The 48,958-nt window shown below is 64.5% G+C and carries 51 protein-coding genes, 1 pseudogene, 2 riboswitches and 1 other annotated feature (1 of these 55 running past the window's edge); of the genes and pseudogenes, 36 read left to right on the plus strand and 16 right to left on the minus strand.

The window, feature by feature from the left end:
• A protein-coding gene (locus tag IEX64_RS16910) for a GIY-YIG nuclease family protein (protein WP_188821390.1) crosses the window boundary here: on the minus strand, nt 1-34 show its beginning. Its footprint begins 305 nt before the window's first position; only the first 34 of its 339 coding nucleotides appear in the window; it begins with the start codon at nt 32-34; its stop codon lies beyond the left edge, outside the window.
• A gap of 92 nt (nt 35-126) precedes the next feature.
• Here IEX64_RS16910 and IEX64_RS16915 point away from each other — a divergent pair, with 92 nt between their 5' ends.
• The 3 genes from IEX64_RS16915 to IEX64_RS16925 all read left to right on the plus strand — a co-directional run bounded on the left by IEX64_RS16915 (nt 127) and on the right by IEX64_RS16925 (nt 2,564).
• The gene (locus IEX64_RS16915) at nt 127-660 is read left to right on the plus strand and encodes a DUF2239 family protein (RefSeq protein ID WP_188821392.1); all 534 of its coding nucleotides are present in this window, start codon (nt 127-129) and stop codon (nt 658-660) included.
• The gene (locus IEX64_RS16920; protein WP_188821394.1) at nt 657-1,094 is read left to right on the plus strand and encodes an ester cyclase; all 438 of its coding nucleotides are present in this window, start codon (nt 657-659) and stop codon (nt 1,092-1,094) included. Before IEX64_RS16915 ends, IEX64_RS16920 begins: the two co-directional genes overlap by 4 nt.
• Nucleotides 1,095-1,238: 144 nt before the next feature.
• Entirely contained in the window at nt 1,239-2,564 is a 1,326-nt protein-coding gene (locus IEX64_RS16925; RefSeq protein WP_188821396.1) for a GGDEF domain-containing response regulator, read from the plus strand.
• Nucleotides 2,565-2,747: 183 nt separating this feature from the next.
• On the opposite strand, the gene IEX64_RS16930 is transcribed toward IEX64_RS16925, so the two are convergent.
• Nucleotides 2,748-4,007, minus strand: a complete 1,260-nt coding sequence (locus tag IEX64_RS16930; protein WP_444544067.1) for an aspartate kinase — start codon at nt 4,005-4,007, stop codon at nt 2,748-2,750.
• A gap of 83 nt (nt 4,008-4,090) precedes the next feature.
• On the opposite strand from IEX64_RS16930, the gene ubiG reads away from it, so the two are divergent.
• Both ubiG and IEX64_RS16940 read left to right on the plus strand, forming a co-directional pair.
• Complete coding sequence (gene ubiG, locus IEX64_RS16935) at nt 4,091-4,831, plus strand: bifunctional 2-polyprenyl-6-hydroxyphenol methylase/3-demethylubiquinol 3-O-methyltransferase UbiG (protein ID WP_188821398.1); 741 nt, start codon at nt 4,091-4,093, stop codon at nt 4,829-4,831.
• Nucleotides 4,832-4,944: 113 nt separating this feature from the next.
• Nucleotides 4,945-5,994 (plus strand): NAD(P)H-dependent amine dehydrogenase family protein, encoded by a 1,050-nt coding sequence (locus IEX64_RS16940; RefSeq protein ID WP_188821400.1) that lies wholly within the window; start codon nt 4,945-4,947, stop codon nt 5,992-5,994.
• Nucleotides 5,995-6,007: 13 nt separating this feature from the next.
• Here the strand turns inward: IEX64_RS16940 and IEX64_RS16945 are convergent, their stop codons facing one another.
• From IEX64_RS16945 to IEX64_RS16960, 4 genes are read right to left on the minus strand one after another with little or no spacing between them, the layout of a single operon-like run.
• Complete coding sequence (locus tag IEX64_RS16945) at nt 6,008-6,511, minus strand: AAA family ATPase (RefSeq protein ID WP_188821402.1); 504 nt, start codon at nt 6,509-6,511, stop codon at nt 6,008-6,010.
• Nucleotides 6,508-7,107, minus strand: a complete 600-nt coding sequence (gene pnuC / locus IEX64_RS16950; RefSeq protein WP_188821404.1) for a nicotinamide riboside transporter PnuC — start codon at nt 7,105-7,107, stop codon at nt 6,508-6,510. Before pnuC ends, IEX64_RS16945 begins: the two co-directional genes overlap by 4 nt.
• Entirely contained in the window at nt 7,104-7,451 is a 348-nt protein-coding gene (locus IEX64_RS16955) for an arsenate reductase (protein WP_188821406.1), read from the minus strand. The genes pnuC and IEX64_RS16955 overlap by 4 nt, the downstream gene beginning before the upstream one ends.
• Nucleotides 7,452-7,787 carry an antibiotic biosynthesis monooxygenase family protein gene (locus IEX64_RS16960; RefSeq protein WP_229710500.1) on the minus strand — a complete coding sequence of 112 codons (336 nt, stop codon included), beginning with the start codon at nt 7,785-7,787 and terminating at the stop codon, nt 7,452-7,454.
• A 116-nt stretch (nt 7,788-7,903) separates the two neighbouring features.
• On the opposite strand from IEX64_RS16960, the gene aroC reads away from it, so the two are divergent.
• Nucleotides 7,904-9,001, plus strand: a complete 1,098-nt coding sequence (aroC, locus tag IEX64_RS16965) for a chorismate synthase (RefSeq protein ID WP_188821408.1) — start codon at nt 7,904-7,906, stop codon at nt 8,999-9,001.
• A 140-nt stretch (nt 9,002-9,141) separates the two neighbouring features.
• Here aroC and IEX64_RS16970 read toward each other — a convergent pair whose 3' ends face one another.
• The 3 genes from IEX64_RS16970 to IEX64_RS16980 form a co-directional block, all read right to left on the minus strand.
• Nucleotides 9,142-10,194 (minus strand): DUF7064 domain-containing protein, encoded by a 1,053-nt coding sequence (locus IEX64_RS16970; RefSeq protein WP_188821410.1) that lies wholly within the window; start codon nt 10,192-10,194, stop codon nt 9,142-9,144.
• A 119-nt stretch (nt 10,195-10,313) separates the two neighbouring features.
• Nucleotides 10,314-11,144 (minus strand): type I methionyl aminopeptidase, encoded by an 831-nt coding sequence (map, locus tag IEX64_RS16975; RefSeq protein ID WP_188821412.1) that lies wholly within the window; start codon nt 11,142-11,144, stop codon nt 10,314-10,316.
• 37 nt (nt 11,145-11,181) lie between these two features.
• Entirely contained in the window at nt 11,182-12,009 is an 828-nt protein-coding gene (locus IEX64_RS16980; RefSeq protein ID WP_229710502.1) for a DUF4163 domain-containing protein, read from the minus strand.
• 76 nt (nt 12,010-12,085) lie between these two features.
• Between IEX64_RS16980 and IEX64_RS16985 the strand changes: the two genes are divergently transcribed.
• From IEX64_RS16985 to IEX64_RS17020, 8 genes are all read left to right on the plus strand, one after another.
• A complete protein-coding gene (locus IEX64_RS16985; protein ID WP_188821413.1) occupies nt 12,086-13,480 on the plus strand; it encodes a leucyl aminopeptidase family protein in 1,395 nt (464 codons plus the stop codon).
• Between the two features lie 108 nt (nt 13,481-13,588).
• Nucleotides 13,589-13,897 carry an SH3 domain-containing protein gene (locus tag IEX64_RS16990; RefSeq protein WP_188821483.1) on the plus strand — a complete coding sequence of 103 codons (309 nt, stop codon included), beginning with the start codon at nt 13,589-13,591 and terminating at the stop codon, nt 13,895-13,897.
• Nucleotides 13,897-14,820, plus strand: coding sequence for an N-acetyl-gamma-glutamyl-phosphate reductase (gene argC, locus IEX64_RS16995; protein WP_188821414.1), 924 nt, complete (start codon nt 13,897-13,899; stop codon nt 14,818-14,820). The genes IEX64_RS16990 and argC overlap by 1 nt, the downstream gene beginning before the upstream one ends.
• A gap of 367 nt (nt 14,821-15,187) precedes the next feature.
• Nucleotides 15,188-15,526: a P-II family nitrogen regulator gene (locus tag IEX64_RS17000; protein WP_021233466.1), complete on the plus strand. Its 339-nt coding sequence runs from the start codon at nt 15,188-15,190 to the stop codon at nt 15,524-15,526.
• A gap of 179 nt (nt 15,527-15,705) precedes the next feature.
• Nucleotides 15,706-17,115, plus strand: a complete 1,410-nt coding sequence (gene glnA / locus IEX64_RS17005) for a type I glutamate--ammonia ligase (protein WP_188821415.1) — start codon at nt 15,706-15,708, stop codon at nt 17,113-17,115.
• A 160-nt stretch (nt 17,116-17,275) separates the two neighbouring features.
• Entirely contained in the window at nt 17,276-18,358 is a 1,083-nt protein-coding gene (locus tag IEX64_RS17010; protein ID WP_188821416.1) for a hypothetical protein, read from the plus strand.
• Between the two features lie 25 nt (nt 18,359-18,383).
• Nucleotides 18,384-18,947: a fasciclin domain-containing protein gene (locus IEX64_RS17015; RefSeq protein WP_229710504.1), complete on the plus strand. Its 564-nt coding sequence runs from the start codon at nt 18,384-18,386 to the stop codon at nt 18,945-18,947.
• Nucleotides 18,948-19,021: 74 nt separating this feature from the next.
• Nucleotides 19,022-19,606, plus strand: a complete 585-nt coding sequence (locus tag IEX64_RS17020; RefSeq protein WP_188821418.1) for a lysozyme — start codon at nt 19,022-19,024, stop codon at nt 19,604-19,606.
• Nucleotides 19,607-19,654: 48 nt separating this feature from the next.
• Here IEX64_RS17020 and dcd read toward each other — a convergent pair whose 3' ends face one another.
• The gene (dcd, locus tag IEX64_RS17025; RefSeq protein ID WP_188821420.1) at nt 19,655-20,209 is read right to left on the minus strand and encodes a dCTP deaminase; all 555 of its coding nucleotides are present in this window, start codon (nt 20,207-20,209) and stop codon (nt 19,655-19,657) included.
• 108 nt (nt 20,210-20,317) lie between these two features.
• Here dcd and wecB point away from each other — a divergent pair, with 108 nt between their 5' ends.
• Nucleotides 20,318-21,451 (plus strand): non-hydrolyzing UDP-N-acetylglucosamine 2-epimerase, encoded by a 1,134-nt coding sequence (gene wecB, locus IEX64_RS17030; RefSeq protein ID WP_188821484.1) that lies wholly within the window; start codon nt 20,318-20,320, stop codon nt 21,449-21,451.
• Nucleotides 21,435-22,736, plus strand: a complete 1,302-nt coding sequence (wecC, locus tag IEX64_RS17035) for a UDP-N-acetyl-D-mannosamine dehydrogenase (protein ID WP_188821422.1) — start codon at nt 21,435-21,437, stop codon at nt 22,734-22,736. The genes wecB and wecC overlap by 17 nt, the downstream gene beginning before the upstream one ends.
• On the opposite strand, the gene IEX64_RS17040 is transcribed toward wecC, so the two are convergent.
• Nucleotides 22,720-23,046: a hypothetical protein gene (locus IEX64_RS17040; RefSeq protein WP_188821424.1), complete on the minus strand. Its 327-nt coding sequence runs from the start codon at nt 23,044-23,046 to the stop codon at nt 22,720-22,722. The genes wecC and IEX64_RS17040 overlap by 17 nt on opposite strands.
• Nucleotides 23,043-24,239, minus strand: coding sequence for an aromatic ring-hydroxylating oxygenase subunit alpha (locus tag IEX64_RS17045; protein WP_229710506.1), 1,197 nt, complete (start codon nt 24,237-24,239; stop codon nt 23,043-23,045). Before IEX64_RS17045 ends, IEX64_RS17040 begins: the two co-directional genes overlap by 4 nt.
• A gap of 142 nt (nt 24,240-24,381) precedes the next feature.
• Between IEX64_RS17045 and IEX64_RS17050 the strand changes: the two genes are divergently transcribed.
• The 5 genes from IEX64_RS17050 (at nt 24,382) to IEX64_RS17070 (ending at nt 29,851) form a co-directional block, all read left to right on the plus strand.
• Nucleotides 24,382-24,579 (plus strand): zinc-finger domain-containing protein, encoded by a 198-nt coding sequence (locus IEX64_RS17050; protein WP_188821488.1) that lies wholly within the window; start codon nt 24,382-24,384, stop codon nt 24,577-24,579.
• Between the two features lie 200 nt (nt 24,580-24,779).
• Nucleotides 24,780-26,198, plus strand: a complete 1,419-nt coding sequence (gene tldD, locus IEX64_RS17055; RefSeq protein ID WP_188821426.1) for a metalloprotease TldD — start codon at nt 24,780-24,782, stop codon at nt 26,196-26,198.
• A gap of 74 nt (nt 26,199-26,272) precedes the next feature.
• Complete coding sequence (locus IEX64_RS17060) at nt 26,273-26,689, plus strand: hypothetical protein (protein WP_188821428.1); 417 nt, start codon at nt 26,273-26,275, stop codon at nt 26,687-26,689.
• Between the two features lie 125 nt (nt 26,690-26,814).
• A complete protein-coding gene (locus IEX64_RS17065; RefSeq protein WP_188821430.1) occupies nt 26,815-27,396 on the plus strand; it encodes a TetR/AcrR family transcriptional regulator in 582 nt (193 codons plus the stop codon).
• A 190-nt stretch (nt 27,397-27,586) separates the two neighbouring features.
• A complete protein-coding gene (locus IEX64_RS17070; RefSeq protein ID WP_188821432.1) occupies nt 27,587-29,851 on the plus strand; it encodes a TonB-dependent receptor in 2,265 nt (754 codons plus the stop codon).
• 73 nt (nt 29,852-29,924) lie between these two features.
• Here IEX64_RS17070 and IEX64_RS17075 read toward each other — a convergent pair whose 3' ends face one another.
• From IEX64_RS17075 to IEX64_RS17090, 4 genes are all read right to left on the minus strand, one after another.
• Nucleotides 29,925-30,371: a CHRD domain-containing protein gene (locus IEX64_RS17075; RefSeq protein WP_188821434.1), complete on the minus strand. Its 447-nt coding sequence runs from the start codon at nt 30,369-30,371 to the stop codon at nt 29,925-29,927.
• 225 nt (nt 30,372-30,596) lie between these two features.
• Nucleotides 30,597-31,910 (minus strand): cobyrinic acid a,c-diamide synthase CobB, encoded by a 1,314-nt coding sequence (locus tag IEX64_RS17080; protein ID WP_229710509.1) that lies wholly within the window; start codon nt 31,908-31,910, stop codon nt 30,597-30,599.
• A 10-nt stretch (nt 31,911-31,920) separates the two neighbouring features.
• Nucleotides 31,921-32,538, minus strand: a complete 618-nt coding sequence (cobO, locus tag IEX64_RS17085) for a cob(I)yrinic acid a,c-diamide adenosyltransferase (protein WP_188821439.1) — start codon at nt 32,536-32,538, stop codon at nt 31,921-31,923.
• On the minus strand, nt 32,535-33,272 hold the full coding sequence (locus tag IEX64_RS17090) for a hypothetical protein (protein WP_188821441.1): 738 nt from the start codon (nt 33,270-33,272) through the stop codon (nt 32,535-32,537). Before IEX64_RS17090 ends, cobO begins: the two co-directional genes overlap by 4 nt.
• Nucleotides 33,273-33,328: 56 nt before the next feature.
• A riboswitch (cobalamin riboswitch) is annotated at nt 33,329-33,530 on the minus strand.
• A 59-nt stretch (nt 33,531-33,589) separates the two neighbouring features.
• Nucleotides 33,590-33,780: riboswitch (cobalamin riboswitch) on the plus strand.
• Nucleotides 33,781-33,985: 205 nt separating this feature from the next.
• Here IEX64_RS17090 and IEX64_RS17095 point away from each other — a divergent pair.
• From IEX64_RS17095 to IEX64_RS17165, 15 genes and pseudogenes are all read left to right on the plus strand, one after another.
• Nucleotides 33,986-35,920, plus strand: a complete 1,935-nt coding sequence (locus IEX64_RS17095; protein ID WP_188821443.1) for a TonB-dependent receptor plug domain-containing protein — start codon at nt 33,986-33,988, stop codon at nt 35,918-35,920.
• Nucleotides 35,920-36,327 (plus strand): DUF1636 domain-containing protein, encoded by a 408-nt coding sequence (locus IEX64_RS17100; RefSeq protein WP_188821445.1) that lies wholly within the window; start codon nt 35,920-35,922, stop codon nt 36,325-36,327. Before IEX64_RS17095 ends, IEX64_RS17100 begins: the two co-directional genes overlap by 1 nt.
• Entirely contained in the window at nt 36,324-37,337 is a 1,014-nt protein-coding gene (gene cobT / locus IEX64_RS17105; protein ID WP_188821447.1) for a nicotinate-nucleotide--dimethylbenzimidazole phosphoribosyltransferase, read from the plus strand. The genes IEX64_RS17100 and cobT overlap by 4 nt, the downstream gene beginning before the upstream one ends.
• A complete protein-coding gene (locus IEX64_RS17110; protein WP_188821449.1) occupies nt 37,337-37,915 on the plus strand; it encodes a histidine phosphatase family protein in 579 nt (192 codons plus the stop codon). Before cobT ends, IEX64_RS17110 begins: the two co-directional genes overlap by 1 nt.
• Nucleotides 37,912-38,625: an adenosylcobinamide-GDP ribazoletransferase gene (locus IEX64_RS17115; protein ID WP_188821451.1), complete on the plus strand. Its 714-nt coding sequence runs from the start codon at nt 37,912-37,914 to the stop codon at nt 38,623-38,625. The genes IEX64_RS17110 and IEX64_RS17115 overlap by 4 nt, the downstream gene beginning before the upstream one ends.
• Nucleotides 38,622-39,599 (plus strand): threonine-phosphate decarboxylase, encoded by a 978-nt coding sequence (locus IEX64_RS17120; RefSeq protein ID WP_188821453.1) that lies wholly within the window; start codon nt 38,622-38,624, stop codon nt 39,597-39,599. The genes IEX64_RS17115 and IEX64_RS17120 overlap by 4 nt, the downstream gene beginning before the upstream one ends.
• Nucleotides 39,592-40,530 carry an adenosylcobinamide-phosphate synthase CbiB gene (gene cbiB / locus IEX64_RS17125; protein ID WP_188821455.1) on the plus strand — a complete coding sequence of 313 codons (939 nt, stop codon included), beginning with the start codon at nt 39,592-39,594 and terminating at the stop codon, nt 40,528-40,530. Before IEX64_RS17120 ends, cbiB begins: the two co-directional genes overlap by 8 nt.
• Complete coding sequence (locus IEX64_RS17130) at nt 40,518-41,978, plus strand: cobyric acid synthase (protein ID WP_188821457.1); 1,461 nt, start codon at nt 40,518-40,520, stop codon at nt 41,976-41,978. Before cbiB ends, IEX64_RS17130 begins: the two co-directional genes overlap by 13 nt.
• Nucleotides 41,975-42,487 carry a bifunctional adenosylcobinamide kinase/adenosylcobinamide-phosphate guanylyltransferase gene (gene cobU, locus IEX64_RS17135; protein WP_188821459.1) on the plus strand — a complete coding sequence of 171 codons (513 nt, stop codon included), beginning with the start codon at nt 41,975-41,977 and terminating at the stop codon, nt 42,485-42,487. The genes IEX64_RS17130 and cobU overlap by 4 nt, the downstream gene beginning before the upstream one ends.
• Nucleotides 42,488-42,668: 181 nt before the next feature.
• On the plus strand, nt 42,669-44,858 hold the full coding sequence (locus IEX64_RS17140) for a TonB-dependent siderophore receptor (protein ID WP_188821461.1): 2,190 nt from the start codon (nt 42,669-42,671) through the stop codon (nt 44,856-44,858).
• Nucleotides 44,855-45,694, plus strand: coding sequence for an alpha/beta hydrolase (locus IEX64_RS17145; RefSeq protein WP_188821463.1), 840 nt, complete (start codon nt 44,855-44,857; stop codon nt 45,692-45,694). The genes IEX64_RS17140 and IEX64_RS17145 overlap by 4 nt, the downstream gene beginning before the upstream one ends.
• Nucleotide 45,695: 1 nt before the next feature.
• A complete protein-coding gene (locus tag IEX64_RS17150) occupies nt 45,696-45,968 on the plus strand; it encodes a hypothetical protein (RefSeq protein WP_188821465.1) in 273 nt (90 codons plus the stop codon).
• Nucleotides 45,968-46,261 carry a hypothetical protein gene (locus IEX64_RS17155; protein WP_188821467.1) on the plus strand — a complete coding sequence of 98 codons (294 nt, stop codon included), beginning with the start codon at nt 45,968-45,970 and terminating at the stop codon, nt 46,259-46,261. The genes IEX64_RS17150 and IEX64_RS17155 overlap by 1 nt, the downstream gene beginning before the upstream one ends.
• A complete protein-coding gene (locus IEX64_RS17160) occupies nt 46,258-47,844 on the plus strand; it encodes a PepSY-associated TM helix domain-containing protein (RefSeq protein WP_188821469.1) in 1,587 nt (528 codons plus the stop codon). The genes IEX64_RS17155 and IEX64_RS17160 overlap by 4 nt, the downstream gene beginning before the upstream one ends.
• Nucleotides 47,845-48,159: 315 nt before the next feature.
• Nucleotides 48,160-48,891 (plus strand): annotated as a pseudogene (locus tag IEX64_RS17165) (IS3 family transposase); the annotation flags it as partial.
• Nucleotides 48,432-48,548: a sequence feature (AL1L pseudoknot), on the plus strand. Its footprint overlaps the pseudogene before it by 117 nt.
• Nucleotides 48,892-48,958 lie beyond the last annotated feature (67 nt).

Here is a 48,958-nt window from a genome sequence, read left to right on the forward strand (position 1 = left end):
CCAGCGCGGCCTTGCGTTTTTGCTTGTCTGTCATCGCTCGAATCCTTGTCGTTATTTTTACCCGGATAAATTGACTCTGGCTAAAAATCAATTTACCCGGATGAAATTAATTGCAGGACAGGAACCATGACCGGGCAGTGCACAGCCTTTCACGACAACACGCGCATCGCGCAGGGGACGCGCAGTGAACTCGTCGCCTCGCTGCGCGGACGCGAGAACGGCCTTATGTTGTTCGAGGATGCGACCGGAAGGATCGTCGATCTGGACTGGCGCGGCGAACCGGAAGCTGTCGAGGCTGCCCCTCCCCCACGCAAGCGTGGTCGGCCCAAGCTTGGCGTCGTGCCGCGTGAGGTGACGCTTTTGCCACGACACTGGGAGTGGCTGAACAGCCAGCCCGGCGGCGCCTCGCGCGCCCTGCGCCGGCTCGTCGACGATGCGCGCAAGGCCGATGGCGGACGCAGCACCCGCCGCACGGCGCAGGAACGCACCTATCGCTTCCTGTCTGCCATCGCCGGAGACTTTCCGCATTTCGAAGAGGCCACGCGGCACCTCTTCGCCGACGATCCCGACGGCTTCGCCATTACCATCGCCGGCTGGCCGGCCGATGTGCAGCAATACGCCAAGACACTTCTGGAACCGCCTGAAGGAGACGAGTCGTGACCCCTCGCCAGCGCCTGCTCGGCCAATTCATCGAACGCGTCTGGAACTGCGGCGATAACGCCGCCGTGCCCGAATACCTCGCCGAGACCTATACGATCCGCCACGATCCCGGTGACCCGTGGGAAGGGCGAACTCTCGATCAGGCCGGTTTTATCGAGCGCCTCGAAACCTCGCGCGCGCCTTTCCCCGACCAGCGCTTTACCATCATACACATCAGCGAGGACGATACCTCCGTGATCATCGCCTGGACCTGGGCGGCGACGCACCGCCTGCCGATCGCCGGTTTCGAGGCAAGCAACCGCACGATCACGATGTCGGGCGCAAGTGTCTATTCGTTCGACAGGAAAGATCGCCTGACCGGCCATTGGCAGGTGTCGGACCGCCTGAGCGTGTTCCAGCAGTTGCAGCAAAATGCTGCAATGCAGCAGGCATGATGCTGCAGCTGCGCGGTAAACGACTGACGCACAACGGCAAACGGAAGCCCCTCAAGCCGGTCTTCACCAGAAACTAACCGGTGTGTGCGACAGGAACGCAACGGCGACGCCATCCGGCAGCCCTCGCAACCTGAAGGAGCACCGGTGACCCGCTTCCGCACGATCAGCCAGGCCAAATCCATCGATACCGCCGAGCAGCCGACCTGTTCGATCATGCTCGTGGAGGATTCCGCGGCCATGGCCCTGATGCTCAGGTCACGCATCGAGGCCGAAACCACCGGCGAGGTGGAATGGTACAAGACATACGCAGAAGCCTCGCAGGCCCTGATGGACCACACGCCCAGCCTTGCGGTGACCGGCATGAACCTGCCCGACGCGCCGGACGGCGAAATCATCGACCTGCTCGAGGAAGAAGGTGTCCCCACCATCCTGTTCACCGCCACGCTCAACCGCAAGGTGCGTGAACGGGCAAGCGCGCCGCACATCGTCGACTACTTCATCAAGGACGCGCCCGATACGGTCGATCACATTGCCCGGACCATCCAGCGCGTCACCAATGCCGCCGTCGCCTCGATCCTGATCGTGGACGACAGCGAGAGCGCGCGCCTGACGCTGGCCGAGATCCTCAACCTGCAGAACTATCGCATCCATCACGCGGCCTGCGGCGCCGAGGCGCTGGCCGTGCTGGAGCAGAACGACGACATCCAGCTCGTCATCACCGATTTCCACATGCCGGACATGGACGGGCAGGAACTCACCCGCCGCATCCGCACCGCCTATCCGCCCGAGCGGATGCGCATCATCGGCGTTTCGGCAAGTTCAGACCCCTACCTGTCCGCCGCGCTGCTCAAGGCCGGCGCATCGGACTTCGTCTACCGCCCCTACATCGCCGAAGAGGTGAAGTGCCGGATCGCCAGCAACATCGAGACGCTGAACCAGATGCGGCGCCTCCAGTTCCTTGCAGAACGCGACTTCGTCAGCGGCATGTACAACCGCCGCGCCTTCTTCGAGCAGGCGCAAAGTCGCCTCGCCCGGGTGCGCAAGAAAGGCGGCACCGCCTCGATCGCCATCCTCGACATCGACGACTTCAAGAAAGTCACCGACACCTACGGCCATGACGTGGGCGATCAGGTGATCCAGACGGCGGCCAAGGTCATCCACAATGTCCTGGCCCGGCGCAATTGCCTCTCGGCCCATTTCAGCGGCGAAGAGTTCGTCGTCCTGCTTAGCGACATGTCTAACGACGAAGCCGTCGCCGTAAGCGAAGATCTGCGCAAGTCGCTCGAACAGGCCGTGATCCTCCACGACCAGACCAAGCTGCACATCACCGCGTCGATCGGCGTGGCCGTGGTCCAGCCCGACGAGACGCTCAGCAACAACCTTAATGCCGCCGACCAGATGCTCTACATGGCCAAGGAAAAGGGCCATAACCGCGTCTGCGCCGACGCGGAGTTCTACCGCGCCGCCTGAGCCCTACGCAAAGATCTGGCGCAATCTCCGCTCCTCCTGAGCTTGTCCAAGGACGCTGGCACTGCGCCATGGTCCGCACCCTTCGACAAGCTCAGGAGGAGCGGTTTTCGATTCAGGCTTTGCGCATCTGATCCTTGAGACTGCTGCCTCTCTTTTCCAAGGGAGGGGGCAGCCAGCGGGAAATCAGGCTGCGGCGTCGAGACCGTAGGCGGTGTGCAGCACGCGCACGGCCAGTTCGGTTTCGTCGGCATTGATCAGCACCGAGACCTTGATCTCGCTGGTGGAGATCGCCTGGATATTGATGCCGCGGTCGGCCAGCGTCTTGAACATGGTGCTGGCAACGCCTGCATGGCTGCGCATGCCGACGCCGACGACGCTGATCTTGGTGACGTGATCGTCGCTGATCAGGCGGAAGAAGCCGATCGCTTCCTTGCGCTCTTCCAGCATTGCCAGCGCTCGGGCGAGATCGGCCTGCGGCACCGTGAAGGTGACGTCGGTCTCGCCCTTCTCCTTGGCGACGTTCTGGATGATCATGTCGACGTTGATGTTTGCTTCGGCCAGCGGCGCGAAGATCGAGGCCACCGCACCCGGACGGTCGGGCACGCGGGTAAGGGTAACCTTCGCCTCGTTCTTGTCGGCGGCGATACCGGTGATCAGCTGGCGTTCCATGTCGCTTCCTTCCAATTCGTCGTCGCTGACGATCATCGTGCCGGGCAGGTCGTCCGCGGGGGGCGCGCTCTCATCGATGAACGAGGACAGCACCTGCACCCTTACGCCTTCCTTCATGGCGAGCGAGACCGAGCGGGTCTGCAGCACTTTGGAGCCGACCGAGGCCAGCTCCAGCATTTCCTCGTAAGTCACGAGCGGCAGCTTGCGCGCCTTGGCGACGATGCGCGGGTCGGTGGTGTAGACACCGTCGACGTCGGTATAGATGTCGCAGCGGTCGGCCTTTACGGCGGCAGCGACGGCCACGGCCGAGGTGTCGGAACCGCCACGTCCCAGCGTCGTCACGCGGCCTTCGGGCGAAACGCCCTGGAAGCCGGGGATCACCGCGATCTCGCCCGATGCCATCGAAGCCAGCAGCGCGTCCGCATCGATATCCTCGATGCGGGCCTTGGCATGAGCGTCGTCGGTCCTGATCGGAACCTGCCAGCCGAGCCACGAGCGTGCCTTGCAGCCCATCGCCTGCAGCGTCAGCGCCAGCAGACCCGAGGTTACCTGTTCGCCCGATGCGACGACGACGTCGTATTCCGCCGGATCGTAAAGCGCATTGGCCTCGCGGCAGAAGTTGACCAGACGGTCGGTTTCGCCCGCCATCGCCGAAACGACCACGGCCACCGCGTGCCCGGCTTCCTGCTGGCGTTTGACGATACCCGCCACGCGCCGGATGCGCTCGGTCCCGGCCATCGAGGTGCCGCCGAATTTCATCACGATCCGTGCCAAGGTGCCGTTGCTCCCCGTGTCGTCTGCCATGCGCCGACATTGCGCCAGTGGATAAGAGTCCGGCGCGCTGTTAGGGGTGCTTCATGGACAATGCAACTGGCAGGGCAACTGCGACGATCGATCCCAGGGAAGCCGCGCATTTCGGCGCCCTTGCCGCGGACTGGTGGGACCCGAAGGGTTCCTCCGCGATGCTGCACAAGCTCAATCCGGTTCGTCTGGGCTTCATTCGGGAAGCCATTGATTCGTATTTCGGCACCGATTCGCGCAATATTCGACCGCTCTCGGGCAAGCGCGCGCTCGACGCGGGCTGCGGTGCGGGCCTGCTGTGCGAGCCCCTCGCCCGCCTCGGCGCGGAGGTCACCGGTGTCGATGCCGCGCCCGAGAACATTGCCGCCGCGCGCAGCCATGCCGAAGCGATGGGCCTTGGCATCGACTACCGGCAGGGCGAACTCGCGGCGCTGGTTCTTTCCGGGTTCGATCTGGTCTGTTCGCTGGAAGTCATCGAGCACGTGACCGACAAGGCCGCGTTCCTCGCCAGTCTCGCCGACGCCTTGGCCCCCGGCGGCCTGATGGTGCTCTCCTGCCCCAATCGCACCCCGCAATCGCGGTTGCTGCTGGTGGAGGCTGCCGAACGTCTGGGGCAGGTCCCCCGCGGCACGCACGACTGGAAGCAGTTCGTCACGCCCGAAGAACTGCGCGCGCTTGCCGCTGACGCAGGCCTCGTGCTCGGGGACGTAAAGGGCATTGGCTGGTCGCCGGTGAACGGCCTGCACCTCTCCGACGACACCTCGCTCAACTACATCGTCACGGCCACCGCCGCCTGACCAGCGGGTCCGTGCAAGCCAGCCCGATTGGACAGTGGGCCAAAGTACCCGAATGGGAACTACCCTTCCCTGGCACTTCCCATGACACTCCCTTGCCAAAAGGGAGAGAGACAATGGACAAGCTGCGCGTCATCCAGTGGACAACCGGCAAGGTCGGCAAGCATTCGCTGCGCGCCATTCTGGACGATCCGCGGCTCGAACTGGCCGGATGCTACGCCTGGTCCGATGCCAAGAAAGGCGTCGATGCCGGCGAGCTTTGCGGACGCCCTGCGACCGGCATCGCCGCCACCAACGATATCGAAGCATTGATCGCCTTGGGCGCGGACACCGTGCTCTACACCCCGTTCGAGGCCGATCTGGATCAGGCGATCAAGCTGCTCGAGAGCGGTCTAGACCTGGTTTCCACCAACCTCTTCCTCAATGTCGGCGGCATTCGCGGCGAGGTGAAGGACCGGCTGGAAACGGCCTGCGCCAAGGGCAATTCCTCGCTCTACATCACCGGCATCAACCCCGGCTGGATCAACTCGGTGATCGCCAGCATGACGGCAATCTGCCGCGACGTGGAAAGCGTCTCGATCACCGAGTCGGCCGATTGCTCGGTCTACGAATCGGTCGAGACCTGGGGCTTCCTCGGCATGGGCGAGCCGGGCGGCGCGACCGACGAACTCATGGGCCGCGCGCAGGCATGGCTGATCCTGTTCAAGGATGCCGTCGAACGCATCGGCACGGCACTTGGCCTGACCTTCAACGATGTCGAGTTCTTCTGCGAATACGCCACCGCCGCGGAGAAAGTCGATCTCGGCTGGTTCTGCATGGAAAAGGGCACCAACGCAGCGCTGCGCGGTGGCTGGAACGGCAAAGTGAACGGCAAGACGGCGGTCAACATTACAGTAGTCTGGTATCTTACCAAGAAGCTGGCCGAAGGCTGGGAGATCGACGACGATCAGTACCGCCTCGTCGTCCAGGGCGAACCCAGCATAGACATGCACATGCGCCTGATCCCGGCGGACCACTGGAAAAACCACGACTGGGACATTATGACCGCCCTGCCCGCCGTCTCCGCCGTGCCGCAGATCAAGGCCGCTCGCGCCGGTGTGTTGGGCCTCGTCGATCTCGGTCTGCCGGTCGCACCGATGGGAGACTGGCTGCAGGACCGCAACTGACCGCTACGCCGCGTCAATCGGCTGCAAGCAACTCGGCGATGGCCTGCTTCGCGCGGGCCTCTCGTTGTTCCCAGGTCCCGGCGATCCGCACGAAAGGCACCTCAGCCTGTATCAGCACCTTTTCCGCGATGTCGGCGAAGCGGGCGCGGGTGGCCTCTTCTCCGAAGCAGCGCGTGCCGTCGTGCAGCCAGGGCACGTCGGGCGAGAACAGCAGATACAGATCGGCCTTGGGATAGGCCAATAGGGCATCCGGCACCTGCGAGAACAGCATCTGCGCCCATGCAGCCGTCATCAGCTGATCGGTGTCGAGCACCAGCAGCGGCGGCGATGCGGCGGCGGCCTTGCGGTTCTCGGCCGCCTGTCCTTCGGCAATCGCCAGCAGATCGGGCATCGTCAGATCGGTACCGCGCTCTTCGCAGTAGGCACGACCGTACTCGGACACCCAGGGGTAGCCCAGCCTGCCGGCGAGCACGGTTTTGCCCGTACTCTCGGCGCCATGCAGGCAGATTGTCTTCATGCAGCCTGGAGCGTGCCCTTCGGCTGGTCCTTGGCGGCCTGCATCCATTCCTTCAGGCCCAGCAGCGACATGACCAGCATACCGCCATAGAGCCCTGCCGTCGGGTGGAGCCCGCGGTTGATATAGAGCAGGATCGCCGCGATATCGATGATGATCCAGAGGATCCAGTTCTCGATGCGGCGGAAGGCCAGAAGGATCTGCGCCGATACGCTGGCCCCCGCAATCGCGGAGTCCGCGAAAGGCATGACGGCATCGGTAAAGCGGTGCATCACCCAGCCGAGGTTCAGGCTCACGGCCAGAGTCGCCAGCCCCCAGACGGCGCGGCTCATATTGTCGAGCCAGCGCACCGGCACGCGGCTGTCATCCCCGCCGACCTTGAGCCAGAGCCACCAGCCCCAGCCCTGTGCAAGGAAAAAGAAAACTTGCAGGCCAGCTTCGGCGTAGAGACGCTTTTCCCAGAAAACGAAGATGTAGAGCGCGACCATGATCATGCCGAACGGATAGTTCCAGACGGTCCGCCAGATCAGGAGGGTTATGTTGACCACACCGAACGCTGCGGCGACCCATTCGAGCATGGCAAGGGATTCGGGAGTCATGACAGCGCTGCCTCCCACTCGGGCTGCTTGAAGCCCACCAGGATACCGCCTTTGTGCTCCACGACCGGACGCTTGATCGTGCTGGGGTTGGCTTCCATGATCTTCACGGCTTTGGTGCCGTCGAGATCAGCCTTGTCCTCTTCGGGCAGTTTGCGAAACGTCGTGCCCGCGCGATTGAGCACCTTTTCCCAACCGGCCGCGGCAATCCAGCGTTCCAGCCTGGCAGGGTCTGCCCCTTCCTTCTTGTAGTCGTGGAAGGTGTAGTCGATCCCCTGCGCCTCAAGCCACTTTCTCGCTTTCTTCACGGTGTCGCAATTGGGAATTCCGTAAAACGCGATCGTCACTCAAGCCCCCTTTGAAAACCGACGTACCCCCGGCCGGTCGCACGAATATACTGTATAATCCTCGTAATATCCGTCTCTACCACGCTTTTGAACAGCCGTATGCTCAAAATGGGACGCCCATTCCCGAGCGTAAAATTCGCTGTCCCACTCCGAAATGGTAACCGTCTCACCATCCTCCGCCTCGAAAGTCTTGTAGGAAATGAAGCCCGGTTGGGCGAGCGCGAGGTCGGCCATGCGCGCGGCATCGGCCCTGTAGGCGGCAGCATCCATGTCCGCACGCTTGCGGCTGCGAAAAACGGTCAGATACATAGCCGCGTCTTGCCCCGCACGGTTCATTTCGGCAAGCCTGCGCCTCACAAACTTCACTTTACTTGCGCAATTGCCGCTTCTGCGACGTGCATGGCCCCGCACGGCGCTGGACAAACCGCGCGTCGCGCGACAAAGCGCGAACCATGAGCGTCAACAGCTTCGGCCGTCTTTTCCGTTTTACCACCTGGGGCGAAAGCCATGGCCCGGCGATCGGTGCCGTCGTCGACGGGTGCCCTCCGGGTCTTGCCATCGACGAGAGCGTGATCCAGCCGTTCCTCGATGCACGCCGCCCGGGCCAGTCGAAATACACCACGCAGCGGCAGGAGCCCGATCAGGTACGCATCCTGTCCGGCGTGTTCGAAGGCCAAGATGGCATTAGACGCACGACCGGCACGCCGATCAGCCTGATGATCGAGAATGTCGACCAGCGTTCCAAGGACTATTCCGACGTCGCGCGCGCCTATCGCCCGGGCCATGCCGACTATGCCTACGACGCCAAGTACGGCTTCCGCGATTATCGCGGCGGCGGCCGATCCTCCGCGCGCGAAACGGCAAGCCGCGTGGCAGCGGGCGCCGTGGCCCGGCTGGTCATCCCCGAAGTAAAGATCCGCGCCTATGTCTCCGAAATCGGCGGCGACATGATCGATCCGGGCAACTTCGATGAAGCCGAGATCGGCAACAACCCGTTCTTCTGCCCCGATGTTGCTGCGGCGGCACGCTGGGAACAGATCGTCGACGACGCGCGCAAGGCCGGCTCCTCGGTGGGCGCGGTTATCGAGTGTTATGCCAGCGGCGTTCCCGCGGGCTGGGGCGCTCCGCTCTACGGCAAGCTCGATGCCGATCTGGCCGCGGCGATGATGGGCATCAATGCCGTAAAGGGCATAGAGATCGGCGACGGCTTTGCCGCCGCGCGCCTGACCGGCGAGACCAATGCCGACCCGATGCGGCCGTCAAAGGAAACCGGGCCGGACGGCGCGCCGGAATTCATGGCCAACCACGCAGGCGGCATTGCCGGCGGCATCTCGACCGGCCAGCCGGTCACCTGCCGCGTGGCCTTCAAGCCGACGAGTTCGATCCTGACCCCGCAGCCCACCGTGACGCGCGAGGGGCAGGCGACCGAACTGTTCACCAAGGGCCGCCACGACCCCTGCGTCGGCATCCGCGGCGTGCCGGTGGTGGAAGCGATGATGGCGCTGGTGCTGGCCGACCACAAACTGCTCCACCGGGGGCAGTGCGGGTAGGATAATCCCGATCCTCCCTGTCGCGAAGCGATGGGGAGGGGGACCGCCCGCTTTGCGGGTGGTGGAGGGCGAAACCCCTCCGTCAGCCCTTCGGGCTGCCACCTCCCCATTCCTTTCAGGAACAGGGAGGATCCAAGAGCCTACAAATCCATTACGCTCGGCTTGCTCGACCGTTCGATCATGCCCGTCGTGCGCACGCCGTCCCAGGTGTAGAACGCATGGCTCTGCTGCACGATCGGCCAGTCCTTGGGCCAGTCGGGGGGCAGCACATGACCGCCGCGTGAGCGGGTGTTGGTGAAAGTCACGCCGTCGATGGCGATGCGCTTGCCCTCAAGCGTTTCGAGCACCACAGGCACGGCCTCTCCGCCCGTCACCAGTTTGCGCAGCCACGGCAGTTCGACCGGACGCGCACCGACGCGGCGGCCGTCGCTGTCGATCACCCAGGCTTCCTCGTAGGTCGGCTCGCCATCGTCGCGCGGCGGATAGGCGTTGAGGCCGAAACCACGCCCGTCGGGGAAGATCGCCGACATCCAGCAATGGCCGGTAAAGCCGGCGAAAGCGCGAAAGCCGGTGCGGCGAATGCGCAGGCCGTTGGCCTTGAAGTCATGCGCCTTGCCATCGACGGTCAGCGTGCCGGTGCAATGAAACAGTTGCTCGTAGCGCGGGCTCATGAAGTCGCCCTGCTTGCCGCCCATCGCCGCCGCCGCTTCCGGCGTCATCGTGCCGGGCTGCCACGGCACAGCGGCCATTTCCATGTCGATATCGAAGGCCACATCGACCCACTTCTTCTCTTCGAAGTCTGGATCCTCGAGGATTTCCTGCGCACTGGTTTCGGCAACCGGCCCTTCAAACCGCGCGGTCCAGCGCTGGAACGGCTCGACGCATTCGAAGCGCATCGGGCCGGTAGCACGGATGGTCGGCTTGCCGCCCGGACCGATGGAGCTTTGCTTTTCGCCATCGCCGCGCCGCGAATAGAGGCGGCCGTCGGCAAAGGCGATGTCGAGCCACATCTCGTGCCGGTCCCACTGCTCGGCAACGGCTTCGACGCCCACACGCATCGCGAAAAGGCCGTTCTCTTCCTCGATCCAGACGTTCACGGCATCGCGCACGCCATCCTCCGGCCGCGCATCGAGCACGTATTCGCGATCTACCGGGATACCGCCGGACAGGTCTGCTACTGTATCCGTAACCATCGCTCTCCCTTCCCATCTTTATCTGGGAAGCAAGCTGTCATGGCTGTCACGCAAGGTCACCCCCCGGCGCAAGCGCGGAGGCGATATCAAGCCATTCCTTCGTGTTCGGGAGGAGCCCCTCAGCCGTAAGGCGGCTGGTGCAGGCCCTTGGGGCTGAGCGTGAAGATCTCGCAGCCGTCCTCGGTGATGCCGATGGAGTGCTCGAACTGCGCGGAAAGCGACTTGTCGCGCGTTACCGCCGTCCATCCATCGTTGAGCAGCTTCACCGCCGGCTTGCCGAGGTTGATCATCGGTTCGATGGTGAAGAACATGCCGGGCTTGAGCAGCGGCCCGGTGCCGGGGCGACCGGCGTGGACCACTTCCGGCGCATCGTGGAACAGGCGGCCGAGGCCATGTCCGCAGAATTCGCGCACCACGCCGAAGCGGTTCGATTCGGCATAGCGCTGGATGGCCGCGCCAATGTCGCCCACGCGGTTGCCAGGTTTGGCCTGTTCGATGCCGATCATCAGGCACTCGTAGGTGACATCCACGAGCCGGCGCGCCTTCAGCGAGGGTTCGCCCGCGAAGTACATGCGGCTCGAATCGCCATGCCAGCCGTCGAGCAGCGGGGTCACGTCGATGTTCAGGATATCCCCTTCCTTGAGCGTCTTTTCGGAAGGGATACCGTGGCACACGACATGGTTGATCGAGATGCAGCACGAGTGCGCATAGCCGCGATAGCCCAGCGTCGCGGGGACCGCGCCGCCATCGAGCGTCAGTTCGCGGACCTTGTCGTCGATCGCCGCCGTGGTGACGCCCGGTTGCACCATCGGCGCAATCTCGTCGAGTATCTCGGCGGCAAGGCGTCCGGCCTTGCGCATGCCTTCGAAAGCCTCGGGGCCATGCAGCTTGATCGTGCCATCGCGCAGGACGGCTTCGTCGCCGGATTCGATAATCTGGTATTCGCTCATCCAGCCGATATAGCGGTGCTGCGCGGAAATTGCGAGATTATTGCCCCACCGAAAAGCTGGTGCGGTACTGCGGCTTGAGAACCGCCATCACCTTCCCCGTCACCGGCAGCGTGATGTCATAGGTCCCCTCGGCATAGGCACCAGCTTCGTAGGGACCCACAAGAATGCCCAGCCGGTCGAACGTCTTGCCGTTGGACGAGCCCAGAATCAGCGTCTGCGCAATCGGGTCGATGCACTCGGTGAAGATCTGCCCGGAGTCGCGCTGCACCGGTTCGCCGCGGCGCTGCTCGCGCTCCTTGTCGAGCGCATCGCAGAACGGCTCACGGATCGCCTTGCGCAGCGCATCGGTGCTGGTGAACAGTTCGCGCGGCTTGCGCGCCGTTTCCGCCCGGCGATCCCACAGCAGCGTATCGAAGGCGCTCATCCCGTGCGCGCCGCCGGTGTAGGTGTAGATTTCCGCTGAGAGCGAAAGCCAGTTCGGCAGGTCCGTGACGACCGACCACTTTGCGATGTAGCTATGCAGCCGGTACGGAAAGCCCTCCTTCTTCGCGACCTTCCTCTCGTCGCGGGCCGTGGATGCGAGCCGATCGCGCGCTTCGTAAAGCCGCGTGTCGAGCAATTCCTTGAGCGGTGGAATGGCGCCTGCCGCGTCGGGATAGGCGAAGGTGAACTCGTAGAGGTCGTTCGAAACTTCTACCGACCGGCCTGCATCGGGCGCAGCTGCGCCAACTGCTGCGGCGGTTTCGCTCGCGGATGGCTCGGGCGCGCCGACTTCCGCCTCGGGCACCGTGCTCGCTTCGCTGGCGTTGTCTTCGGGGGCTGCATTTTCGCCGCCGCCCTGACACCCGCTGGTAAGCAACAGCACGGCCGCAGCCCATCTGCCAATTCGCATCATTTTTTCTCTCGCACTAAATCTCGCCCGGAGGCTAAAGAACCTGACCATGAGCGACAAGAACGCATTAATTCAGCCTGACCGCGGTCAAAAAGCCATTGCCATCCACCTCGTCGACAAGGACGGCCTGGACGACTTCCTCAAGGAGCGCACACCGGCACAGCGCGCGGCGCTCGCCGCCCAGCGCTTCGAAGCCGAAGGCTACGACTACGCGATCATGCCTGACGGCGAGGAATGGGCCGTCGCAGCGGGCGTCGCCAACACCGCCGACCTTTCGAGCTGGTGCATGTCCAAGCTGGCAAAGAAGCTGCCTGCCGGAACCTATCGCCGCATTGGCGGAGAGCCCGGCGCCGCCATGTTCGGCTGGATCACAGGGCAGTACCGTTTCGACCGCTACCTGTCCGAGCCCGACGAGGAAGGCCCGCGCGTGCTGCTGACCGGCGAACCGGCAACGATCGATGCCATCACCGCCGAGGCCGAAGCGGTCATGCTGGTCCGCGATCTGGTGAATACGCCTGCCGAGGACATGGGCCCTGCCCAGCTCGAGGCCGAGGCCGAGAACCTGCACAAGGCATATCGTGCGGAAATTCGGGTCACCCGCGGCGACACGCTCGAACATGAATTCCCGATGGTCCACACGGTCGGCCGCGCTGCCTCGCGCTCGCACGCACCGCGCATGATCGAGCTGGAATGGGGCGACCCCAAGCACCCGAAGCTCGCCGTAATCGGCAAGGGTGTGTGCTTCGATTCCGGCGGGCTCGACATCAAGCCCGGCTCGGGCATGCTGCTGATGAAGAAGGACATGGGCGGTGCGGCCCATGCGCTCGCGCTCGCGCGGCTCATCATGCAAGACCAGCTTCCGGTGCGCCTGCACCTGCTCGTACCCGCCGTCGAAAACGCCGTGTCCGGCAACAGCTTCCGGCCTGGCGACGTGCTCAAGAGCCGTGCCGGTATCTCGGTGGAGATCGGCAATACCGATGCCGAAGGACGCCTGATCCTCGCCGATGCGCTGGCCCGCGCCGGCGAGAACGAACCCGACCTGATCGTCGACTTCGCCACTCTGACCGGTGCTGCACGCGTTGCCGTGGGGCCCGATCTGCCCGCGCTGTTCACGCGTGTGGACGCGACCGCCGAGGCCATTCTGGCAGCGGGCAAGGCGCATGACGATGCCTGCTGGCGCCTGCCGCTGCACGACGGCTACCGCGAATACCTCAAGTCGGAGGTGGCGGACATCAACAATGCCGGCTCCAGCGGCTTTGCCGGGGCGAGCACGGCGGCCCTGTTTCTCGACAAGTTCGTGCCTAAGGACACCGACTGGGCCCACCTCGATACCTTCGCCTGGCGTCCCTCGGACAAGCCCGGCCGCCCCAAGGGCGGTGCCGCGCTCGGCCTTCGTGCAGTCTGGCACATGCTGAAACAACGCTATGACAAGCGTGACCGCTAAGCTTGCGAACGAGCGATGACCCCGCTAAGCGCGCCCATCTTTGCCTTTGGAGACGCACAGAAGTTGGCACCTGAGGATTCCTACACCCGGCCCCCACGGCTCGACGGCATGCTCGCCATGACGGGGCCGAGCGTGACGACGGAACCCGGCTGCCTTCCCGTGCGCGGCGATCTGGCGCATATCAAGCTGGCCGGACGCTATTTCGTGCCGCACTATGCGGTGCCGATGCCGCACGCGATCAAGGCCGGCGCGGTGCTGCGCGCGACCGGCCGCGCCGATGGCGAAACGATCATGGATCTGCCCGAAGGCGAGACCTTCAACGTACTCGACATCGCTGGCGCCTGGACCTGGGGCCAGCTCGGCGAGGATGGCCCGGTCGGCTACGTCGCACTGACAGACCTCGAAGCGATTGGCTGATGGGCGCGAGCGTTTTCATCGACGGTGCCGCCGGCACCACCGGGCTGGAAATCGCCGACCGGCTGGCAGGACGCAGTGAGTTCGATCTCGTCATTCTGAGCGATGACAAGCGCAAGGACGACGCCGCGCGCGCCGAAGCGCTCAACGATGCCGACTTCGTGATCCTCTGCCTGCCTGACGACGCCGCAAAGGCCGCCGTTGGCATGATCCGCAACGACCGCACCCGCGTGATCGATGCCTCGTCGGCCCACCGCGTCGCCGACGGTTGGACTTACGGCTTTCCCGAAGTCATGGGCCGCGAAACCGTTGCCGCGGCGCGCTTCGTCAGCAACCCCGGCTGCTATCCCACCGGCTTCATCGGCCTGCTGGCGCCGCTGGTGCGTGCGGGTCTGCTGCCTTCCTACTGGCCTTATGTCTGTCATGCCGTCTCCGGCTACTCGGGTGGCGGCAAGGCGCTGATTGCCCGGTTCGAGGAAGACCGCGACATCGCCTTTCGCGCTTACGGCCTGTCGCTGGGCCACAAGCATGTACCCGAAATGCAGGCGCATGTCGGGCTTGCCCATGCGCCGCTGTTCGCCCCCGCCGTCGTGCCCGCGCATCGTGGCATGCTGGCCGAAGTGCCGCTGCACCTCAGCGCCATGACCAATGCCGCTTCGCCGGATGAACTTCGCGCGGCACTGGCGGCATTCTATTCGGGCAGCGAGATCGTGAAGGTCGAAGCCGACCAGCCCGACGAGCTGCTGCTGCGCGCATCGATGCCAGCGGTGGACACGCTGACCCTGCGCGTTCTCGGTGCGAAGGACGGCAGCCAGGCCCGCCTCGTCGCCATGCTCGACAATCTCGGCAAGGGCGCCAGCGGCGCTGCAGTGCAGAACCTCAATCTCATGGCCGGTCTGGAAGAGACAGCGGGCCTGCGCCTCTGAGGCCTTCGCCTCGACAGCCCGACATCCTGTCGAATCCGCTCTCCTGCGCTGCTACCGCGAGGCAGGAGCCCGCGTCGTGTGACGACTCGGAATTGGCAGAAAACGGGCGATGCACAATTTTCAGGCACCTGCTGCCCGAATCTTGAACAGAACTTGCCGCATTGCGGCGCAGCACTTTCCACGCAATGCCGAAGGGACTTGGGAAATCGTACAATTCCGGTCTTTTCGCCATTGCACACATGGCCTACCACTGGAACATTCGCATTGGCACGATTCTTGATGGGAATCGCGCGCGAGGGCATCTGGTTCCCGGACCGGAAACCTCTTCGAAAAATGTCCGGGAACAAGTGCAGGGGTCTAATCAGGCGTGAAAAAGATCGAAGCCATCATCAAGCCGTTCAAGCTCGATGAAGTGAAGGAAGCGCTCCACGAAGTCGGAGTGTCGGGCATCACGGTGACGGAAGCCAAGGGTTTCGGACGCCAGAAAGGCCATACCGAACTCTATCGCGGCGCCGAATACGTCGTGGACTTTCTGCCCAAGGTGAAACTCGAGGTCGTTGTACCCGATGCCCTTGCCGAGCGCGTGGTGGAGGCAATTGCCGACGCTGCGCAGACCGGTCGCATCGGCGACGGCAAGATCTTCGTCGTGCCGATCGAAACGGCGGTGCGTATCCGTACCGGCGAACGGGACGACGACGCACTCTGAGTTTTCGGCATAGTCCGGAGACGACATCACCCGTCTGGCCAGACCAGACGTCTAGAATCGGGTCCGGCCTAGGCCGGACCGGGAATAAGCCGGATAAAGGGGACCGGCGCCGTTCCCGGAATGCCATCAACCCCTAGCCTCTTTCGGGGATCGGAAGAGAAAAATGGAGAATAGATCACATGGCTAGTGCAAAGGACGTCCTAAAGCAGATCAAGGACGAGGAGATCGAGTGGGTTGATCTTCGCTTCACCGATCCCAAGGGCAAGTGGCAGCACCTCACGATGTGCGCCGGCGTGATCGGCGAGGACGAACTCGAAGACGGCCTGATGTTCGACGGTTCCTCGATCGAGGGCTGGAAGACGATCAACGAGTCGGACATGATCCTCAAGCCCGACCTCGACGCGGTCTATGTCGATCCGTTCTCGGCTACCCCGATGATGATCCTGTTCTGCGACATCGTCGAACCCTCGACCGGCGAACTCTACACGCGTGACCCGCGCTCGACCGCCAAGCGCGCCGAAGCGTTCGTCAAGTCGGCCGGTTTCGGTGACACCGTCTATGTTGGCCCGGAAGCCGAATTCTTCATGTTCGACGACGTGAAGTTCTATGACGGCTACGACGGCAACGGCTTCAAGCTCGACGACATCGAACTGCCCGGCAACTCGGACAAGTCCTACGACACCGGCAACCTCGCCCACCGTCCGCGCGCCAAGGGCGGCTACTTCCCCGTCGCTCCGGTCGACTCCTGCGTCGACATCCGCGGCGAGATGGTTACCACCATGCTCGAAATGGGCCTGCCCTGCGACAAGCACCACCATGAAGTGGCGGCTGCCCAGCACGAGCTCGGCCTGACTTTCGGCACCCTGACCACCACTGCCGACCGCATGCAGATCTACAAGTACGTCGTCATGATGGTCGCGCAGGCCTACGGCAAGTCGGCCACGTTCATGCCGAAGCCGATCATGAAGGACAACGGTTCGGGCATGCACACGCATATCTCGATCTGGGACGGCGGCGAAAACACCTTCGCCGGCAACGGTTACGCCGGCCTGTCGGACACCTGCCTGTACTTCATCGGCGGCGTCATCAAGCATGCCAAGGCCCTCAACGCCTTCACCAACCCGACCACCAACAGCTACAAGCGCCTGGTGCCGGGCTACGAAGCCCCGGTTCTGCTGGCCTACTCGGCCCGCAACCGTTCGGCTTCGTGCCGCATCCCCTATGGGGCCGGCACCAAGGCAAAGCGCGTGGAATTCCGTTTCCCCGACGCGATGGCCAACCCCTACCTCTGCTACGCCGCGCTGCTCATGGCCGGCCTCGATGGTGTCAAGAACAAGATCCATCCGGGCGAAGCCATGGACAAGAACCTCTACGATCTGCCGCCGGCCGAACTCGCCGAGGTGCCGACCGTCTGCGGTTCGCTGCGCGAAGCTCTGGAATCGCTGGCTGCCGACCATGCCTTCCTCCTTGAGGGCGGCGTGTTCACTGAAGACCAGATCGAAGCCTACCTCGAACTGAAGTGGCCGGAAGTGCTGCGCTGGGAAACCACGCCGTCGGCCGTCGAGTTCGACATGTACTACAGCGCCTGATCCGCGCTGAATCGGTTCGCCGAGTGGGGCGCCCGGAGCAATCCGGGCGCCCTTTTTCTTGCCTGATGCCGGCTTATGTCGCTGTTACTATTGGCGACACTGTCGCAGGGAACCCGTCACGGCCTTTGGCGTTGCAAACTCCACCAAGGAGGAGCACGTCATGCGCACCACACGCTCAATCCGGATCGGCGCCGCAGCGAGCCTTGCCCTGATGGCGGGCGCTCTGGCCGCACAGCCCGGAGGAAACGGCAAGAACAACGGGCAGGATAACGGCAACAAGGGCGCAGCCCATGCCGGCCCCGCCAAGCCAACCGGAGCCAAGCCGGCCGGAAATCCCGGGAAAGCCGACAAGCCCGCACCGCAAAATCAAAAGCCGGCGAAGAAAGAGCAGGCGCGCTCCAATCCGCCCGCGGCAAAGCCACAGGCGGCCCCTCCCGGACAGGCCAGGGCAGACCGCCCGGCTGCCAGCAAAAAACCGTCTCCTGCCATTGCGCAGAAACCGAAAGACGCCGCCAAGGGCAAAACGGCACCGGTCGCCCGCGCCCAGCGAACCGATATCCGGCGTGAAACGTTCAATGGACCCAAGGGGCGCAAGATCACCGTTCCGACAAACGACCGCGTGCGTGTCGTGACCACGCGCCGCGACTTCGACTGGGCCTCGCTCAACACCCGTAAGACCTTCGACGGATGCCCTCCCGGTCTTGCCAAAAAGTACAATGGCTGCACGCCGCCCGGGCTCGATCGCGAACCGACGACGGCTTGGGCCCGGCCGAACTGGTATCTCGGCAACTACGACCGCAGCCTGCGCTATCGCTATGCAGACGGCTATCTGCTTCGCCTCGGGGCGGGCACCGATGTTCTGGGATACCTCCCTCTCCTCGGCGGCGCGCTGTCCGTGGGCCAGCGCTGGCCGGCGACCTATCAGCCCATCGATTTGCCGGGCTATTACAACAGCTACTACGGCCTCGGCTCGCCGAGCGGCTACCGGTATTACGACGACACCATATACCGGGTCGATCCCGATACCGCCGCAATCCAGGCCATCGCCGCGCTGCTGACCGGAAACGACATCACCATCGGCCAGCCCATGCCGGCGGGATACGACGTCTACAACGTGCCCTACGGCTATCGCGATCAATACGTGGACGGCCCCGATGCGCTGTACCGCTACAGCGACGGCTACGTCTATCAACTCGACCCGACCACGCGCCTCGTGCAGGCCGCGATCGAACTGCTGAGTTAAGCGAAGGAACGCAAAGATGCGCCCGATGAACCCGACCCTTGCCCTGCTTGCCGCTTGCACGCTCGCGCTAGGCGCCTGCTCAGGCGGCACCTCGCCATCCGATGAGGCTTCCCCGGCAGAGGTAGTGGACCTGACCCCGGAAGCCGAGACCCTCGCGACCGCACTCGACAACACCGATGGCGTGCAGACGATGGCCGAAGCGCTGAAGGAAACCGGCATTGCCGGCATTTTCCAGGGCAAGGGGAGCTATACCCTGCTGGCGCCGGACGACGATGCCTTCGCCGCGCTGGGCGATGCCGGAAAGGCCCTGACCGGGTCGAGCGATCACGCGGCCCTGGCAGCGCTGATCAAGGACCACTTGCTGCCCGGCTATGTGACGCCGCAGGATCTCGGCGCCGCGATCGACGCCAGCGACAACGGGCAAGTGACCATGACGACGCTCTCCGGCCAGGTTCTGACCTTCACCCGGTCGGGAGACGCCATCACCGTTTCCGCCCCGGACGGATCGCAGGCGACGCTCGAGGCCGATCCGCTTACCGCCGAGACCAGCATCGCCATTCCCATCGACGGGGTGCTGCGCAAGTTCTGAACGAAAGCATTTTCCTACAGCCCCGCTTCCGGTTTACTTGAATCGCCTTTTCCCGCCCGAGACGGAGAAGGCCGATGCTCAACCGCAAGCCGATATTCGATGAAGTGCGCCTGCTGCTGGGGCGGGGTTTCGATCAGGCCGAAGTCGTTCGGCTCGATGCCGCCATCGACCGCGCGCTGGGCACTGCGTCGCACACACGGCAGCTTTGCGATGCCGGCAGAACGCTCATCCGCAAGTGGGAAGGCTGCGCCCGGCGCCGTGCCGATGGCCGTTTCGAAGCCTATCCCGATCCGGGCAGCGCGAATGGCGAACCCTGGACCATCGGCTGGGGCTCCACCGGCCCCGATATCCGCAAGGGCGTGATCTGGACCCAAGCCGAGTGCGATGCCCGCTTCGACCGGGACATCGTGCGCTATGTAGAAGAAGTCGCCGCAGCGCTGGGCGACGCGCCGACCACACGGGATCAGTTCGATGCGCTGGTCTCGTTCCACTACAACACCGGTGCTATCGGCCGGGCCACGCTCACGCGGCTGCACAAGGCCGGACGCTTCGCAGAGTCGCAGGCTGAGTTCGGAAAATGGATCTACAACGACGGCAGGCCGATGGACGGGCTCAGAATTCGCCGCAATGACGAAGCCGCGCTCTACGGGCTAATCTGAAGGCCTGCCCGTTCGTGTCGAACGGAAATGGCAATCTCGCCCACCCCTTCACAGCCGCGGCAGCGTCACGCCCTTCTGGCCCATGTATTTGCCCGCGCGGTCGGCATAACTGATCTCGCAAGGCTCGTTGCCCTGCAGGAACAGGAACTGGCAGGCGCCCTCGTTGGCGTAGATGCGCGCGGGGAGCGGCGTGGTGTTGGAGAACTCCAGCGTGACGTGCCCTTCCCAGCCCGGTTCGAGCGGGGTGACGTTCACGATGATACCGCAACGCGCATAAGTGCTCTTGCCCAGGCAGATCACCAGCACATCCTTGGGCACGCGGAAGTACTCCACCGTGCGCGCGAGCGCGAAGGAGTTGGGCGGGATCACGCAGACGTCGGTCTCGCGGTCGACGAAGGAATTCGCCGCGAAGTCCTTGGGATCGACGATCGCCGAATCGACATTGGTGAAGATCTTGAACTCGGGCGCGACGCGGGCGTCGTAGCCGTAGGACGACAGGCCATAGGAAATGCACCCGTCGCGGCGCTGGGCCTCCACGAAAGGTTCGATCATGCCATTGTCCAGCGCCTGTTGCCGGATCCACTTGTCGCTCAGAATCGCCATGAACGGGTGATTCCCGATGGTTCGCGGCGGAGCAAGTGGCAGCGCAAATTTGTCCACCGCGCCCCCACTTTATTTCAAGGTTAACTCTAGGATGGTATCGGCATGGCCATGACCAGCCCTGCCCGCATTCTCGTCATCTTCGGCACGCGTCCGGAAGCGATCAAGCTCTTCCCCGTCGTCCATGCCCTCAAGGCCGATCCCCGCTTCGAATGCGTGGTCTGCGTGTCCGCGCAGCACCGGCAGATGCTCGATCAGGTGCTCGATATCACCGGGATCGTACCCGACCACGATCTCGACGTGATGCAGCCCGACCAGACGCTCGATGCGCTGACCGCCAACCTGCTCACCGGCCTCGGCAAGGTGATGGACGAAGTGCAGCCCGCACGCGTGATCGTACAGGGCGATACGGCCACCGCCATGACCGGCGCGCTCGCGGCCTATTACCGCAAGGTGCCGGTCGATCATGTCGAGGCGGGCCTGCGCAGCTACAACATCTATCACCCCTGGCCCGAAGAGGTGAACCGCAAGATCATCGGTGCCATGGCCAGCCTGCACTTCGCCCCGACCACCACGAGCGAAGCCGCGCTGCTCAAGGAAAACGCCGATCCCGCCCGGGTGCACGTCACCGGCAATACGGTGATCGACGCGCTGCATTGGGTCTCCGCGAAGATCGAGCGCGAACCCGCGCTGGCCACGAACCTTGCCGACCTCGAAGCGAAGTTCGCCGGCAAGCGGATCATCGGCGTGACCAGCCACCGGCGCGAGAACTTCGGCGAGGGCATGGAGCAGATCGCCAAGGCCATCCGCCAGATTGCCGAGCGCCCCGACACGGCAGTGATCTTCCCCGTCCACCTCAATCCCAACGTGCGCAAGGTGATGAACGAGCGCCTCTCCGGTCTCGATAACGTCGCGCTGATCGAACCGCTCGACTATCCGCACTTCGCGCGGCTGCTGAACATTGCCGAGATCATGCTGACCGACAGCGGCGGCGTGCAGGAGGAAGCCCCAGCGCTGGGCAAGCCGGTGCTGGTCATGCGCGAGACCACCGAGCGTCCTGAAGGCGTGGAGGCCGGCACGGCCAAACTGGTCGGCACCGATGCCGCGCGGATCGTTACCGAAATATCAACCTTGCTCGACGATACCTCGGCTTACGAAGCCATGGCGCGCGCCCACAACCCATTCGGGGACGGGCAGTCCGCGCGCCGTATCGTGGAGCTGCTCGCGAATGAAATCGGACAATAAACCGTCGGTCTGTGTTGTCGGCCTCGGCTATATCGGTCTTCCCACCGCTGCCGTGATCGCCCGCGCAGGGTGCAAGGTGCTCGGCCTCGACGTTTCGCAGAAGGTCGTGGACACCATCAACCGCGGCGAGATCCATATCGAGGAAGTCGATCTAGACGGCCTCGTCCACGGCGTTGTTTCGCGCGGCCTGCTGTCCGCCTCGACCGAAGTCGCGCCTGCCGATGTCTTCGTGATCGCGGTTCCCACGCCTTTCGACAAGAACCACGCGCCAGATATTTCCTATGTGCTCGCAGCCGGCAAGACCATCGCGCCGGTACTCAAGCACGGCGACGTGGTAATTCTTGAATCGACCTCGCCGGTCGGCACGACCGAACAGCTTCGCGACATGATCGCCGGCATGCGCCCGGACCTGAAGGTCCCCGGCCTGACCAGCGAGATCCCCGATATCTCCATCGCCTATTGCCCCGAACGCGTGCTGCCCGGCCGCATTCTGGAGGAGTTGACCAACAACGACCGCTCGATCGGCGGCATTACCCCGCGCTGCGCCCGCAAGGCGCTGGCCTTCTACAAGCGCTTCGTGCGCGGCGAGTGCGTGACGACCGATGCCCGCTCGGCGGAAATGACCAAACTGGTCGAGAACGCCTATCGCGACGTGAACATCGCTTTCGCCAACGAGCTGTCCATCGTCTCGGACAAGATGGGCCTCGACGTGTGGGAAGTGATCCGCCTCGCCAATCGCCACCCGCGCGTGAACATCCTCTCGCCCGGCCCCGGCGTCGGCGGCCACTGCATCGCGGTGGACCCATGGTTCATCGTCCACGGCGCGCCTGAGGAAACCCCCCTGATCCGCACCGCGCGCGGCGTGAACGACGGCAAGATGCACCATGTCGTCGCCAAGGCCGAAGCGCTCGTGGAAGCCCACCCTGATGCGAAGGTCGCCTGCCTCGGCCTGGCCTTCAAGGCAAACATCGACGACTTCCGCGAGAGCCCGGCCCGCTTCGTCGCCAGCCGACTAGCCCGCAAGTTCGGTGAACGCATCCACATCGTCGAGCCCTATGCCGCAGAACTGCCGATCGAGTTCACCGATACTGGTGCGGTGCAGATCGACATCGACGACGCGCTGGAGACCTGCGAGATCATGATCGTGCTGGTCGACCACGACGTGTTCCGCGTCGTGCCGCTGGCCGAACGCGCGGACAAGCTCGTCTACGACACGCGCGGCATCTGGCCCGACCAGCCCCGCGTCGTGCGCGAGGAGGAAGCCCGCCTCAAGCTGGTGGTGTAATACGCATGTGCCGGCGCGAAGCGGCATGCTTCGCCTCGGCATCGCCCTGCACTTCCACCGCCATCGCCACGTGCGGATAGGCCAGCAGCAGTTCGAACAAGCGACGCTCCGCCACGTCGAGCGCGTCCAGCTGTTTGCCGTCCAATCGATCCAGCGCCGGCACGACGAGCGGCTGCATGGCCGCATGAAACGCAAGCCGTCCGGCCTCGCTGCTGTCATCGCGAAGCACGGCCCGTGCGGCCAGATCCGGCGCATTCCAGACACCCACGAAAGGCTCCAGCGCCGCGAATCCCTTGGGCAGCGCGCTCATGCCGCCGCCTCTGCCAGCGTGCGTGTCGCGACATGCACGCGGACGCGTTTCTCCACTTCCAGATAGAGATGGCGCAGCAGCACTTCGTGGTCCTGAAAGTGGATATGATCGATCACCGCCATGCCCTGCTGGCTGGCCTCCACCGCCTCGCGATCCTCCGAAAGCACGTCGCGAATGGTGACGGCGGCGAATTCGCGGGTAAAGGCTGCCGCGGCATCCTCGGGCGGCGCGGTCCAGTACATCCGCACCTGCCCGCGCGTGCGGTCCGGGCCGAGCGGGTACATCGTGTGCGTGTAGTTCTGGTAGGGCGGCAGCCCCACCATGTGGAAGCAGGGGAACAGTTTGAAGTCGGTCTTCGGGAAATCCAGCCCTTCCCGGCGGGCCAGCTCGCCGACCCTGGCATAGCCCAGCTTCAGGCTCCCAGCGACGGGCGGCGGATCGGGGTTCTTCCAGAGCTTCTGGCCGCGATGCGGACCGAGAAAGCCGTAATGCGTGGGATAGCCAAAGGGGTTTTCCGGCCCAAGCGCCTGCTCCCCGGTGCGCGGGTGGATGAAGCGGAGGTGATAGTTCTCCTGGAAGTTGTCGAAGTTGGTCTTCCAGTTGGCACCGATCTCGTAGGTCCATTCGGTGAAGCAAGTCGCCCGGGCCACCGGCAGGCGCTCCATGGCCGCGGCAATCGGCCCGAAGAATTCGCGCGCGGTCTGTTCGGGCTCGTGCGCGAAATTCACGAAGATCATTCCGGCGACGACCTCGGTCGCCACGGGCTTGAGCGCGCAGCCCTCGCGAGGCACCTCGAAGCGCTCGAAGTCCGGCGCCGAAAGCAGCGCCCCGTCGCTGCCATAAGTCCACATGTGATAGCGGCAACTCAGCTTGCTGCGCCGCCCGCTCATCTCGTCGACCAGCCGCGAGCCGCGATGGCGGCAGGCATTGTGGAAGGCCCGCACCTGCCCGTCACGCCCGCGCATGATCAGCAGCGAGGCGCGCGCGAACTCGATCTCGCGCCGCACGAAGCTGCCCGGCTCGGGCACCTCGCAGACATGGCCGATGTGAATCCAGCTGCGCAGGAACACCGCCTCGCGCTCCCGTTCCCACCAGTCCGGATCGTGATAGGGCGCGGCGGAGAGCGGCCCCCGGCCGAACCGGTCTGCCGCCTCTTCCACGCTCAGCATGTCCAGAATGTCGTCGTCTTGCATCGCTCTCCCCACCGGCTTCAGCCGAGCCTCTGACGCGATGCTATCGGAGTTCGCTTCTACAGCCAAGCGCTTGCTTGGTTTGGCAGTCGGGATGCAGTTCCCTGCTGGAATTCCCGAACGGGCCCTGCTAATCCATCGCCTCATGATGAACCCGCCCGAAACCGTCTACACTGATTCCCACCGCGTCTACTGCGACGGCGCCACCGACATTCGCGCCGGCGCCGCCCTCGGCCATCCGCGCGTCTGGATGGAAATCGACGAGAAGGGCTATGTCGAATGCGGGTATTGCGACCGCCGCTTCGTGCTCAAGGGCGGCCCGGCCGACCAACAGGCGGCCTGATCTTTCCAACACGGTTGTAAGCCGCGCTTCCTCATCCCCGCGCATGCGGGGATCCAGCCCGCGCGTTCTCGCACCGTCCACACCTTGGGAACGGGATTGCCGCCTTCGCGGGAATGACGAGGACTGAACCAATGGTCTCCCGCGCCATTCTCACGGCATCGTCATTTCAATCCGCGCCGGTGTCTCCTATATCAGGAGGCATGACAGCCACCGATCCACGTTCGCTCCTCTATCGCCAGCTCACACCCGAAGACGCGCAGGCGCTTGCCGCCGAGACGCTCAAGGCCTGTGACGATGGCGAACTCTACATGCAGTTCCTGGCGAGCGAGGCCTTCGGGTTCGACGACGGCCGGCTGAAAACCGCCGACTACTCGCGCGATGCCGGCTTCGGCCTGCGCGGCGTTTCCGGCGAGATGACGGGCTTTGCTCACGCCAACGAGATTTCCGCCGCCGCCATCCGCCGCGCCGGCGAGACGCTGCAACTGCTTGATCCGGCGAAGGGCCGGCATGCCGCACCGCCGATGAAGAGCAACCGCCATCTCTACACCGATGCCTCGCCGCTCGATCTCGTCGAGTTCGGCGAGAAGGTGAAGCTGCTCGAAACCATCGACGCCGCTGCCCGCGCCCGCGACCCGCGCGTGGCGCAGGTGAGCGCCACGCTCTCCGGATCATGGTCGGTGGTCGAGATCGTTCGCGCCGACGGCTTCGTCGCCACCGACGTGCGCCCACTCGTGCGCCTCAGCGTCTCGATCGTCGCCGAGAGCAACGGACGGCGCGAGACCGGCTCGTACGGTATCGGCGGCCGCTGGCTCTACGACGACCTGTTCCAGCCGCAGACCTGGAACGAGGCGATCGATACCGCGCTGGCACAGGCGCTGGTCAATCTCGAAAGCGTCGATGCCCCGGCGGGCGAAATGCCCGTGCTGCTCGCGCCAGGCTGGCCCGGCGTGATCCTGCACGAAGCCATCGGCCATGGCCTGGAAGGCGATTTCAACCGCAAGGGCACGTCCGCATTCTCCGGCCGCATCGGCGAGCGCGTCGGTGCACCCGGCGTGACCGTGGTGGACGACGGCGCCATCGAGAATCGCCGCGGCTCGCTCTCCATCGACGATGAAGGCACGCCAACGCAGGAAACCGTGCTGATCGAGGACGGCATCCTCAAGGGCTACATGCAGGACCGGCTCAACGCCCGCCTCATGGGGGTGGAGCCCACCGGCAATGGTCGCCGTGAGAGCTACGCCCACGCCCCGATGCCGCGCATGACCAACACCTTCATGAAGGCCGGCAACGACGATCCCGAAGAACTGCTCAGCCGCATCAAGAACGGCATCTTCGCCAAGAACTTCGGCGGCGGCCAGGTCGACATCGTCTCGGGCAAGTTCGTGTTCTCCTGCACCGAGGCCTACAAGGTCGAAAACGGCAAGCTCGGCGCTCCGATCAAGGGCGCGACGCTGATCGGTGACGGCCCCTCGGTGCTGACCAAGGTCAAGGGGATCGGCAACGATCTGGAGCTGGACCGCGGCGTCGGCGTGTGCGGCAAGGGCGGTCAGAGCGTACCCGCAGGCGTAGGCCAGCCGACCCTGCTGGTCGAAGGGCTGACGGTGGGCGGCACCGCCTGACCCTGGTCAGCTTCAGTTCAGAACCAGGGCGTTAACCCCTCAACAGGATGGGATTCGTCTGGAGAAGACTGGCCATGAAAAAGTCCGTATCAGCCATTGCCGCCTCGATGGTGGCCAGTGCAGCCCTGCTTGCAGCTCCTGCCGTGCAGGCCAAACCGAAGCTTACCGGTGAGGAACAGCTCGCCAAGATGCTGGAAGGCCGCGAAGCCGGAGAGCCGGTGAACTGCATCCCGCTGTCGCAGGCGACCAACACCACGGTAATCCCCAAGACGGCCATCGTCTATCGCGTCGGCTCGACGCTCTACGTGAACCGCCCAACCAACGCTGAACTGCTCGATGACGACGATATCCTCGTCACCCGCCTGTTCGGCTCGCAGCTGTGCAGTGTCGATACCGTGCAGCTCCACGATCGTTTCGGCGGCAACATGTGGCGCGGTTTCGTCGGCCTGCGCGAGTTCGTGCCTTACAAGAAGGTCAAATCGGACAAGTAATACACTTCAGTCCGTGTCCCCGAAGGAAAGCGGCCGCGAGCATGCTCCCGGTCGCTTTCTGTATGCCTGTGCGGATCAACTCTCGCCAAAATTGCATTTGTCCCCCTGAAGGCTAGAGTGCCGCCATGGTAGCCAATCGGGGATACAACTCGACCAGCGCGAAAACGCGCCAGCGTCTGATAGAAGCCGCGTCCGAAATTCTCGATGAGGAAGGCTATCCCGCTTTCACCGCGCGCCGCATTGCCAGCCGGGCAGAGCTCAAGCCCCAACTGGTGCACTACTACTTCCGCTCGATGGAAGAGCTGGTCGTTACCGTGTTCAAGCGATCATCCGCGAGCTACTTCCAGCTCCACGACGAAGCCCTCTCCAGCCCCCGTCCGCTGCACGCGCTGTGGCGATTGAACTGCCACATTCCCGAAGCGCGGCGGATGCTGGAGTACGTGGCACTGGGCAAGATCTACCCTGCCCTGCGCGAAGAGATGCGCGCCAGCGGCGAAAGCTTCCGCGCGCTGCAGATCGAGGCCATCGAGAATATCTGCAGGCAGCGCGGCATAGACAATCCGCCGATGCCGGCGGCAGCGCTTGCAGCGATGATGTCCGCCGTGGCGCGCAGCATCGTCATCGAAAGCAATGTCGCGATGACGATGGCGCACGAAGAGCTCAACACTTTCGTCGAGAAAACGCTCGATCAATACGATCCAAGCTAAGTTCTATTGCCGGTGTGGAATGTCCGGCGCGCGCTGACGGGCGAGCTGTCACTTGACAGGTGTACAGTCGCGCATAATACGCGGGTGGAAAGTTATCGGCCACCAAGCGCGCAATAATGCGCAGGACCCAAGAATATAAAAGTCAGCACAAAACGTAAAAGTGAGGGCTGATTGAAGGGAGAGAGAGAAAATGGCCTACCGCAACAGGGGCGTGCGTTTGCGCGCATTGCTGGGAACCGCCACAACCGGAGTATTGGCACTGGCCAGCCCGGCGATGGCGCAATCGGCTCGGAATTCCACTGACGATGCGCCAAAGCAGACTGCCGGTCTCAATGAAATCATCGTTACCGCCCAGCACCGTACGGAAAACCTGCAGGAAGTTCCGATCGCCGTCGCCGCGGTCACGGCCGACACGCTGAGCAAGGCCGGCATCAACGAGACCAACGCGCTCAGCCAGGTCATCCCGGCCGTCAACTTCCAGCGTTCGGGCGCCAGCGGTCTGTTCTTCGTGCGCGGCGTGGGTACCACCAACGCCTCGGTCGGCGACGAGGGCTCGAACGCCTTCTACGTCGACGGCGTCTATATCCCCGACCTTGCCGGCACGGTGACCCAGTTCAACAACATCGAGCGGATCGAAGTGCTCAAGGGCCCGCAAGGCACCCTGTTCGGCCGCAACGCTTTCGGCGGCCTGATCCACATCATCACCAAGGAACCCGGCGACTATCTCGAAGCGCAGGGCGAAGCGGGCTACGCCAATTACGAGACCGTGCATGGCAAGCTCTATGTCGGCGGCCCGATCACCGACAACCTGAGCATGGATATTGCCTTGACCGGCTACAACCAGTCGAAAGGCTGGGGCCGCAACCTCACGCTGGACCGCGACATCAAGAAGATGAAATACTGGGGTGCACGCTCCAAGCTGGTCTGGCGCCCGACCGACACAGTCAAGATAACGCTGGCGGCCGACTACTACGACATGGACGACAACACCGCGATCGGCTGGTCCATCGACGAGGACTTCCCCGGCCGCGGCTTCACCGGCCCGGTCTATTCGGTCGGCTCGCTGGACACGGCGGCCAACGACTATTCGCTCACGCAGCTTGAGAACTGGGGCGTCAGCGGCACGATCGAAGCGGATCTCGGCCCGGTTTCGCTGACCAGCATCAGTTCGGTTCGCGACAGCACCAACGACAGCGACTTCGACGTCGATGCCGGCCCGCTGCCCTGGCTGCGCATCGCCTTCACTTCGGGATCGCGCGCCTACCAGCAGGAATTGCGGCTGGCATCGAACTCGACCGATCCCCTCTCCTGGCAGGTCGGCGCGTTCTACCTGCGCTCGGAAGTCTACAATCAGTCGACCTTCTCTGGCCTCGGCCTGAGCCCGCTTTCGGCGCTCTACATCGATGCCTCGCTGGACACCGATTCCTATGCGGGCTTCGGTGAAGTCAGCTACAAGGTCACGCCGACCACCACGCTGACCGGCGGCCTGCGCTACACCAAGGACATTCGCAAGCTGGGCGGCGGCCAATCGCCGATCGTGGGCACGACGATGCTTCCGCAAATCCCCACGACGGGCAAGATTTCCTACGGCAAGTTCACCTGGCGCGCCGCCATCCGGCAGGAAATCACCGATACCGTGAGCGCCTACGCCTCGTACAACCGCGGCTTCAAGGCGGGCACCTATTCGCTGCAGAGCCCTGCCAATGCCCCGGTCGAGCCGCAGTACATCAATGCCTATGAAATTGGCGTGAAGTCGGAACTGCTCGATCGCCGCCTGCGCCTCAACGCCTCGGCTTTCCACTACGACATCTCGAACTACCAGATCCGCTCGGCCGCGCTGAGCAATCTGGGGTCGGCGGTACTGCTCAATGCGGCATCGGTGAAGGTCGACGGTATCGACGTCGAATTCGAGGCTGCGCCGGTCGAAAACCTGCGCATCTTCGGCGGCTTCACCTGGCTCGATTCGCGCTTCGACAATTTCGGTGCGCCGGGCTCGGAGTATCAGGCGCCCTTCATCTATCCGCTTCCGGCGGTCTGCGATGCGCCGGGGACGGCCGATCCGGGCAGCACTACCGGCACGCCGACCGGCGGGTTCCTGACCTGCCTCGGCGATGCCTCGGGCTTCCAGACACCCGGTTCACCCGACTTCACCGCGAGCATGGGCATGAGCCTGACGGTTCCGGTACGCGAGACGGGCGAACTGCGCTTCAACCTGCTGGGCAGCTACAACTCCGGCTTCCCGTTCGAATCCGACGGGACGCTGCGCCAGAAGAAGTACGCCCTGCTCAACGGCTCGATCGCCTACTGGCTCAACGAGCACTGGGGCGTAGAAGTCTGGGGCAAGAACCTGACCAACACCAAGTACTTCCAGCAGAAAATCTCGACCGGCCTCGGCGCCACGACCGCACGCGCGGCGCCGGCGACCTACGGCGTCACCGTGAAGTTCGACTACTAAGCCACCCTGGCTTACAAACTCGTGCGCCCGGGCCTCACGGTCCGGGCGCATCTCTTTTTCGGAAGTGGAAGACTTACAGACCCAGCTGGCCGCGGATCGCGCCTTGCGGATAGGCCTTGGTGTGGACGTTGACATAGTAGCCGGTGAAATTGGTCTTCATCGCATCCTGCAGCCACTCGGGCGCACCGACGCAGCCTTTGAAACCGCCTTCGGCCGCCTCTGTCAGCTCGATCACCGGCGGGCCGTTTTCGCCCGCCGCGCCGCTGTGAATATGCGCGGCGGTCACCGGACCGATGCCCTGGATATCATGCAGGTTGTAGCAGACCTGATCGAGGTTCTTCGCAACGCTCACTTCGGCCTTGGCGCTGCCATCCGGATCGCCCGGACCGACTTCCTGCGCGCCGGTCAGATTGGCGGTATAAGTCATGGTGGTCGCCTGAACGGCGGTTTCTTCCACCGTCGCACAGCCGGCCAGCACAGTAGCGCCGGCCAGCGCGGCAAGGATAAGGGGGCGGTTCATGGTTCTCTCCGAAGTTTGCTTTGGCTAAAGCGAAGCAACGTGTCGGAGGGCAGCCCGGTTCCTTTAGCTTCGGGCTATGCGTTGAGAGCGTTTGCTTCAGCCCCAAAAGTGCCGGCAGTCGTCCTCACCTGATGAGGGCGTTTATCCACGCCCATCGCGAGGATCTCGGTATCGAGCCGATCTGCCATGAACCGGCCTCGGCCGCATTCGCAGCGAAAGAAAGGTCTACTTCGGCACGATCCTTCGCCGCGAACGGAACAGCGGCGCCACCGCCCGAGGAGCTGAAGAGAAATAGAAGTGCACATAGCTCGCCGTCAGCGAACCGATGCGAAATACCGGTTCGCCCTGGCGTCCGTCGACTGTGGTGGCCCTGACCAGGGCGCGCTCTTCGGTCTGCATCTGCGAGTAATGAAAGGTGTGCCCGCGAAGGCATCCACCCGGCAACTCGACCTGCTGTAGCCCCAACGCGGCGAGGCGAGGCTGCATCGCTGCCTTGCCTGGGATCAGCCCGGCCATTTGCGCAGACGATCCGTCTTTCGCCTCAAGCACTTCCATGCAGTAGAGCATGCCTCCGCATTCGGCGAGGATCGGCTTGCCGGCCGCATGATGATCGCGCACGGCTTCCATCATCGCACGGTTTGCGGACAGGGCTTCCAGATGGAGTTCGGGATAGCCGCCGGGCAGCCAGAGCGCATCGCATTCGGGCAGGCCCTGATCTTCAAGCGGGGAGAAGAAGGAAAGGCGCGCACCCATCGCCTCCAGACTGGCGAGATTGGCCGGATAGATGAACCCGAACGCCGCATCGCGGGCTATGGCTACGCGCACGCCTTCGAGCAGGCGTTCGGTCGCTGCTCCGGCAGAGGGAGGCTCAAAACTGACAGCTGGAGGAAGCCATGCCGCACTCGCGGGCAAATTGGTCACGGCCTGCTCCAGCCGAGCATCGAGATCGGCGATCTCGGCTGCCTGCACAAGGCCCAGATGGCGTTCCGGAAAGGCCGCGGCAGGATCGCGCGGCAAGGCGCCCAGCCAGGTTATGGAGGGCGGCAGGCTCTCTTCGAGCATCTGCGCATGGCGCGCGCTGCCCACACGGTTGGCGAGAACGGCGGCAAGGTTCACATCCTCGCGATAGCCGGCCAGCCCGTGGGCCAGCGCTCCGAACGTCTGCGCCATCGCCGATCCGTCGATCACTGCCAGCACCGGCAGGCCAAAGCGGGCGGCAAGATCGGCCGAGGAAGGATCGCCGTCGTATAGGCCCATGACGCCCTCGACGAGGATGACATCGGCCTCCCGTGCCGCTTCGTGCAGCAGGCGGCGGCATTCGTCCTCGCCCACCATGAACAGGTCGAGCTGGTACACCGGGGCGCCGCTCGCCTGTTCGAGAATCATCGGGTCGAGGAAATCCGGCCCGCACTTGAACACGCGCACACGCCGCCCGGCCTTGCGATGCAGCCGCGCGAGCGCGGCCGTCACCAGCGTCTTGCCCTGCCCCGAAGCCGGAGCGGAGACCAGCAAGGCCGGGCAGCGCGCCACCAGAGTCACAGCTTGATCGTCACAGGTCGATGCCCACCTGCGCCCGCACGCCCGCGCGAAAGGCGTGCTTTTCATCGCGGATCGCACTCACCGTATCGGCCAGTTCGACCAAATCGGCATGGGCAGCGCGCCCGGTGATGACCACGTGCTGCATCTCCGGCCGATTGCGGATCGGCGGCAGCACCTCTTCCAGCGAGAGGTAGCGGTAGTTGATGAGATAGGTCAGCTCATCGAGCACCACCAGCGACACGGTGGGATCGGCCAGTGCCTGCATCGCCTTTTCCCACCCGGCGCGAGCCATGGCGATATCGCGGCGCAGATCCTGCGTTTCCCAGGTGAAGCCCTCGCCGCAGTTCTCCCAGGTCACGCCGGGCTGGCGGGAGAGGAAGGCGCGTTCGCCCACGTCTTCCTTGCCCTTGATGAACTGGAACACCGCCGCCGTCCGCCCATAACCGAGCGTGCGGGCGACCATGCCGAAAGCGCTGGAGGACTTGCCCTTGCCGTTGCCGGTCAGCACCAGCACCAGCCCCTTGTCCTCTTTGGCGGCAGCGATCTTCGCATCGACCACTGCCTTGTGCTTGAGGGTGCGTTCCTTGTGACGGCGTTCTTCCTCGGTGAGGTCGTCCGTGCCGCTCACCGCGAACGCTCGCGGCGCAGCGCGGGACGGGCCGTGAGGAGCAGCGCCCACAAGGCCACCGCAACCCCCGACCACAGCAGGCTCGACATCAGTGACACCGGGAAATAACGTGCGATGCGCGGCAGGAATCCCGTGATGGTGGGTTCGGGGAAACGCCCCCCCAGGAAGTAGAATCCGCCGCTCGAAAACAGATGCGAGGCGAAAGTCGCGACCACCAGCAGCACGGCCATTGCGGGCAGCGACTGCAGCCGCTCGGGCATGCGTGCAGCATAGCGCCCCGCCATCCACATCACGGCATAGGCGGGGATCAGCATGGCGTAGGCGGGCGTGTAGCAGAAGTCGGATACGCCGAGCATAGAGATCGACACGACATCGATCGCGTAGCCGAGCGCGAACAGCCCTACGAAGCCGGTAAAGCGGCGGACAAAATAACCGAGCACAAAAAAGCTCGCGAGCGCGGTGCTCGGAATGTGGACCAGATGCGTCAGTGCGTGTGAGCGCGTGAGCAGCATCACGGCGGCAAGAATGCCGAAAACCGTCACTTCGAAACGGCTGAATTGAAAAGCGGTGGAACGATTCATCGTTGGAATCTCCGGATAGAGTCGGGAGGAATACGTCGGGCACGCGCCAGGCAGCGCGCGTGCAGGAGCCGGGGCAAAACCCCTTTCGAATTCAGCGGTGCAGCATGACTTCACAGGCTCCCTTCGACGCGACACACGAATGTCGTCCGCCAAGGGAATCTCCCCGCATCAGCGAGGCCCTCGTCCGCCCGGTTCATCCCGCCCGTGCGAAGGAACGACGGCATCGGGCCGGTTTCCTGACTTCCGGTTCACCGCGCTTTTCGCCGCCTTCTCGGGAGGAAATCTCCCAATGGCATCTGGCGATGCGCTCACCGGTCACAGTTGCGGGAGCAGTGCCGGATTCGGAGGCTTTCGCCGCCGTCCGGACTTCCCGATTAAGCCCTCTCGGGCACCCGATACACTCGCGTGCATAAGCGAGCGTCCGGCTTGCCGCAAGCATATTGCACTTGCACACATTGCATCTGCACGATAATTGCCGAGCCGCGACAGGTTCCCCCACAAGGGATCAAAAGGGAACCGGGTGAGAAACCCGGGCTGCCCCTGCAACTGTAAGCGGCGAGCCATCCGGCCACTACGCCATTGGGATCGAAAGGTCCTGAGAAGGCGGCCGGACCGGCCCTGACCCGCAAGCCAGGAGACCTGCCTGACGCAGTCGTTCTTCATCCGGGCAGGGTGCACCGGGTGTTCGAGGGCCCTGCGAATTGCAGGGTCATCCCTCGCGCAACGACAGCCACCGCCTTGCCGGCCAAATCCGTGCGAGGGGCGTCATGTCGTGCCCATCCCTTTCCGGACGGGCCTGCGGAATCGTTCCTTCGCACCGGATGCAACCGGTGGGCAAACGCCGTTTGCATGAAGGGACCTGTCCCATGTCGAAATTGATCCGTCTGGCCGCGTTTCCGGCCGTTCCCGTTTTCCTTTGCGCCACTCTCCCCCACACGGCGCGCGCCGATGAAGCGCCCGACGCCAGCATTGTCGTTACCGCGCTGCGCACACCGGTTGCGCAGGAGCGCGTCTCCTCCAGCATCACCGTGCTGGAGGAGGACTCCATCATCGAAACCCAGCCTATCGCGCTGAGCGATATCCTGCTGCGCACGCCGGGCATCAGCCTTTCGCGCAACGGCGGTTACGGCACTGTCACCTCCTTGCGCATCCGCGGGGCGGACAGCGGCCAGACGGTGATGGTGCTTGACGGCATGCGCCTGTCCGATCCCTCCTCCACCGCAGGCGGGTTTGGCTTTGCCAATCTCTTCCTCGACGATGCCGAGCGTATCGAGGTCCTGCGCGGCCCGCAGTCCATCCTTTGGGGCAGCGATGCCATCGGCGGCGTGGTCAACGTCACCACTCGCAAGCCTGAAAAACCGCTGGAAGGCAGCTTCGCGGCCGAAGCCGGGAGCCACGAGACTTTTTCCGCCCGTGCGGGGGCTGGCGGCACCAGCAAGGCCATCGACTGGCGTCTGGCCGGTTCGACGTTCACCACGGACGGCATCTCCGCGCGCGCGGGCGGCACCGAGGACGACGGTTTCCGCCGCAGCGCCGCCAGCGGCACCGTGACCGTGCGCCTCGCTCCGCAGGTCTCGCTCGATTTGCGCGGATACTATTCCGACGCGCGCAACGATTTCGACGGGTTCGCGGGCGATACGCCGAGCTTCGGCCTGACGAAGGAATGGTCTGGCTATGCAGGGCTTAACTTCGCGCTGCTGGACGGGCGCTTCACCAATCGCATCGCGGCGATGCAGACAGTGACCGATCGCGAGAATTACGATCCCACCCGCGACGTCCGCCCGCTCAATTTCGATGCGCACGGCCGGGTCCGCCGTTTCGAGTACCAGGGCACCTACAGCTTTTCCGATGCGATCCAGCTCCTGTTCGGAGCCGAGCGCGAGGAGCAGCGGATGACCACCGCCTCGCCCTCGAACAGTACGGCGGCCTATGCAAAAACTCCGCACAAGGTCGATACGAACAGCATCTACGGCCAACTTCGCCTGACGCCGCTGACCGGCCTCACCCTCGATGGCGGCGTGCGCTACGATCACCAGTCGCGCTTCGGCGGCAATACCGTGATGAGCACCGGCGCGGCCTATACGCCCAATGGCGGCGCCACCATGCTGCGCGCCAGCTACAGCGAGGGATACAAGGCGCCGTCGCTCTATCAGATGTTCAGCGCCTATGGCGTGGCCGATCTCGGCCCCGAAAAAGCCAAGGGCTGGGAAGCAGGCGCGGAGCAGAGCCTCGGCCAGATCCTGCGCGTTTCCGCCACCTGGTTCGAGCGCGACACCGACAACCTGATCGACTTCGCCTATTGCCCCACCAGCGGCACCCTGCCCGACGTTTGCTACATTCCGGGCACCACCACGACCCGCTTCGGTTACTATGCCAATGTCGACAAGAGCCATGCGCGGGGTCTGGAACTCGCTGCCACTGCACGCTGGAAAGTGCTTTTCGCCGAGGGCAACTATAGCTGGATCGAGGCGGAAGACCGGACCCCGGACAGCAGCACCCATGGCCGCCAGCTCGCCCGCGTGCCGCGCCATCTCGCCAATGTCGAAGCAGGCGTGGACCTGCCCTCCGGCCTGCGTGCCAGCGTGGCCGCGCGCTATTCGGGCCGGACCTTCGACAGCGCCAGCGGCACGGCAAGACTGGACGATTACTGGCTGTTCGATGCGCGCGCGCAATGGCCGGTCACCGATGGGGTGATGCTGCAGGGCCGCGTCGAGAATCTGGCGGACAAGACCTATCAGACGGCAGGCGGCTATGGCGCGCTGGGGCGGACATTCTACCTGGGTGTAAGGAGCCGCTTCTGATGCTGCGCGCGGTCGAGTCCGGAGCCGCGGTGGTGGTCTGCTCCACCTGCCGCCGCAGCGCGGCCGCGCGCGAGGACGAAGGCGGGCAGCGCGGCGGCGCGCTGCTCGCCGAGGCCCTGCGCGCGGTGCAACGCGACGAACCGCATCTTGCCGGAGTGGCAGTGCAGGAAATGCCCTGTCTGTTTGCCTGCAAGCGCCATTGCACCGTCCACATCCGCGCGCCGGGCAAGGTCGGCTACGTGCTGGGCGATTTCACGCCCGACCGCGAGGCCGCCCGCGCCATTCTGGAATATGCCACGCACCATGCCGTCAGCGAGGAAGGTGCGGTGCGCTACGCCCAATGGCCCGACGGCGTGAAAGGCCACTTCATCACTCGCACGCCGCCCGAAGGGTACCTCTGCACATGATCCGTTTTGCCGATCGTACCGCTTTCACGGCTGCCCTTTCCGCCCTGCCCGAGCCTGGCGCGGCTGCTATTGCAGCGGCACGCACGCGGCAGGCCGAACTGACCAAGCCCGCGGGTTCGCTTGGCCGGCTGGAGGACATCGCGGTGTTCATGGCCGGATGGCAGGACACGCCGCGTCCCGGGATCGACCGGGTGCAGGCCGTGGTCTTCGCAGGCAATCATGGCGTCGCGGCGCAGCGCGTCAGCGCTTTCCCGGTGGAAGTGACGGCGCAGATGGTCGCCAACTTTCAGGCGGGAGGGGCGGCGATCAATGCGCTGTGCCGGGCAGCCGGGGCGGACCTTTCGGTCGTGCCGCTCGATCTCGACCGGCCCACCGGCGATATCTCGCGGGAAGCGGCCATGAGCGAGGCGGAATGCCTTGCCGCGCTCAATGCAGGCGCGGCAGCCGTCAGCGCGGACACGCACCTGCTGCTCGTAGGCGAAATGGGCATCGGCAATACGACCCCCGCCTCCGCACTCTGCGCCGCCGCGTTCGGCGGTGAGGCGGCGCTGTGGTGCGGCAAGGGTTCGGGTATCGACAGCGAAGGCGTGGCGCGCAAAGTCATGGCCGTGGAACAGGCGCTTGCCCTCCACCTACCGAACTGCAGCGACGCCTTCGAGGCTCTGCGCCGTCTGGGCGGGCGCGAGATCGCGGCCATGGCAGGCGCGATCCTGGCCGCGCGGATGATGCGCATTCCGGTGCTGCTGGACGGCTTCATCGCCTGCGCCTCGATTGCCCCGCTGGTAGCGCGGGTGCCGGACTTCGCCGCCCACTGCCTTGCCGCGCATTGCTCCGCCGAAGCCGGGCATGTCCGTCTGCTCGGCCATTTCGGGCTGGAGCCCCTGCTCCAGCTCGGGATGCGACTGGGCGAGGGGTCGGGGGCGGCCACTGCCGTTCCCATCGTGCGCGCGGCACTGGCCGCACACAACGAAATGGCGACATTTGCCGAAGCTGCCGTAGCGGGCGGATAATGAACGCGCGGATCATCCACTTGCTGCGCCATGGCCCGCCGGCACGGACAGGGCTGCTGCTGGGCCATCTGGACGAGCCGCCACTCGTCGCGGAATGCCCGGTCATGCTGAACCGGGTGGTGCATGTCCCGGTCCGGCAGATCGTCAGTTCGGACTTGCGCCGCACCGGCTTGCAGGCCGCGCACTTGGCGGAATCGCTGAACGTGCCGCTCTCGCGCGATCCACGCTGGCGGGAGCTATTTTTCGGCACTTGGGAAGGCCTTGCCCCCGAAGCCATCGATGAGTCAGCATTGGCCCGCTTCTGGGACGATCCCGATGCCAATCCGCCGCCGCGGGGCGAGCGCTGGTCCCAGTTGTGCCAGCGCGTGCGCGAGGGGCTGGCCGGACTGGAGAACAAATCTCTGGTCGTCACCCACGCAGGCGCCATGCGGGCGGCGGTTTCGGTGCTGACCGGGCAGGACCATCGCGCAGTCTGGGCCCTAGACCTGCCTTATCGCGCCCTCCTCTCGCTGCGGATCTGGCCCGGAAAGCCGCTGGCCGGCCAGATCATCGGCCTGGAAACGGGATACCGCGAATGAAGGCCCTGATCCTCGCCGTGCAGTTCATGACGCGCCTGCCGCTGCCCGCCGTCGCCGCAAACGAGAAGGACTTTGCGCAGGCGATACGCTGGTTCCCCATGGCGGGCATCTTCATCGGGCTATGCGTGGCAGGCGCGGCATGGGCGGGCCAGCGCCACGATCCATGGACCGGCGCTCTCGCCGCCCTGCTGGTCTGGGTGGCGATCACCGGCGCGCTGCACCTCGATGGCCTTGGCGATATCGCCGATGCCGCCGGGGCCGCCCACGGCGACCGGGAACGCCTTTCGGCAGTTCTGGCAGACCCGCATATCGGCAGCTTCGGCGTTACCGCGATCGGCCTGCAGCTGATCGCCAAGCTGATCCTGCTCCGGCTGGCGATGGGCACGATCCCGCTTGCCGCGCTGGCAGTGGTCCCGGTCGCGGCCAGGATCGGGCCACTGTTCTGGACGCTGACTCTGCCGCCGCTGCACCGGGGCATGGGAACCAGCTTCGGCGCCGGGGCAAACTGGCCTGCCTGCTTGGCATGGTTTCTCGTGCTGGACGCCTTGGCGTGGTGGTGGAGCCCCGCACTCCTGTTTGCTCTACCTGCCATGGCGATCTGGAACCTCTGGCTGCGCCGCAAAATCGGCGGCATTTCGGGCGACGGCCACGGCGCCGGGATCGAACTGGTCGAAACCGCAACGCTGGCCTTACTGGTCCTTGCCGCATGAACCCGTTCGTCACCCACGGCGGCCGTCTGGACGAAGCCTGCGCGCACTTCGGCGGCCATCCTGCGGATTGGCTGGACTTGTCGACCGGCATCAATCCGAACCCGTGGACCGGCGCCGAGACGATCCGCCCGGACTGGCGCGCCCTGCCCGACGCGCGTGCGCTCAAAAGGCTTGAAGAGGCCGCCGCTGCCCATTTCGAAACCGATCCGGCCTTGTGCTGCGCAGTTCCCGGCAGCGAGGCGGGCCTGCGCGCGCTGGGGCGGATTCTCGGCCTGCCTGCCCGCCCAATCGCGCTGACTTACGGGACGTACGCCAAGGCCTTCGCAAGCCCTCCGCCCGATCATGCCGGCCCCACTGCCCTCGTCGTGACCAACCCCAATAACCCCGACGGACGCCTCTCCCCCCGCGAAGACCTGATGTCTGCACTGGCGCGGCAGCAGCACGGCGGCGGATGGCTGGTCGCGGATGAGGCCTTTGCCGATTGCCATCCAGACGCGAGCGTAGCCGATCTCGTCGCCAACGACCGCAACCTTGCCGTGACGCGCTCGTTCGGCAAGTTCTTCGGTCTCGCGGGTGTGCGCCTCGGCTTCGTGCTGGCGCCCGAGCCCCTGCTGGCCGACTTGCGTAAGCTGCAAGGCGACTGGCCGGTCTGCTCCGCCGCGCTGGCCTTCGGGAACGCGGCCTATACCGACAGAGACTGGATAGCGGCCACCCTTGCCAGCCTGCCGGAAAGGGGCGCCAAACTCGATGCTGTTCTGGCCCGCCACGGGCTGCGGGCGACAGGTGCGTGCCCGCTGTTCCGGCTCGCCACCGCCCCCGATGCGGCAGACCTGTTCGCCACGCTCGCCCGAGCGCATATCCTGACACGCCCTTTCGCTGGCTATCCCCACCTGCTGCGCTTCGGGCTGCCTGCAGATGATGCCCTGCTGGCGCGGCTCGATGCCGCATTGGCCTTGTGGTCCGCCCGTGGTTGAGCCCGTCGCCCTCGGCGCGCTGGTGCTGGACGCCGCCCTTGGATGGCCCGACCGGATCTATCGCCGGATCGGCCATCCTGTCGCTGGCTTCGCGCGGATTATCGCCGCCTGCGAAGTGCGCTGGAACCGGCCGGATCGCCCGCCCCGCGTGCGTCGCCTGTCTGGCGTAGCGGCGATGCTGGTGCTGGTGCTGGCAAGCGGCGGCATTGCCTGTGCCGCCGAGCAGGTGATCCGCGCGCTGGCCGGACCTTGGGCCTGGCTGCCGCTCGCCTTCGCGGGATGGCCGGCACTGGCCCAGCGCAGCCTCTACGATCACTTCCGGCCGATCGAGGCCGCCCTGAAACGCGGCGATCTGCCTGCCGCGCGCGAGGCCGTCGGGATGATCGTCGGGCGCGACACCGCCGCGCTCGATGCGCCCGGCGTGGCCCGCGCAGGGATCGAGAGCCTTGCCGAAAGCTTCTGCGACGGCGTGATCGCCCCGCTGTTCTGGCTGCTGGTGCTCGGCCTGCCCGGAGCGTGGATCTACAAGGCCATCAACACGGCAGACAGCCTGATCGGCCACCCGGAGGAACCGTTACGCGATTATGGCTGGGCCGCTGCCCGGATCGACGATGCGGCCAACCTGATCCCCGCGCGCCTGAGCGCAATCCTGATCTGTCTTGCCGGTTGGGGGCGAGGCTGGCGCATCCTCTGGCGCGACCATGGCCGCCACGCCTCCCCCAACGCGGGCTGGCCCGAAGCGGCCATGGCCGGAACACTGGGTATCCGGCTCGCCGGCCCTGTCCGCTACGACGGCGTGCTCTCGCCCAAGCCATGGATCGGCGACGGCGCGGAGGCGGACGCAGGCGCCATGCTGCGCGCGGGAAACATATATCTGCGGGCCTGCCTGCTGGCATGGCTGGGTGTGGGAGGCCTGACATGGCTGGCTTGATGTTGCAGGGAACCGGATCGGACGTGGGCAAGTCGGTGCTGGTCGCCGGGCTGTGCCGTGCCTTGTCCAACCGGGGGCTCAGCGTCCTGCCCTTCAAGCCGCAGAACATGTCGAACAATGCTGCTGTCACCGACGATGGCGGGGAGATCGGACGCGCGCAGGCGCTGCAGGCGCTCGGCGCGCGGGCCGAACTGCACACCGACATGAACCCCGTGCTGCTGAAACCGCAGGCAGACCGGACCTCGCAGCTTATCGTGCATGGCAAAGTGCGCGGCATGCTAGGCTCCGCCAATTTTCGCGAGACGCGGCGCAGCTTGCTGAAAGAGGTTCTGGAAAGCTGGCAGCGGCTCTCGCGGCGAAGCGATCTGGTGATCGTCGAAGGGGCCGGATCGCCTGCCGAAATCAACTTGCGCGCGGGCGACATCGCCAACATGGGCTTTGCCCGCGCCGCCGATGTGCCGGTGGTGCTGGTGGGCGATATCGACCGCGGCGGCGTGATCGCCGCGCTGGCAGGCACCCGCACCGTGCTCGATCCGGAAGACGCGGCGATGATCCGGGGCTTTATCGTCAACAAGTTCCGTGGCGATCCCGCGCTGTTCGAGGATGGCTATTCCGCCATCGCCAAATTGACCGGCTGGCGCGGCTTCGGTGTCGTGCCCTGGCTGCCCGCCGTAGCCCGCCTGCCCAGCGAGGATTCCGTCGTGCTCGAACACGGGCTCTCTACACGGGATGGCCGGACGCTGGTGGCCTGCCCGATGCTGCCGCGCATTGCCAATTTCGACGATCTCGATCCGCTCAAGACGGAACGTGGCGTGCAGGTGGCGATGATCCCGCCGGGCCAGCCGATCCCGGCGGAGGCGGCGCTGATCGTGCTGCCCGGATCGAAAGCGACCATCGCGGACACAACCTTCCTGCGCGAACAAGGCTGGGACATTGACATCCTCGCCCATCACCGGCGCGGCGGGGCGATCCTGGGGATCTGCGCGGGCTATCAGATGCTGGGCCGCACGATTGCCGATCCTTTGGGGATGGAGGGTGTGCCGGGTGAAATCGCCGGGCTTGGCCTGCTCGATCACGAGACCATGCTCGGCCCGCAAAAGGCGCTGCGGCAGGTGCGCGGCACCGCGCTATCAGCCCGTTTCGAAGGCTATGAAATGCACATGGGCGAAACGCGCGGCGTTCCGACCAGCCGTCCGTTTGCCTTGCTTGACGACGGGCGGGCCGACGGAGCCATCTCAAGCGACGGGAAAGTAATGGGAACCTACTGCCATGGCCTGCTGGTCTCGGGAGGCTTGCGCCGCGCGCTCCTTGCCGACATCGGCGTGCAGAGCCATGGCCGCGATCACGGCGCGCTTGTCGACACCGCGCTCGACGACCTCGCCGCTGGGCTGGAAGAGCACCTCGATATCGACGCGCTTCTCACACTGGCCCAGGGAGCCTCCACTTGAGCGTTCTGTTCGTCATCGGCGGTGCGCGATCGGGCAAGAGCCATCATGCCCAGGCGCGCATGGAGGCACTGCCGGGGCGGCTCGCCTTCATTGCCACTGCGCAGCCCTACGACGCGGAAATGGAAGAACGCATCGCCCGCCATCAGGCCGATCGTGGACCGCGCTGGACAACGCTGGAAGCCCCAATCGACTTGCCGGATGCCATTGCGCACGCGTCACGATCCACCGATGGCGTGCTGGTCGATTGCCTGACGTTGTGGCTGTCGAACCTGTTGCTCGCCGAGCATGACCTGGATGCCTGTACCAAAGACCTGCAGGAAGCGGCACAAACATGCCCCGTTCCGCTAACGCTCGTAGCCAACGAGGTAGGGCTGGGCATTGTGCCCGAAAACGCGCTTGCCCGGAAATTCAGAGATGAAGCGGGACGGATGAACCAGCGCATCGCTGGAGTAGCGGACGAAGTCGTCCTTGTTGCTGCAGGACTGCCTCTGACCCTGAAGGGAAGCTAGCCGGTACACATCTGCGGTGCCCGTTGCCGCGACGTCCTTGCAGACGCCGCCCCACCTTGAGCCCTTCAGACTGGTCCGGCAGCCCGATTCAAGTCTGCCAAAAACCAAATTCTTTGAACATGAATTGCTATTGCAACCTATTTGCATTAGCAGGATTGCGAATCTTGCACATGAGGGGGCTATGCACACATCCACATCAGCCATCGGGATCGTCCTGGGGCTTCTCGCCACGCCGGCATTTGCTCAGCAACCGGCCGCACCCGGATCCGTCTCGGAAAAGGAAATCATCGTAACGGCCACGGGGCAGTCGACGGCATCTTCGACGACGAAGACGGATACGCCGATCATCGAATCCCCGCAGGCGATCTCGATCATCAGCAGGGAAGAGATCGATCTGCGCGCATCGCCCACGATAGCCGATGCCCTGAGCTATACCGCGGGCGTTCAAGCCGAAGCCTTCGGCATCGACAGCCGCGTGGACGAGGTTTCGGTCCGTGGTTTCGGCGCCGGCGGGTTTTCCTCCAACAACAACTTTGTGGACGGCCTGCGCCTGCCCTCGGGCGGGCAATGGACCCGTCCGGGCTTTGACACCTTCGCGCTGCAGCAGATCGAGGTTCTCAAGGGGCCCTCCGGCGCCCTCTATGGGCAGACGGCACCGGGCGGCGTCGTCAACATCGTCAGCAAGCGACCGACCGATGTTTTCCGCGCGCAGTTCATGCTGCAAGGCATCGGGACGACCGATCTCGCTAACTGGAACTATCAGGCAGCGGCCGATGTATCGGGGCCCCTCAGCGGCACGCTTTCAGGACGCGTGGTCGGCCTTGCCCGCTATGGCGACACACAGGTGAACGAGGTCAAGAACGGCCGCCAGTACATCTCGCCGAGCCTGACCTGGAAGCCTGACGACAACACCACCTGGACTTTGCTGGGCCAGTATCAGCGCGATGAAGGCGGGGCGACCTTCCAGTTCCTACCGTCCACCGGATCGCTCTACGAGACCAACGGCGGCTATATCGAAATCGATGCCAATCTCGGCGAACCGGACTGGAACACGTTCGACCGCAACCAGTATCTTGCCGCCAGCTTCTTCGAGCACCGCTTCGGTGACAGCGGCATCACCTTCCGCAACAACACCCGCTACACGCATCTGGACACGCTCTATCGCGTCGTCGTGCTGAACGGGAACACCGTGACGGACTGCAGCACCGTCTCGCTCGAGGGATGCATCGACGGCCAGACGATCCAGCGCCGCGCCGTGCAGGGCGACGGCGAAAGCGACGGCTGGGCAACCGACACCCAGCTTGAAGCAAGGTTCGAGACCGGCGGATTGAAGCATATCGTCCTGGGCGGTGTCGATTACTTCCATACCGAGTGGGAACACTACCGGGATCTGGTCAACTCGGCGATGGTCCTGCCCGTGCTGGACATCTTCGATCCGGTGTCGCGCGGAGCGGCCGGCTTCACCGGTAGCCTCAGCCCGCAGATCTACACCGCGACGGTCAGCCGGCAGACCGGCGTCTACCTCCAGGACCAGATGAGTTTCGGCAACCTGCGGGTAACCGTGGGCGGCCGCTACGACTGGGCGAAGGACGACACCCGCAACCTGATCTCCGACACCAATTTCATCACCAAGTCGGATGACTTTACCTGGCGGGCAGGCGCGGTCTATCTGTTCGGAAACGGTCTGGCCGCCTATGCCAGCTATGCCCAGTCGTTCCTGCCGGAGATCAGCGATCCTTCGAGCAACCTGTCGGGCGAACCCTTCGTTCCGACGACGGGAGACCAGTACGAAGCGGGGCTGCGTTTCCAGTCCGGCAACAACATCTACCTGACGTTGGGCGCCTACCAGATCACGCAGCAGAATATGGTGACGTCCGATCCCAACGGCACCTTATGCGGACGGCGCACCTGCAACGTCCAGCTCGATGAAGGCCGCGTGCGCGGCGTCGAGTTCGAAGGCAAGGCCACGCTCCCCTGGGGCACCGCCGTCATTGCGACGACAACCTATTCGGATTCCGAGAACCTCGAAAACGGCGATCCACTGACGCAGATGCCGGAATGGATGGCATCGCTGTTCGTGAACCATACGATACGGTCCGGCGCGCTGGAAGGCCTCGGTTTCGGCGGCGGCGCGCGCTACACGGGCAAGAGCTACGGCTTCAGCATCAGCGAGGAGGAAGGCTTTGCCAGGATCCCCGATTACGCGCTGTTCGACCTGTTCCTGCGCTACCGCTTTGAAAACGGCGTGACCGCATCGGTCAATGCCCGCAACATCGCCAACGAGCGCTATGTCGCAACCTGCACGGCAAGTTCGGCCTGTTACTATGGCCAGGGGCGCAGCGTAACGGCGCGTCTGGACTTCCGCTGGTGAAGCCGGTCTTCGGCCTGGCGGCGGCTGCGGCCATGCTCCTGGCGGGGCCGCTTGGAGCAGAACCGTGGTCCTTGCCACGTTCCGATGTGCAGGTCGTGACTGCACCGGACGGGCATGCCTATCGCCTGCTCGTCGCCTGGCCCGAGGGCAAGGCCCCCGCAGAAGGCTGGCCGGTATTGTGGATGCTCGACGGCGAGGACAACTTCGCCATCGCCACGATGACCGCCCGACGGCTGGCACGGGCCGGGGCTCGTTCGGGTGTCGAACCGGGCGTGATCGTGGCCGTGGAGTCCGGCCCGCTGCCCCGGCGCGTGCTCGACTACACGCCACCTACGCCGGGCTATGCCATACCTGCTGGCTTTCCCGCCCAGGGCATGGAAACCGGCGGAGGAGACGCGTTTCTCGATCTCGTCGACACGCAGCTGCGCCCTCTGGTAAGCGCACGCCTGCCCGTCGATCCGTTTCGCCAGACGCTTGCCGGGCACAGTTTCGGCGGCCTGCTGGCGCTCCACGCCATGTTTGCGGGACGGCCTTATTCGCGGTTCGTTGCCGTAAGCCCTTCGCTCTGGTTCGGCGAAGACATGCTCAAGCGCCGAGAGCGCGATGCCGATAAGGACAGCGCTGCCTCGCTTCTGATCGTGACGTCCCCCGATGAAGCCGGGCCCAATGCCGGCACCGGCAGCGCCGCGGAAGCGCTGGTGGCGCGCTGGAAGCGCCGCGGCGATCCAGCGCGTTTCCTGTCGATGCCGGGGCACGGGCACGGCTCCACCATGCTCGCCGCGATGGCGGCCACCATTGTCGCCGCGTTCGGCACGGACAGTTCCGGAAAGGATTGAAATGTTGCTTGCCTGGACTGGTGTCCTGATGACGGCTGCCGGCGCCTTAGCGGTCTATCTCGCAACGCCGCACCAGCAAATCACCGCTGAACCGCGCGCACCGCAAGTCTGGGGATGGGCAGGTGCGGGCGGGCTGGTGATCGGCCTCGTACTGTTGCTGAACTGGGCCGGGCCGGCGACGGCCGTGTTCATTGTCCTGACTGTCGCCATACTCGTCTGGTCCACGGTGCCGCTGGTCGCCGCTTGGATCCGTTATCGCGGCGAGAAAAACTGATGTCCGCCAAACAACTCTCCAGCCGGGACTGGCTCGGCAAGGCGGCGGCGGGGCTGATCCTCGGGTTCGGCCTAGCGCTCGGCATCTCGGGCCTGCTGGCATGGGCGATCGGGGTGGGCGACACCTTTTTCTCTACACGCGGCCAGCTTACGATGTGGCTGATCGCACCGATCTGGTGCGCCGTTCTGAGCTTCTGCTTTCTCTTCCGCTCCGGCCTCAGAGCCTGGGCAATGCTGGGCCTGGCCACTGCGGTGGTCTGGGCGGCTCTTTTTGCAACAGGAACTCTCGCATGAAGCTGCGAACCGACGTCGTGAAGATGTACAAGGACATTCACGGCTGGGTCGGGATCATCTCCGGCCTCGCGCTGTTCATCGCCTTTTTCGCAGGCGCCATCACGATGTTCGAGGAGCCTTTGCAGCGCTGGGCCTCTCCACCGAGCGAACTTGCACAGCCGGTGTCGTTGGAGCGCACCCCGCAGCTCGTACAAGCCGTCCTTGCCGCCCATCCGGAGGCTGCCAAAGGCTATACCGTCCATCTGGAAACGGGACCCGAACAACCGGCTCGCGTGAGCTGGGAAGTCGGTGGACGAGGGTCAGACGAACACGCCCCCCCCAAGACATTCTACGCCGCGCTCGCTCCCGACCGATCGCTGCAGGTCGTCGAGGAAGGTCCTTCTCCGGTCGCGCAGTTCGTCGACGTGTTGCATCAGCAAGTCGGCCTCATGCTCGATCACGAAATCGCCATGCCGATCATGGGAGCAGTCGCCCTGCTCTATGCGATCGCCCTCGTGTCGGGCGTGATTGTGCTGCTGCCGAGCCTCGTGAAGGATCTCTTTGCACTCCGGCTCGGCAAGAACGTCAAACGCATGTGGCTCGACGTGCACAACGTGCTGGGCCTGTTCAGCCTGCCGTTTCACGTAGTGATGGCACTGACCGCCGTCGTTTTCGCCTTTCACGACCAGTTCTATGACGCACAGGGAGCAACGTTCGCGCGCGCCGCATCCCGCCCGGTTGCCGCAGCGCCCCCCTCCCCCTCGATAGGTCCGGTCATCGAACCGGCAGCCGTTGTCGACAAGCTTGCCAGTGAACTGCCGGGCTTCACCCCCAGCGCCCTCGCCTATGGCAAGGGGCCGGGTGGAACCGCGACACTGCGGGTGATGGGAAGCGATCCGCGCTATGGTCTGCGCGGCCCCACCTACACGCTGGCCATGCTCGATCCGCATACCGGAGAGCTGACCGGCACCGACTACCTGGGCGGTCGGCAAGACGGCTGGGGAGCGGCCATCACCAGCTTCTTTGCGCTGCACTTCGGCAGTTTCGGCGGTACGGGCGTAAGATGGGCCTATTTCCTGCTGGGTTTGTCCGGCGCATTTCTGTTCTACACCGGCAACCTGCTCTGGGTCGAAAGCCGCCGCAAACGGGAGCGCAAGGCCGGTGCCGTACAGCAATCACGGTCCACGCGCATCCTGGGCGCGCTGACCGTCGGCGTGCCGCTGGGGTGCGTGGCGGGTGTGGCCTTGACGATAGCCGCCGCGAAGCCACTCGGCTTTGCGGCTACACCGCTGATGCACAGTCTTATCTACCACGCCACGTTCTTCAGTTTTGTCGCATGGGCCCTGTTTCGCGGCAGCGCACGCGGCGCAGCGGAGTTACTGCCGATCGCCGCCGCCGCCAATCTTGCCATTCCGATATCAACCATCATGTCGGCATTGGCGCACCCCCCAAGAGTTGTTCTGGTCGACATCATTGCGGCGGCAGCTGCGCTGTCACTTATATTGGTTTGGCGATCCACTTTGAGCCGAGGCCGCTGCGGGCCTGCAGACAGCGTATGGAGCACTGGCAGCGAGGCAGCCGCAAAGGAGCGGACTGTGCCCTGACATGGCTTTGTTGCACCATGAGCTGATGGTTGACAGCTGAGCTTTGAAGTTCGGCAATTATGCAACCCGCTGAGTGTCGGGCGTTCCGAGTACAGTGAAGCGAGGGCTCAGAATCATTCCCACTCGATCACTGAAATTCTCATAACACATTGAATTATAATGAGCAAAATATTCCCCACCATCATCCACCGTCTTCAAAACCGTTGAAATGCCATTTTCTTGATTTTATTCAGAAATTTTCGACCTTCTTGAGAAGGCGCCTTGAACCTCCGCGGGATTGCCGGAGGCCCTAACTCCTGAGAGGAAGGGTCTACGATGAGCAAGACGACGAACAAGTTTGCGCCAGAGGTTCGTGAGCGGGCAGTCCGCATGGTTCTGGACCCCGAGGGTGATTACCCATCCCGCTGGGCTGCGATCACATCCATTGCGGCGAAGATTGGCTGTTCAGGGCATACGCTGCTGGAGTGGGTGAAGAAGGCAGAGGTGAACATCGGCAAGCGTGCTGGCCGAACTGGCCGACAAACTGAAGGCATTGGAGCGTGAGAACCGCGAGTTGCGGCGGCCAACGAGATTCTGCGCAAAGCGTCTGCATATTTTGCCCAGGCGGAGCTCGACCGCCCATTCAAGCGATGACCGCATTTATTGATGAACATCGGGATGAGTATGGGGTCGAGCCGATCTGCCGGGTTCTGCCGATCGCCCCATCCACCTATCATGAGCGTGTGGCGCAGCGCCGTGATCCGTCGCGCCTGTCACCGCGCGCCCAGCGCGATGAGGCCATGAAGCTTGAGGTTCGACGCGTGTTCGAGGCCAACTTCAAGGTCTACGGCGTGCAAGGTGTGGCGGCAGATGCAGCGCGAGGGCTTCGATATTGCCCGCTGCACGGTGGAGCGCCTGATGCGCGACCTCGGCTTGCAGGGTGTGATCCGGGGCAAGCCGGTAAAGACCACGATGAGCGACAAGACGGCGCCATGCCCGCTCGATCAGGTCAACCGCCAATTCCACGCCCCGGCGCCGAACATGCTCTGGGTTTCCGACTTCACCTATGGTGCGCCTCGTCCCGGATGATCCGGGAGGCGTATGTTGGAATGCAAAAGAGAAAGGAGGAATTGAA

The sequence above is a fragment of the Novosphingobium indicum genome, assembly GCF_014645195.1.
Taxonomy (GTDB): Bacteria; Pseudomonadota; Alphaproteobacteria; order Sphingomonadales; family Sphingomonadaceae; genus Novosphingobium; species Novosphingobium indicum.

Coding starts and splice junctions, on each gene's coding strand:
- pnuC (WP_188821404.1), bottom strand. CDS start 7,107: ATGACTCCCGAATCCCTTGCCATGCTCGAATGGGTCGCCGCAGCGTTC.
- IEX64_RS17140 (WP_188821461.1), top strand. CDS start 42,669: ATGCACACATCCACATCAGCCATCGGGATCGTCCTGGGGCTTCTCGCC.
- IEX64_RS16940 (WP_188821400.1), top strand. CDS start 4,945: ATGGACAAGCTGCGCGTCATCCAGTGGACAACCGGCAAGGTCGGCAAG.
- cobT (WP_188821447.1), top strand. CDS start 36,324: ATGATCCGTTTTGCCGATCGTACCGCTTTCACGGCTGCCCTTTCCGCC.
- IEX64_RS17065 (WP_188821430.1), top strand. CDS start 26,815: ATGGTAGCCAATCGGGGATACAACTCGACCAGCGCGAAAACGCGCCAG.
- wecC (WP_188821422.1), top strand. CDS start 21,435: ATGAAATCGGACAATAAACCGTCGGTCTGTGTTGTCGGCCTCGGCTAT.
- tldD (WP_188821426.1), top strand. CDS start 24,780: ATGACAGCCACCGATCCACGTTCGCTCCTCTATCGCCAGCTCACACCC.
- IEX64_RS17160 (WP_188821469.1), top strand. CDS start 46,258: ATGAAGCTGCGAACCGACGTCGTGAAGATGTACAAGGACATTCACGGC.
- dcd (WP_188821420.1), bottom strand. CDS start 20,209: ATGGCGATTCTGAGCGACAAGTGGATCCGGCAACAGGCGCTGGACAAT.
- IEX64_RS17130 (WP_188821457.1), top strand. CDS start 40,518: ATGGCTGGCTTGATGTTGCAGGGAACCGGATCGGACGTGGGCAAGTCG.
- IEX64_RS17050 (WP_188821488.1), top strand. CDS start 24,382: ATGATGAACCCGCCCGAAACCGTCTACACTGATTCCCACCGCGTCTAC.
- IEX64_RS16960 (WP_229710500.1), bottom strand. CDS start 7,787: ATGAACCGTGCGGGGCAAGACGCGGCTATGTATCTGACCGTTTTTCGC.
- glnA (WP_188821415.1), top strand. CDS start 15,706: ATGGCTAGTGCAAAGGACGTCCTAAAGCAGATCAAGGACGAGGAGATC.
- ubiG (WP_188821398.1), top strand. CDS start 4,091: ATGGACAATGCAACTGGCAGGGCAACTGCGACGATCGATCCCAGGGAA.
- IEX64_RS17075 (WP_188821434.1), bottom strand. CDS start 30,371: ATGAACCGCCCCCTTATCCTTGCCGCGCTGGCCGGCGCTACTGTGCTG.
- IEX64_RS16990 (WP_188821483.1), top strand. CDS start 13,589: ATGCTCGCCATGACGGGGCCGAGCGTGACGACGGAACCCGGCTGCCTT.
- IEX64_RS17020 (WP_188821418.1), top strand. CDS start 19,022: ATGCTCAACCGCAAGCCGATATTCGATGAAGTGCGCCTGCTGCTGGGG.
- IEX64_RS17045 (WP_229710506.1), bottom strand. CDS start 24,239: ATGCAAGACGACGACATTCTGGACATGCTGAGCGTGGAAGAGGCGGCA.
- IEX64_RS17115 (WP_188821451.1), top strand. CDS start 37,912: ATGAAGGCCCTGATCCTCGCCGTGCAGTTCATGACGCGCCTGCCGCTG.
- IEX64_RS17110 (WP_188821449.1), top strand. CDS start 37,337: ATGAACGCGCGGATCATCCACTTGCTGCGCCATGGCCCGCCGGCACGG.
- IEX64_RS17095 (WP_188821443.1), top strand. CDS start 33,986: ATGTCGAAATTGATCCGTCTGGCCGCGTTTCCGGCCGTTCCCGTTTTC.
- IEX64_RS17155 (WP_188821467.1), top strand. CDS start 45,968: ATGTCCGCCAAACAACTCTCCAGCCGGGACTGGCTCGGCAAGGCGGCG.
- IEX64_RS17040 (WP_188821424.1), bottom strand. CDS start 23,046: ATGAGCGCGCTGCCCAAGGGATTCGCGGCGCTGGAGCCTTTCGTGGGT.
- IEX64_RS17150 (WP_188821465.1), top strand. CDS start 45,696: ATGTTGCTTGCCTGGACTGGTGTCCTGATGACGGCTGCCGGCGCCTTA.
- IEX64_RS17060 (WP_188821428.1), top strand. CDS start 26,273: ATGAAAAAGTCCGTATCAGCCATTGCCGCCTCGATGGTGGCCAGTGCA.
- IEX64_RS17070 (WP_188821432.1), top strand. CDS start 27,587: ATGGCCTACCGCAACAGGGGCGTGCGTTTGCGCGCATTGCTGGGAACC.
- IEX64_RS16915 (WP_188821392.1), top strand. CDS start 127: ATGACCGGGCAGTGCACAGCCTTTCACGACAACACGCGCATCGCGCAG.
- IEX64_RS16985 (WP_188821413.1), top strand. CDS start 12,086: ATGAGCGACAAGAACGCATTAATTCAGCCTGACCGCGGTCAAAAAGCC.
- map (WP_188821412.1), bottom strand. CDS start 11,144: ATGAGCGAATACCAGATTATCGAATCCGGCGACGAAGCCGTCCTGCGC.
- IEX64_RS17100 (WP_188821445.1), top strand. CDS start 35,920: ATGCTGCGCGCGGTCGAGTCCGGAGCCGCGGTGGTGGTCTGCTCCACC.
- wecB (WP_188821484.1), top strand. CDS start 20,318: ATGACCAGCCCTGCCCGCATTCTCGTCATCTTCGGCACGCGTCCGGAA.
- aroC (WP_188821408.1), top strand. CDS start 7,904: ATGAGCGTCAACAGCTTCGGCCGTCTTTTCCGTTTTACCACCTGGGGC.
- IEX64_RS16945 (WP_188821402.1), bottom strand. CDS start 6,511: ATGAAGACAATCTGCCTGCATGGCGCCGAGAGTACGGGCAAAACCGTG.
- IEX64_RS17015 (WP_229710504.1), top strand. CDS start 18,384: ATGAACCCGACCCTTGCCCTGCTTGCCGCTTGCACGCTCGCGCTAGGC.
- IEX64_RS16970 (WP_188821410.1), bottom strand. CDS start 10,194: ATGGTTACGGATACAGTAGCAGACCTGTCCGGCGGTATCCCGGTAGAT.
- IEX64_RS17120 (WP_188821453.1), top strand. CDS start 38,622: ATGAACCCGTTCGTCACCCACGGCGGCCGTCTGGACGAAGCCTGCGCG.
- argC (WP_188821414.1), top strand. CDS start 13,897: ATGGGCGCGAGCGTTTTCATCGACGGTGCCGCCGGCACCACCGGGCTG.
- IEX64_RS17010 (WP_188821416.1), top strand. CDS start 17,276: ATGCGCACCACACGCTCAATCCGGATCGGCGCCGCAGCGAGCCTTGCC.